The sequence below is a fragment of the Agromyces mangrovi genome (assembly GCF_030296695.1).
Classification (GTDB): domain Bacteria; phylum Actinomycetota; class Actinomycetes; order Actinomycetales; family Microbacteriaceae; genus Agromyces; species Agromyces mangrovi.
Genome location: NZ_AP027737.1, coordinates 459506 through 516346 on the forward strand (window position 1 = coordinate 459506; position 56841 = coordinate 516346).

Sequence of the window (56841 nt, forward strand, 5' to 3'; positions counted from 1 at the left end):
TGAGCGTCCTCATGAGGCGCACGCTACCCGGCGCGCCCGACACGGCGGTCGGCGTGCGGTTCTCCACAGCCCCGTCACCGCCAGCGGACAGCCACGGGCGGATGCCGGCGAAGCGCGTGCCGCTCCGCGGCCGTGTCGGTCGGCGATGTGAGGATGGCGGCGTGCCAGTGGACTTCACCGCGATCGACTTCGAGACCGCCAACCGTTCGAGCGCGTCGGCCTGCTCGGTCGGGCTGGTGAAGGTACGCGACGGGCGCCCGGTCGACGAGGCGTACTGGCTCATCAAGCCGCCATTCCCGCACGACGAGTTCAACGAGTGGAACGTGCGCATCCACGGCATCACTCCCGATCAGGTGACGGATGCCCCGCTGTGGCACGACCTCCTGCCCGAGTTCACCGCGTTCGCGGGCAACGACTGGCTCGTCGCCCACAACGCCGGGTTCGACATGAACGTGCTGCGCGGCCTCGCCGATGCGTTCGGCGTCGACGCGCCGAACCACCGCTACCTGTGCAGCCTGCAGGTCGCGCGCAGCACGTACCACCTCGACTCGTACCGATTGCCGGTCGCGGCCATGGCGGCCGGGTTCGAGGACTTCTCGCACCACAACGCGCTCGACGACTCGCGCGCCTGCGCGGCGATCGTCGCGCACGCTGCGAAGCGGCACGAGGCCGACGACCTGGACGCGCTCGCCCGCTCGACCCGCGCCCGCATCGGCACGATCGGGCCCGACGCGACCCGCGAGCACCGGGCCGACCACGGCCCGATGGCGCTGCAGTAGCGCCACCCCGACCACGTTCCGACCCGATGTCGGGGGCCGCTGCAACACTTCAGACATGGACATCCTCGCCCTCCTCATCGGCCTCGTGATCGGCGCCGCCCTCGGCGCGCTCGTGACCGCGCTCGTGCGTTCGCGTCGGGTGACGGATGCCCCCGCGGGCGAGGACCCCGCCCTCGTCGCGGCGCGCCACCAGGGCGAGCTGCAGCAGGTCCGTGCCGACGAGGCGCAGACGCGCGCCGAGCTGCTCGCCGAGCAGCAGCGCGTGCAGGCGGAACTGCGGGCGGACCTCGCCGCCGCCTCGACCGAGGCCGACAACCTGCGCGAGCAGATCACGCAGCAGCGCGCGCAGTTCCGCGAGTACGTGGAGCAGCAGCGCACCGACCAGGCCGAGCGCGCCGAGCGCGAGAAGCGCGAGTCGGCGGTGCTCCAGGCGCTGAGCCCCGTGCGCGAGACGCTCACGACCATGCAGCGCAAGGTCGCCGAGCTCGAGCAGCAGCGCAGCGAGCAGTACGGCTCGATCGCCGAGCAGCTGAAGCAGGCGCAGCTGAACGACGAGCAGCTCCGCGCCACGACCGAGTCGCTCGCGTCGGCGCTGCGCTCGAACAGCACGCGCGGCGTCTGGGGCGAGACCCAGCTGCGCCGCGTGGTCGAGGCCGCCGGTCTCGCCCAGTACGTCGACTTCGACACGCAGGCCTCGATCACGACGGATGCCGGTGCCGGCCGCCCCGACATGGTCATCCGCCTCCCCGGCGGCAAGTCGATCGCGGTCGATGCGAAGGTGCCGCTCGAGCACTACATCGAGGCCAGCCAGATCGCCGTCACCGCGTCGGGCGACGAGGGCGCACGCCGCAAGCAGCTCATCGAGCGGCACGTGAAGGCGCTGCGGGGCCACATCGACGCGCTCGCGAAGAAGACCTACTGGGAGGGCCTCGACGCCAGCCCCGAGTTCGTCATCGCGTTCATCCCGAGCGAGTCGCTGCTCTCGGCCGCGCTCGAGGCCGACCCGGCGCTGCTCGACTACGCCTTCGGCAAGCGCGTCGCGCTCGCTTCCCCGGTGAACCTCTGGGCCGTGCTCAAGACCGTCGCCTACACCTGGCAGCAGCAGGCCGTCTCCGACGAGGCGAAGAAGCTGTTCGACCTGGGCAACACGCTCTACCAGCGCATCGGCACGCTCGCCGGCCACGCGGACGGCCTGCGCCGCGCCATCGAGCGCACGGTTGAGAGCTATAACAAGTTCGCCAACTCGCTCGAGTCGCGCGTGCTCGTTACCGCCCGCCAGTTCCCGGGCATCGACACCACCAAGATCTCCGCGCTCGCCGAGCCCGAGCCCATCCACGAGCAGCCCCGCCGCCTCGCCGCGGCCGAGCTCACCGAGCCGGAGTCGCCCGACGCGGTGCGCGTGATCGAGGCAGGCTCGACCGGCTCCGCGCCCGCGGACGCTGCTGCGGCCGCCGGCCGCGACGCCGACGCCCGCGCCGCGGAAGACGACGTCGAGCTCGACTTCGACTCGGGCGAGCCGCTGCTCGACCTCGACCCCCAGATCCGCTCGATCTGACGCCCGCCCGCGGGCGCCGCATCCGCCGGCCCGCGCGCACCCACCCACCCGCCTCTTTCGCGAGTCGTCATGAAGTGTCGCTATCGGAGCCCCGATTCCGACAGTTCATGACGACTCGCGAAGCACTTCGCGGTCAGCCGTCGCGATCGTCGGGGTGGGGCTCGTCGACCGGGCGGTCGAAGCCGGCGGCGGCCGAGCCGCCGGTCACCGTGTCGATGGGGCCGGTCGACAGGGGTGCGTCCTCGAGCGGGTGCGCGAGCTCGTCGCGGCCGAGACGCGCGATCCAGATCGTGAGCACCGCGATTACGGGCGGCACGAGCCCCGCCACCAGGAACGTCGGCGCGAGCCCGATCGCCTCGCCCACGGGCCCCGCGATCGCCATCGACACCGGCATGAGCGCGAGCGACACGAAGAAGTCCAGGCTCGACACGCGGCCCAGCATGTGCGGCGGCACGCGCCGCTGCAGCAGCGTGCCCCAGAGCACCTGCGCGCCCTGGAAGAGCAGGCCGCACACGAACAGCGCGACCACCATCACCCACAGCGCGTCGGTGAATCCGATGATCGCGAGCGGGAGGCATCCGAACCCGAAGCCCAGCATGAGGAGGGTCAGGTAGCGCCGAGGCATCCGCAGCGAGCCGACCCAGAGCGACCCGATCGCGCCGCCGATGCCGAACGCCGCGAGCACGAGCGCGAACTGGCCCGCCCCGCCGCCGGTCTGGTCGCGCACCGCGAACGGCAGCAGCACCTCGATCGGCCCCATGATCACGAGCACCATGAACACGGCGAACAGCAGCGACGCGAGCAGCCACGTCGTGCGCATCAGGAACCCGAACCCGTCGCGCAGGTCGAGGAAGGTGCGCTTGAGCGGATGCACGTCGTCGTCGACGCGCTCGCCGCGCAACGGCGTCGTGCGCATCGCCAGCAGCACGAGCACCGCGCCGACCTGCGCGACCGCGATCACCGCGAACGCCAGCCCGGGCGAGCCGATCGCGATGAGCAGGCTCGCCGCGGCCGGACCGGCTGCGTTCATGAGCGTCGGGCGCAGCACGCCCTCGACGCCGTTCGCCGCCTGCAGCTGGTCGGCGGGCAGGATCGCCGGCAGCCACGCGGAGTACGCCGGGTAGAAGAATCCGTCGGCGACGCCGAGCACGAACGCGAGCACCGCGAGGTGCCAGACCTCGATTGTGCCGCCGAGTGCGAGCAGCGCGGCCGTGCCGAACGCCACGCCGCGCACGGCCTCGACGCCGAGCAGGATGCGTCGTTGCGGAACACGGTCGGCGGCCACGCCGCCGAAGAGCACCGCGAGCACCAGGCCCACGGCCGCGCCGGTCGCCACGATCGAGAGGTCGACCGGGGTGCCGCCGAGCTCGACGACCTGCCACACCGAGGCGACGATCCAGCAGCCGGCGCTGAACAGCGAGAACGCCAGCGCGACCGTCAGCAGGCGGTACTGGCCGAGCGCGAACGGCCGGAGCGCGCGTGGCACGCGCATGGGCGACTCCTGGTGTGGTGCAGCGCCTCGCGAGTCGTCACGAACTGTCGCTATTCGCGGTCCGATACCGACACTTCGTGACGACTCGCGGAGGCGGTCAGAGGAAGTCGGGGTCGAGCCACTTCTGCGCGAGGTGCTCGGCGGCGACCCTCCGGATCGTACCCGACTTCGACCGCAGCACGATCGACTCGGTCGAGATGTACGGGCCGTTCTTCTTCACGCCCTGGAGCAGCGCACCGTCGGTGACGCCCGTCGCGACGAAGAAGTGGTTGTCGCCCGACACCATGTCGTCGAGCTCGAGGATCTTGTCGCAGTCCAGGCCGGCGGCCTCGGCGCGTGCGCGCTCGGCGTCGTCGAGCGGCGCGAGCTTGCCCTGCATGAAACCGCCGAGCGCCTTCACGGCGCACGCGGTCGTGATGCCCTCGGGGCTGCCGCCGATGCCGATGCACGCGTCGATCCGCGTGTCGTGGCGGGCCGCGTTGATGCCGCCCGCGACGTCGCCGTCGAGGATCAGGCGCGTCCCGGCCCCCGCCGCGCGGATCTCGCGGATGAGCTCCTCGTGGCGCGGCCGGTCGAGCACGGCGACGCGCACCTCGCCGATGTCCTTGCCCTTCGCCTCGGCGAGCGCGCGCAGGTTCTCGCCCACGGGGCGGCGAATGTCGACGGTGCCGAACCCCTCGGGGCCGGTGACGAACTTGTCCATGTAGAAGACCGAGGATGCGTCCAGCATGGTGCCGCGCTCGGAGACGGCGATGACCGACAGGGCGTGGCCGCGCCCGGCGGCGGTGAGGCTCGTGCCGTCGATCGGGTCGACCGCGATGTCGCACGCGGGGCCGCGGCCGTTGCCGACCTGCTCGCCGTTGAAGAGCATGGGCGCCTCGTCCTTCTCACCCTCGCCGATGACCACGACGCCGTCGAAGTTCACCGTGCCGAGGAAGAGGCGCATCGCGTCGACGGCCGCCCGGTCGGCGGCGATCTTGTCGCCCTTGCCGATCCACGGCACGGCGCGGATCGCGGCGGCCTCGGTCGCGCGCACGAGCTCGAGTGCGAGGTTGCGGTCGGGGTGGTGGAACAGTGGTGCGGGTTCGGTGCTCGTCAACGCGTTACTCCAGGTTCGACTGCGAATCGGCGCGACGCAGACGGTCGGCCGCTGTCCACGAGCCTATCCAGCGGGTTCCGCCGCGAACCCGATTCCGAGGACGAACGGCGTGAAAGAATCGTGAATCTTTCACGCCGCGGGCGGCACCACGCGCACGGCACGCGGGTCGGGCGCGCCGAGATCGCACGGCGTGACGGGCGACACGAACACCACGGCGTCGGCCGCGCACAGCACCTCGAGACCCAGCACCCCGTCCGGAAGGCCCGCCGCCCGCGACCGCTCGGCCTCACCGGGAGACTGCGGCGCGAACCGCACCTGCGTCGTGCCGCCGAGCGCCCGCACGGCCGCCGCCTCGATCACGCCCTCGGGCGCGCCGCCGATGCCGAGCAGCAGGTCGAGGTCGCCGCCCGGCTGCGCCGCGCGCAGCGCACGCTCGATGTCGCCGTGCAGGAACGGCACGAGCTGCGCGCCCGCCGCCACCACGGCGGTCGCGACGGCGGTGTTGCGCGGACGCTCCTGCACGGCCACGCGGAGCGCCGACACGGGGCATCCGCTCGCCTCGGCCAGCATCGCCAGGTTCACGGCCACGGGTGCGGCGAGGGACAGCCCCGCGGCATCCGCCCCGCCCACCAGCTTGTCGACGTAGTACGCCGGGCCGATGTCGAGGAACGCCCCGCGCGGTGCGGCGGCGAGGATCGACATGGCCCCGTCGGCGCCGGATGCCGCGAGGCGCGTGCCGTCCACCGGGTCGACCACGATGTCGACGGCCGGCCCGCCCGAGCCGAACCGCTCCCCCGGCGCGAGCATGGGCGCGTCGTCCTTCTCGCCCTCACCCGCGACGACCCGCCCGTCGACCGGCACGCGCGCGAGCGCCGCCCGCAGCGCGTCGACCGCCGCGGCATCCACCGCATCGCCGTCGCCGCGGCCGACCAACGGCATCGCCGCTCGCGCCGCCAGCGCGACCGCCCGCTCGAACCCGGCGGTCACGGCGTCGTCGAAGAGCTCCATGCGGCCATCATGGCCGACCCGGCCGTCCGAGGCACCGCCTGAACGCGGCGAGCGCGACTCACTAGACTCGTGCGTGCACGCCCACGAACATCGCTGTGAAGGAGCATCATGCCCATCGCCACCCCCGAGCAGTACGCGGAGATGCTCGACCGCGCCAAGGCCGAAGGCTTCGCCTACCCGGCCTTCAACGTGTCGAGCTCGCAGACCCTCAACGCGGTCCTGCAGGGACTCACCGAGGCCGGCTCCGACGGCATCATCCAGGTCACGACCGGCGGCGCCGACTACTTCGCCGGCCACACCGTGAAGGCCCGCGCCACCGGTGCGCTCGCTTTCGCGAAGTTCGCCACCGAGGTCGCGAAGTCCTACCCCGTCACGGTCGCGCTGCACACCGACCACTGCCCGAAGCCCGCGCTCGAGGACTTCGTCATGCCGCTCATCGCCGCCTCCGAGGAGGAGGTCAAGGCGGGCCGCAACCCGATCTTCCAGTCGCACATGTGGGACGGCTCGGCCGTGCCGCTCGACGAGAACATCCGGATCGCCGAGGACATGCTGAAGCGCACCAAGGCGATCAACGCGATCCTCGAGGTCGAGATCGGCGTCGTCGGCGGCGAGGAGGACGGCGTCGTGCACGAGGGCACCAACGAGGCGCTCTACACGACCGTCGGCGACGTGACCAAGGCCGTCGAGGCGCTCGGCCTCGGCGAGGACGGCCGCTACATCGCCGCACTCACGTTCGGCAACGTGCACGGCGTGTACAAGCCCGGCGGCGTGAAGCTGCGCCCGGAGCTGCTCGGCGAGATCCAGGCCGGCATCGCCGAGAAGTTCGGGACCGGCGAGAAGCCGCTCGACCTCGTCTTCCACGGCGGCTCTGGCTCGACCGACGCCGAGATCGCGGAGGCGGTCTCGAACGGCGTCGTGAAGATGAACATCGACACCGACACGCAGTACGCGTTCACGCGCTCGATCGCCGGCTACATGTTCGCGAACTACGACGAGGTGCTGAAGGTCGACGGCGAGGTCGGCAACAAGAAGAAGTACGACCCGCGCGCCTGGGGCAAGGTCGCGGAGACGGCCATGGCCGCCCGCGTCGTCGAGTCGACCAAGCAGCTCGGCTCGTTCGGCCACTCGAAGAGCTGAGCCGGATGCCGCAGGCAGACCCGTCGCGCGAGGGCGGCGCGGCACCCGACAACGGGTCCACGCCGCCCCCGCCGCCTCCGGCGCCGCCCGCCGACCGGGCACCGCAGGCGCCCGACCCGCGCCCCAAGCCGCAGTACGGCGAGTACGCGCCCGAGGGCTGGAGCTGGCAGCCGCCGGAGCAGTCCACGCACGACGACCCGCCGATGCAGCAGGCGGCCCCGCCGCCACCCGCCCCGCAGGGGGTGCGGGCGGTGCGGACGGCGCGCCCGCACCGGCGCGCCGCGAGCGCGCGTGGGACCGACCGGTCGCGCTCGGCCTGCTCGTGTTCGGGATCATCGGCGCCTCGCTCGCCGTGTCGATCCAGCAGACGCTGCCCGACGCGATGTCGCTGCTGCACACGCAGGAGGAGCTCGCCGACTACGTGCAGGCCGAGGCCGTCGCGGGCATCCTCACGACCGGCATGTGGGCGCAGATCCTGCTCTGGATCCTGACCGCGGCCACCACGATCCTGCGCCTCGTGCGCCGGCGCCTGGCGTTCTGGGTGCCGCTCGTCGGCGGCGTGCTGTCGTTCCTCATCATGTTCGGCGTGATCTGGGCGGTGCTCGTGACCGACCCGGTGCTGGTCGAGCACTTCGGCACGGTCGGCACCGCCGGCATCGGCGGCTGAGCGGCAGCACCCGAGCCCGCCGCCGCAACGCGAACGACGCCCCCGCCGGAAGGCGGGGGCGTCGTCGTCTGCGCCGGTCGCGCGCTACGGTCGCTGCGCGGCCACGAGCTCGGCGTCGCCCTCGGGGTCGTCCGGCTCGATCGGCGCGGCGAACTGCGCCTCGTAGAGGCGGGCGTACGCGCCCTCGGCGGCGATGAGCTCGGCGTGCGTGCCCTGCTCCACGATCGACCCGTGCTCCATCACGATGATGGTGTCGGCGTCGCGGATCGTCGAGAGCCGGTGCGCGATGACGAAGCTCGTGCGGTCCTTGCGCAGCGCGCTCATCGCGTGCTGCACGAGCAGCTCGGTGCGCGTGTCGACCGAGCTGGTGGCCTCGTCGAGGATGAGCACGCTCGGCTGCGCGAGGAACGCCCGCGCGATGGTGAGCAGCTGCTTCTCGCCGGCCGAAAGGTTCGACGCCTCGTCGTCGAGCACCGTGTCGTAGCCGTCGGGCAGCGCGTGCACGAAGCGGTCGACGTACGTGGCACGTGCCGCGTCGAGGATCTCCTCCTCGGTCGCGCCCGGGCGGCCGTAGGCGATGTTGTCGCGGATCGTGCCCGCGAACAGCCACGTGTCCTGGAGGACCATGCCCATGCGGGCGCGGAGGTCGTCCCGTCGCATCCGGGTGATGTCGACGCCGTCGAGCGTGATGCGGCCCGAGTCGAGCTCGTAGAAGCGCATGATGAGGTTCACGAGGGTGGTCTTGCCCGCGCCGGTGGGGCCGACGATCGCGATCGTATGCCCGGGTTCGGCGACCAGCGACAGGCCGTCGATGAGCGGCGTGTCGGCCTCGTAGCGGAACGAGACGTCCTCGAACGCGAGGCGTCCGGTGCGCTCCTCGGGCTCCTCGCCCTCTTCGGCGTCGGGCGACTGCTCGTCGGCGTCGAGCAGCTCGAACACGCGCTCGGCGCTCGCGACGCCCGACTGGAGCAGGTTCACCATCGAGCCGATCGTGGTGAGCGGCTGCGTGAACTGGCGCGAGTACTGGATGAACGCCTGCACGTCGCCCAGTCGCATCGCGCCGTTCGCGACGAGCAGCCCGCCGACGACGGCGATCGCCACGTAGACCAGGTTCCCGATGAACATCATTGCGGGCATGATGATGCCCGAGAAGAACTGGGCCCCGAAGCTCGCCTCGTACAGCTTCTCGTTGGTGCCGTGGAAGTCGCGCTCGACCTCCTTGCTGCGACCGAACACCTTCACGAGCGCGTGGCCCGTGAAGGCCTCCTCGACCTGGGCGTTCAGCTCGCCGGTGTGCTTCCACTGCGCCACGAACCGCTTCTGCGACCGCTTCGCGATGAACGCGGTGACCACGAACGTCAGCGGGATCGTCACGAGCGCGATGACCGCGAGCAGCGGCGAGATCACGAACATCATCGCGATGACGCCGATCACGGTGAGGATCGACGTGAGCAGCTGGCTCAGCGTCTGCTGCAGGCTCTGCGAGATGTTATCGATGTCGTTGGTCACGCGCGAGAGCAGTTCGCCGCGCTGCATCTTGTCGAAGTACGACAGCGGCAGGCGGTGCAGCTTCGTCTCGACGTCCTCACGCAGCCGGTAGACCGTGCGCTGCGTGATGCCGTTCAGCACGAGTCCCTGCAGCCACGCGAACACCGACGCGAACACGTACAGCCCGAGCACGAGCAGCAGCACCTGCGAGAGCAGGCCGAAGTCGATGCCCTGGCCGGGCGTGAGGTTCATGGCCGAGAGCATCTCGGCCTGCTGGGTGTCGCCGGATGCCTCGAGGCCGGCGATCACCTCCTCCTGCGTCGTGCCCTCGGGCAGGCCCGCCGAGATCGCGCCCTCGAAGACGATGTTCGTCGCCTCGCCGAGCGCCTTCGGGCCGAGCACCGTGAGCGTCACGCTCACCACGCCGAGCAGGATGACGCCGATGACGGCCCACCGCTCGGGCTTCAGGCGCCCGATGAGGCGCTTGGCCGATGGGCCGAAGTGCATCGACTTCTCGACCGGCATGGCCATGCCCGCGGCGGGCCCACCGTGCTGGGGGCCGCGCTGCGGCTGCGGCCGGTTCGGGGTGCGCTCGCTCATGCCGCGTCCTCCGCGCTCAGCTGGCTCTCGACGATCTCGGCGTACGTCGCGGAGGTCTCGAGCAGTTCGTCGTGGGTGCCGCGGGCGACGATGCGCCCCGCGTCGAGCACCAGGATCTGGTCGGCGTCGACGATCGTCGACACGCGCTGCGCGACCACGATGCGGGTCGTATCGCCCGCCGCCCGGTCGAGCGCGGCGCGCAGCCGGGCATCCGTCGCCGTGTCGAGCGCCGAGAACGAGTCGTCGAACAGCAGGATCGGTGGTCGCTTCAGCAACGCCCGCGCGATCGACAGCCGCTGGCGCTGGCCGCCCGAGACGTTCGTGCCGCCCTGCGCGATCGGGGTGTCGAGCCCCTCGTGCATGGCGGAGACGAAGTCGGATGCCTGTGCCACGCGCAGCGCCTCCCACACCTCGTCGTCCGTGGCATCCGGGTCGCCGTACCGCACCGTCGAGCCGACCGTGCCCGCGAACAGGTACGCCTTCTGCGGGATGAGCCCGAGCTGGGCGTTGCGCACCTCGGGGTCGAGCTCGCGCACGTCGACGCCGCCGACGAGCACGCGGCCGCCGGTCGCGTCGAACAGGCGCGGGATGAGGTTCAGCAGCGTGGTCTTGCCGGCACCCGTGCTGCCGATGATCGCGGTCACCTCGCCGGGCCGGGCCGTGAAGCTGAGGTCGTGCAGGACGGGCTGCTCGGCGCCCGGGTAGGCGAACTCGACGTGCTCGAACTCCACCGTGCCGGGTGCGGTCAGCTCCGTGATCGCGTCGGTCGGCTCGACGACGCTGGTGTCGGTCAGCAGCACCTCCTGGATGCGGCCGCCCGACACGGCGGCACGCGGCAGGATCACGGCGATGAACGTGGTCATCATGACCGCCATCAGGATCTGGATGAGGTAGGTGAGGAACGCCGTCAGCGCGCCGATCTGCATGGAGCCGTCCTCGATGAGGAACGCGCCGAACCACAGCACGGCGACGCTCGAGACGTTCAGCACGCCCATCGCGACCGGGAAGACGAGGGCGAACAGGCGCCCGGCCCGCAGCGCGGTGTCGGTCAGCTCGGCGTTCGCGGTCGCGAAGCGCTTCGTCTCGACCGGCTCGCGCACGAACGCGCGGATCACCCGGATGCCCGTGAGCTGCTCGCGCAGCACGCGGTTGACGGTGTCGATGCGGGCCTGCATCTTCTCGAACTGCGGCACCATGCGGATGACGATCGCACCGATGGCGATGAGCAGCACGGGCACGGCGACGGCCATGATCCAGGAGAGCTGGAGGTCCTGCCCCATGGCCATGATCACGCCGCCGATCGCGAGGATCGGGGCGGAGACGAGCAGCGTGCACGACATGAGCACGAGCATCTGCACCTGCTGCACGTCGTTGGTCGAGCGCGTGATGAGGCTCGGCGCGCCGAAGCGCGACACCTCCTGCTCGCTGAACACGCCGACGCGCGCGAACACGGCGGTGCGCAGGTCGCGGCCGACGCTCATCGAGACCTTCGCCGCGAAGTAGACGGCGACGATCGCGCACGCGATCTGCGCGAGCGTGATGGCGAGCATGAACCCGCCCGTCGACAGGATGTACGCGGTATCGCCGGTGGCGACGCCGTTGTCGATGATGTCGGCGTTCAGGGCCGGCAGCAGCAGGGTGAGGATCGACTGGATCAGCTGGAACACCACGACTGCGGCGAGCAGCGGCCAGTGCGGCCTCAGGTACTTGGTGAGGAGTTTCCAGAGCACGCGATGTGCCTTCTTCCGTTGGTGCTGGTGGTGCGTCAGGGGCGGTCGAGCGGATGCCCGGAGGCGATGCCGTTCGTGATGAGGTCGACGAGTTCGGGGGTGTCCAGGCCGACGGTCTCCCCGAAGGCGGGGACCGACGAGGCGAACGCGATCAGGCGCAGGTACCGGGCGACCTGGCGGGGCGTGGCCGTCAGGCGGTCGGCGTCGGGCGCGAGCAGGTCGGCGATGATCGCCTCGTACACCTCGCCGTGGTGGTGTCGGTGCGGCGGGGTGCGGGTGCCGAGGGCCGACATGACGCCGATCACGCCGCGGAACCGCTCGCAGAGCTCGTCGAGCACGCGCTCGACCTTCCACTCGAGCGGCCGGCTCGCATCGATCGCGCGCAGCCTGGCGCGCAGCGGCTCGGGCTCGAGGTAACGGGTGACGGCCGCGTCGATGATCGCGTCCTTGTCGTCGAACGCGCGGAAGAGCGTGCCCTCGGCCACGCACGCCGCCTCGGCGATCTGGCGGGTGCTGACGTCGCGGCCGTGCGCGATGAGCAGCGGCACGACGGCATCGGCGATCGCCGCGCGGCGGTCCTCCGGGGAGAGCGGCCGCGCCCGTTCGGTGCGCGTTGCCATGCGGCGACTCTATGCGAGTGAGCGCTCACTCACAAGCATCCGCTCGCTTCGGCCGTGCGCCCGCAGCGAACGGGTCAGTGCTGGGCGGCGCCGCGCGCGCGACCCGAGCCCTTGAGGTCCTTGCGGAGCTCCTTCGGCAGCGAGAACATGAGGTCCTCCTCGGCCGTCTTGACCTCCTCGACCGCGCCGTAGCCGGCATCGGCGAGCTCGATCAGCACCTCCTGCACGAGGCCCTCGGGCACGGATGCCCCGCTCGTGACGCCCACGGTCTCGACGCCGTCGAGCCACGACTGCTCGATCTGCGTCGAGAAGTCGACGCGGTACGCGGCCTTCGCGCCGTACTCGAGCGCGACCTCGACGAGGCGCACGCTGTTCGACGAGTTCGCACTGCCGACCACGATCACGAGGTCGGCGCCCTGCGCCACCTTCTTGATGGCGACCTGACGGTTCTGCGTGGCGTAGCAGATGTCGTCCGACGGCGGGTCCTGCAGGTTCGGGAACCGCTCGCGCAGGCGCCGCACGGTCTCCATGGTCTCGTCGACAGAGAGCGTGGTCTGCGAGAGCCAGACCACCTTGTCGGGGTCCTTCACCTCGATGTTCGGCACGTCGTCGGGGCTGTTGACGAGCGTCACGTGGTCGGGCGCCTCGCCCGCGGTGCCCTCGACCTCCTCGTGGCCCTCGTGGCCGATGAGCAGGATCTCGTAGTCGTCGCGCGCGAAGCGCACGGCCTCGCGGTGCACCTTGGTGACCAGCGGGCAGGTCGCGTCGATCGCGTGCAGGCCGCGGTCGGCGGCCGCGCCCACGACGGCCGGCGAGACACCGTGCGCGCTGAAGACGATGTGCTCACCCTCGGGCACCTCGTCGACCTCCTCGACGAAGATCGCGCCCTGCTTCTCGAGCTCGGTGACGACGTGGATGTTGTGCACGATCTGCTTGCGCACGTACACCGGCGCGCCGTAGTGCTCGAGCGCCTTCTCGACCGCGATCACGGCCCGGTCGACGCCCGCGCAGTACCCTCTCGGAGCGGCGAGCAGCACCTTCTTCTCGCCAGCGACCGGGGTATCCTTGAGCCGCCCGCGCACCGCGGGAACGCGGGGCATGCCGAGGGCGACTCGGGGGCATCCGTGGTGATCGTCACGCCGCCAGTCTACGGGCCGCCGCCTGGGCACCGGCCCGAGAGGAGACCATGACCGACGCCCCCTCGACGCGCGATGCACCGTGGCCCGTCGCCCTGCTCTCCGAGAAGCTGCGCGGGTACATCGACCGTCTGGGCACCGCCTGGGTCGAGGGCGAGGTCACCCAATGGGGCGTCTCGAACGGCAACGTCTACGGCAAGCTGAAGGACCTCGATCGGGACGCCACGCTGAGCTTCACGCTCTGGTCGTCGGTGCGCGCGCGCCTCACCGAGCAGTTCGCGCAGGGCGACCGGGTCGTCGCGCTCGTGAAGCCGAACTGGTGGGTCAAGGGCGGCTCGCTCACCATGCAGGTGTACGAGCTGCGCCACGTCGGGCTCGGCGACCTGCTCGAGCGCCTCGAGCGCCTGCGCGCCCAGCTCGCCGCCGAGGGACTGTTCGACCCGGCGCGCAAGCGCCCGCTGCCCTTCCTGCCGCACCGCATCGGGCTCGTCACCGGCCGCGACAGCGACGCCGAGCAGGACGTGCTGCGCAATGCCCGCCTGCGCTGGCCGTCGGTGGACATCCGCCTCGAGTACGCAGCCGTGCAGGGCGACCGCACGGCCCGCGAGGTGAGCCGCGCGATCGAGCTCCTCGACGCCGACCCCGAGGTCGACGTCATCATCGTCGCGCGCGGCGGCGGCGACTTCCAGAACCTGCTCGGCTTCTCGGACGAGCGCGTGCTGCGCGCCGCTGCCGCCGCGACGACGCCCATCGTGAGCGCCATCGGGCACGAGGCCGACCGGCCGCTGCTCGACGAGGTGGCCGACCTCCGGGCATCCACACCGACGGATGCGGCCAAGCGCGTGGTCCCCGACGTGGCCGATGAACTGGCCCGCGTCCGCCAGGCTCGCGCGCGCATCGGCGCGCGCATGGCGCACCTGGTCGCCGCCGAGTTCGACCGCATCGGCCAGCTGCGCTCGCGCCCCGTGCTCGCCGACCCGCGCACCATGGTCGACGCGCGCGCCCAGGAGATCACGCGCTGGGTCGCACGCGGCAGCGACCTCGCCGAGCGCGCCGTCGAACAGGCCCGCGTCGCCACCGACCAGTTGCACGCGCGCCTGCGCGCGCTGTCGCCGCAGGCGACGCTCGATCGCGGCTACGCGATCGTGCAGCGCGCCGACGGACGCATCGTGCGCGAGCCCGCCGATGCGCCCGCGGGTGACGAAGTGCTCGTGGCCCTGCCGGTCGGCTCGATCCGCGCCGAGTCGCTCGGCCCGGGCGACCGCGAGGGCGACGCCCCGCCCGCCGAGCACGCAGGAAGCGCCGAATAGAATGGATCCCATGCCCACGCACGACGACATCGCCGAGCTCAGCTACGAGCAGGCGCGCGACGAGCTCGTCCGCGTCGTCGGCGAACTCGAGCAGGGCGCCCCGACGCTCGAGCACTCGCTCCAGCTCTGGGAGCGCGGCGAGGCACTGGCCGCCCGCTGCGAGGAGTGGCTCGTCGGCGCGCGCGCACGCCTGGAGGCCGCGCGCACGGGCGCCGGCACCGAGGCATCCGGCGCCCCCGACCGCGGAGCCGAGGCCTGATGGCCCGCGGACCCCGCGTGGTCGCCGAACTCGGCCGACCCGAGACGCCCGACGAGACCGCAGCGCGCAAGGCGCAGGGCGCGGCCGACCGCCGGCGCCGGCAGACGGTCGGCAACCTGATCGGCTCGCTGCTCGCGTCGCTCGCGGTCATGGCCGTCATCGTGCTGATCGTGCCCCGCAGCGACACCCCGATCGAGCCCGACGTCGACGTGGCGGCCGTGGCCGAGCAGGCCGCGATCGCCACCTCCGAGACGCTCGCCGTGCCGGAGCTGCCCGAGGGCTGGCGCTCGAACGCCGCCGAGCTGCGCACCAGCGGCGCCGACGGCATCACGAGCTGGTACGTCGGGTACCTCACGCCAAGCGACGAGTACGTCGGCATGTACCAGGCGTTCGACGCGAACCCCACCTGGGTCGCCGAGACCCTCGAGCGCACGCTCGCGGCCGGTGTCACCGACATCGCCGGCGTCGAGTGGACCGTGTACGACAACCGCGACATGGTCGACGACGTCGGCAACGCCCGCTACGGCCTCGTCACCGAGGCGGGCGGCAGCACGTTCGTGCTGCTCGGCACCGCCACGGACGACGAGTTCCAGACGCTCGCCACCGAGATCGCCCCCGCGGTGATCGCCAACCAGCCCTGATCGCCACCCGGCACCGCACCACCGCGCACCCGCCCGCCCCCTCGAGAACGGACCCGCAGATGGCCCGCACCGACTCCCCTTCCTCCCGGTCTCGCCCCGCGACACCTGGATCGCCCTGCGCGACGGCAACCGCCGCTTCGTCGCCGGCACCCCGGAGCACCCGCACCAGGACGTCGAGCGCCGCGCCGCGCTCTCGCAGGGCCAGCGGCCGCTGGTCGCCATCTTCGGCTGCGCCGACTCGCGCCTCTCCGCCGAGATCATCTTCGACGTCGGCCTCGGCGACGCCTTCGTGGTGCGCAACGCGGGCCAGGTCGTGTCCACCGACGTGCTCGGCTCGCTCGAGTACGCCGTCGGCGTGCTGGGCGTGCCGCTCATCCTCGTGCTCGGCCACGACGCGTGCGGCGCCGTGCAGGCCGCGATCGACTCGCAGGCCACCGACGCCGACCCGCTGCCGCCGAACATCCAGACCGTCGTCGACCGCATCGTGCCGGCCGTGCGCAAGGTCGCGGGGGTGGCGGCGGATGCCCCGGTGCAGCCGTCGCACGTCGACGCGGGGTTCGTCGGCCGCGAGCACCTGCGCGACACCGTCTCCGAGATGATCGAGCGTTCCGAGCTGATCAGCGCCGCGATCGCGGAAGGTACGCTTGCTGTCGTCGGAGCGAACTACCGGCTCATGGAGGGCCGGGTCGAGACCGACGTCGTCGTCGGCCAGCTCTGAGCGGACGACGACACCCCCGCCGGGCATCGCCCCGGCACGCCGACGAAAGGGACGCACACACCGTGGTGGACAACCAGGCCGAGTACCGGATCGAGCACGACACGATGGGCGAGGTCAGGGTTCCCGCCTACGCCCTGTACCGCGCGCAGACGCAGCGGGCGGTCGAGAACTTCCCGATCTCGGGCGCGACGCTCGAGTCCGCGCAGATCGCCGCGCTCGCCCGCATCAAGAAGGCCGCAGCGCTCGCCAACGCCGAGCTGGGCGTGCTCGACCGCGCCATCGCCGACGCGATCGCCGGCGCGGCCGACGAGGTCATCTCGGGGCGCCACGACGCGCACTTCCCGGTCGACGTGTACCAGACCGGCTCGGGCACGTCGTCGAACATGAACATGAACGAGGTGCTCGCAACCATCGCGACCGAGCGCCTCGGCTCGCCCGTGCACCCGAACGACCACGTCAACGCGTCGCAGTCGTCGAACGACGTCTTCCCGACCTCGGTGCACATCGCCGTCACCAGCGCGCTGATCGACGACCTCATCCCCTCGCTCGACCACCTCGCGGTCTCCCTCGAGGCCAAGGCCGAGCTCTGGGCGAACGAGGTCAAGTCGGGCCGCACGCACCTCATGGACGCCACACCCGTGACCCTCGGCCAGGAGTTCGGCGGCTACGCGCGCCAGCTCCGCCTCGGCATCGAGCGCGTGCAGTCGGCCCTCCCCCGCGTGGCCGAGGTGCCGCTCGGCGGCACCGCCACCGGCACCGGCATCAACACGCCCGCCGGCTTCCCGCAGCGCGTGATCGCGATCCTCCAGGAGGAGACCGAGCTGCCGATCACCGAGGCGCTCGACCACTTCGAGGCGCAGGCGAACCGCGACGGGCTGGTCGAGGCATCCGGCGCCCTCCGCACCATCGCCGTGAGCCTCACCAAGATCTGCAACGACCTGCGCTGGATGGGCTCGGGCCCGAACACCGGCCTCGGCGAGCTGCACATCCCCGACCTCCAGCCCGGCTCGTCGATCATGCCCGGCAAGGTCAACCCGGTCGTGCCCGAGGCCGTGCTCATGGTCGCCTCGCGCGTGGTCGGCAACGACGCGTCGATCGCGTGGTCCGGGGCATCCGGCTCGTTCGAGCTGAACGTGCAGATCCCCGTCATGGGCACCGCGCTGCTCGAGTCGATCCGCCTGCTCTCCAACGCGGTGCGCGTGCTCGCCGACAAGACCGTCGACGGGCTCGAGGCGAACACCGAGCGCACGAGCGCGCTGGCCGGCATGTCGCCGTCGATCGTGACGCCGCTCAACAAGGTCATCGGCTACGAGGCCGCCGCGAAGATCGCCAAGCACTCGGTCGCCAAGGGCATCACGGTGCGCGAGGCCGTCGTCGACCTCGGCTACGTGGAGCGCGGCGAGGTCACCGAGGAGCAGCTCGACGCCGCCCTCGACCTGCTGAAGATGACGCGCCCGCCGCAGGCGTAGTCACCGCCGCTCGAACGACCGAGGCGCCCCGCGATCCGATCGCGGGGCGCCTCGAGCGTGTCGCGGGTCAGTGCACCTCGTAGCCGTCGAGCATCTCCGCCACGAGCGCGGCGATCGCCGAGCGCTCCGAGCGGGTCAGGGTGACGTGGCCGAAGAGCGGATGCCCCTTGAGCGTCTCGATCACGGAGGCGATGCCGTCGTGCCGGCCGACGCGCAGGTTGTCTCGCTGGGCGACGTCGTGGGTGAGCACCACGCGCGAGTTCTGGCCGATGCGCGAGAGCATCGTGAGCAGTACGTTGCGCTCGAGCGACTGCGCCTCATCGACGATCACGAACGCGTCGTGCAGCGACCGGCCGCGGATGTGCGTGAGCGGCAGCACCTCGAGGATGCCCCGGTCGACGACCTCGTCGAGCACGTTCTGCGAGACGAGCGCGCCGAGCGTGTCGAACACCGCCTGGCCCCAGGGGTTCATCTTCTCGCCCTGGTCGCCCGGCAGGTAGCCGAGCTCCTGGCCGCCGACGGCGTACAGCGGGCGGAAGACCATGATCTTCTTGTGCTGCTGGCGCTCGAGCACCGCCTCGAGTCCCGCGCAGAGCGCGAGCGCCGACTTGCCGGTGCCGGCGCGTCCGCCGAGCGAGAGGATGCCGACCTCGGGGTCGAGCAGCAGGTCGATCGCGAGGCGCTGCTCGGCCGATCGGCCGTGCACGCCGAACACGTCGCGGTCGCCGCGCACGAGCCGCATGGTGCGCTCGCCCACGACGCGCGCGAGCGCGGAGCCGCGCTCCGACTGCACGACGAGCCCGGTGTTGGTCGGCAGGCCCTGCACGAGGTCGCTGTCGAGGGTCTCGTGCTCGTAGAGCGACGCCATGTCGTCGCCGCCGAGCGCGAGCTCCGACATGCCCGTCCAGCCCGAGTCGACGGCCAGCTCGTGGCGGTACTCCTCCGCGTCGATGCCGATCGAGGCGGCCTTGACGCGCAGCGGGAGGTCCTTCGAGACGACCGTGACGGCCACGCCGTCGTTGGCCAGGTTCATCGCGCACGCGAGGATGCGCGAGTCGTTGTCGCCGAGCCGCATGCCGCTCGGCAGCACGGCCGGGTTGGAGTGGTTCAGTTCGACGCGGAGCGAGCCGCCGTCGCCGACCGGGATGGGGAAGTCCAACCGCTCGTGCTCGACGCGCAGCTCGTCGAGGATGCGCAGCGCCTGCCGGGCGAAGTAGCCGATCTCCGGGTCGTGGCGCTTGGCCTCGAGCTCGGTGATGACGACCACCGGCAGGATGACCGCGTGCTCCGCGAAGCGGAACAGCGCCTTGGGATCGGACAGCAGGACGGACGTGTCGAGCACGTACGAACGTTCCGCCTGCGGGATCTTCGCGGCTCGGGCCCGATGGGCCTCGCTCGCCGGCTGGTTGGTGGACTTCGGTGTTTCGAGTGAGGTCACAACCGCTCCCACTCCGAGCTGCCGCTCGGCTCTTGCGAGCCGGCCACGCAGCTTCGGTTCGAGTCGTACGCGGCCGCCTCGACCAGGCGCTTTGCCTGATGCTCCGACGGTACGTCCGGCAGCCGACATGGCGGGTAACCGACACGCGGAACGAAACGCGACCGACACGAGATCGTCGCCTCCGCGTTGCCTGCCGGTCGGAAGCGGACCGAGCCGGATCAGTACCCGGTCGTGGAGAACGACACGAACGCCGCCCGCAGCATGTCGAGGGTCTCCCGGGTCGTGCCCGCGTGCACCGACAGGCGCACGGTGCCGCCCCGCGTGGTCGACGTGATGCCGTGGTTGTGCAGCGCCGCGGTCAGCGCGCTGAGGCGCTCGGGCTCGGGCTCCAGCACCACGATGCCGGCACGCTCCCGCTCGTCGCGCGACGACGCGAGCGGCACCGCGAAGTCGTCGGCCAGGTCGATGACGTCGCTCACGTTGCGCGCGACCGCCGAGGCGATCTCGGCGACGCCGACCTCGGCGATCTCCTCGAGCGCGACGGCGAGGCGCGACTCGGCGATCGGGTCGGGCACCGAGGTGCGGTAGGCACGGGCATCCGGAGCCGGCGGCGGCACCTCGCCCCAGACCTCGGTCTCCTCGGTGCCGGTGTAGCCCGAGAAGACCGGCACGAGCAGGTCGACCGCGCGCTCCGACAGCGCGAGGAACCCGGTGCTCCACCCCGCCCGGCACCACTTCTGCCCGCCCGACGCGATGACGTCGACGTGCTCCCACGGCGCGTCCACGATGCCGAAGCCCTGGATGGCGTCGACGATCAGCAGGCGGTCGCCGATGACCTGTCGGATGCCCTCGAGATCGGCGACGTACCCGGTGCGCGAGTCGACCAGGCTGACCGCGACGGCGACCGTGTTGTCGGCGAGCTGCCGCCGGATCTGCCCCGGCGTGACGCGTCCGTGGTCGGTCTCCAGCCACGTCGGCTGCACGGTGTGCAGCGCCTCCTGCGCGCGCACCGCCGCGAGCGGCAGGCTCGGGAACTCGTCGGGCGAGAGCAGCACGTTCCCGGTCAGCCCGAACATGGCGTGCAGCAGGCCCGAGGTCGTGTTCGGCTGGAACGCGATGCGGTCGACGTCGAAGCCGGTCAGCGTCGACACCGCGGTGCGCAGCCGGAGGTCCTGCTCGGCGAGCACGTCGAGGCTGCCGTGCCGCACCCGTCGGAGGAAGTCTGCGAGGACGTTGCCCTCCTCGAGCACCGCCCGCGACAGCGGCCCGGTGCGCGCGTAGTCCAGGTAGCCGGGCTCCTCGTCGAACCCGTCGATGAAGCGGTCGAGACTCACGTGGCCTCACCTCCGCGGCTCATTCTGGCAGAGGCGCCCGACGTGCTGCGGGCCTCATCCACCGAACCGGCGGTGCCGGCTCGAGAAGTCGCGCACCGCGCGCAGGAAGTCGACGCGCCGGAGGTCGGGCCCCAGCGCCTCGACGAAGTAGAACTCGCTGTGCGCGGCCTGCCACAGCATGAAGTCGCTCAGCCGCTGCTCGCCCGAGGTGCGGATCACGAGGTCGGGGTCGGGCTGGCCGCCCGTGTACAGGTGCTCGCCGATGAGGTCGGGCGTGAGCGATTCGGCCAGGTCTTCGAGGCTGCGCCCCTCGGCATGGTGGGAGGCGACGATCGAGCGCATCGCGTCGGTGATCTCCCGGCGGCCGCCGTAGCCGACCGCGAGGTTCACGTGCAGCCCGGTGCGGCCCGCGGTGCGCGCCTCCGCGGCCTCGAGCGCGGCCACGAGCGGCTCGGGCAGCCCCTCGCGGGAGCCGACGTGCTGCACGCGCCAGTCGCGGTAGCGCGACAGCTCGTCGGCCAGGTCGGCGATGATCTCGACCAGGTCGGAGAGCTCGGAATCGGAGCGGTTGCCGAGGTTGTCGGCCGAGAGCAGGTAGAGGGTGACCACCTGGATGCCCAGGTCGTCGCACCACTCCAGGAACTCGCGCATCTTCGCCGCGCCCGCGCGGTGCCCGTGCGCCGCGGTCTCGTAGCCCAGCTGCTTCGCCCAGCGGCGGTTGCCGTCGATGATCATCGCCACGTGGTGCGGCAGCGTCATCGACTCGAGCTCGCGCTGCAGTCGATTCGCATACAACCGGTAGAGGATGCCGCGGCCGGTGGATCGTTCCCGCTTCTGCACGGTGACTACCGTACTCCGGCGCCGGCGGGAGCCGTGGCCGCGCCGATGCACTCCACACTCCCAGCTTCGCGGCATATGCGCTGTCCTACGCTTGCTGCATGACCCCGCGCAGCACCGCCAGACCCGAAGACGTCGCCGAGCACCTCGGCCACCCGGTCGCGGAGCTGGACGAGTCCGACCGCGCGGTCGCCGCCGACGAGCGCCGCGACCCGCACCTGCCGAACATCCCGCTGCTCGACGCCTCGGTCGCGAACCCCGCCGACATCCGACCCAGCTGGCGCGGCTGGATCCACGCGGGCACCTTCCCGGTCGCGATCGCGGCGGGCATCGTGCTCATCACGCTCGCCGAGGGTGCTCCCGCCAAGTGGGCGTCCGCGGTGTTCATGCTCACGTCGCTGCTGCTGTTCGGCAACTCCGCGCTGTACCACCGGTTCGACTGGTCGCCCAAGGTCAAGGTGATCCTGAAGCGCATCGACCACGCCAACATCTTCCTGCTCATCGCGGGCACCTACACGCCGCTCGCGATCCTGGCGCTGCCGCCCGAGAAGGGCTGGCTACTGCTCGGCATCGTCTGGGGCGGAGCCCTGCTCGGCATCGGCTTCCGGGTGTTCTGGATCACCGCGCCGCGCTGGCTCTACGTGCCGATCTACGTGCTGCTGGGCTGGGCCGCGATGATGTACATCGTCGACCTCGTGAACGCGAACGTCGCCATGATGGTGCTCGTCTGCGTCGGCGGCGTGCTCTACACCGCCGGTGCGGTGGTGTACGCGATCAAGAAGCCGAACCCGTGGCCGGGCCACTTCGGCTTCCACGAGATCTTCCACGTGTTCACCGTGCTGGCGTTCCTCTGCCACTGGACGGCGACGCTGCTGATCGCACTCGCGCCCGCCTACCACGCGGGCTGAGTCCGGGCCCGTCGCCCCGAGCGCCGCGGCGTCAGCCGCGCGGTTCGTCGGGCTTCTCGGTCGGCGCCTCGCCCGAGGCATCCGTCGTCTCGCCCTGCTCCCCCGCGTTGGCCGCGGCCTCGGCCTCGGCCGCGAGCTGCTCGGCCTCGAGGCGCTCGCGGATCTCGGCGCGGTAATTGGTGCGGCGGATGCGGCGGACCATGTCGAGCACCAGCAGGATGACCACCAGCATCAGCACGAAGATCGCGATGAAACCGAGCGGGCCGGGCGTCACCGAATCGGGATCGAACTCCTCCTCGGCCGTGCGGACGAGGAGCACCGCGACGGCGGAGAACGGCATGGAGGATCCTTCGATCTGGCGGAGATTAGGCTGTCTCCAGCGTAATCGATGGAAGGGAGCGCACGTGGCCGACGACGTGCTCGCCGAACGGTACGGGCGCACCCGCTCGTCGAAGCGGCGGGAGCGCACGATCCTCGTCACCGTCGCCGCGGTGTTCGCCGTCGTGTTCGTCGCGTGGGTCGTCTGGGCGGGCCTCGACGGCACGCGCCCCACCCTCGAGGTGAAGGACACCGGCCACCGCCTCCTGACGGACCAGCGGGCGGTCGAGGTGCGCTTCGACCTCTCGGCACCGGTCGGCAGCGACACCGCCTGCGTGGTGCAGGCGCTCAACGAGGAGTTCGTCGTCGTGGGCTGGAAGGTCATCGAGATCCCGGCGTCCGACGAGTACACCCGCACCTTCACCGAGACCGTCCGCACGGCGCAGGAGGCCAACACCGGTTTGATCTACCGGTGCTGGCTGACCTAGAATCAATGATTCGCCCCGACAGTCGTCGGGGCGCGACGTGTATCTGGAGGAGAACCATGGCGCAGGACGCTACGGTCACCTGGCTCACCCAGGACGCCTACGACCGCCTGGCCGGCGAGCTCGAGCACCTCAGCACCGCCGGTCGCGACGAGATCGCGAAGCGGATCGAGGCGGCCCGTGAGGAGGGCGACCTCAAGGAGAACGGCGGCTACCACGCCGCGAAGGACGAGCAGGGCAAGCAGGAGGCGCGCATCCGGCAGCTCACCGCGCTGCTGCGCAGCGCCGAGGTCGGCGACGCCCCCGAGTCGCACGGCGTCGTCGAGGCCGGCACGGTCGTCACCGCCACCATCGCGGGCGACTCCGAGACCTTCCTCGTCGGCAACCGCGAGATCGCGGGCGATTCCGAGCTCGACGTGTACAGCCCGCAGAGCCCGCTCGGCGAGGCGATCATCGGCCTGAAGGTCGGTGAGTCGACGACGTACACCGCCCCCAACGGGCGCGAGATCAAGGTGAAGGTCACCGAGGTGGCCACCTGGGACGGCAAGTAGGCCCGACCGAACGACACGAGGCCCCCGCCACGATGGCGGGGGCCTCGTTCGTCCGTCGGGCTACTCGCCGACGACCGGGTCGTAGCCGGCGTCGCGCAGGATGCGCAGCACGTGCGCGCTGTGGTCGGGCCCGCGGGTCTCGACCGACATCTTGAGGGCGACCTCGGTGATCATCAGGTCGGAGCCGTGCCGCGTGTGCAGCACCTCGACCACGTTCGCGTTCGCCTCGGCGATGAGCTCGGAGATGCGCGCGAGCTGCCCCGGGCGGTCGGGCAGGCCGATCGTGAGGGTCAGGTAGCGGCCGGATGCCGCGAGGCCGTGTGCGACCACGCGCTGCATGAGCAGCGGGTCGATGTTGCCGCCCGACAGCAGCGCGACCGTCGGGCCGGAGCCCGTCACCTGGCCCGAGAGGATCGCCGCGACCGAGACCGCGCCCGCGGGCTCGACCACGAGCTTGGCGCGCTCGAGCAGTACCAGCAGGGCGCGCGCGATGTCGTCGTCGGACACCGTGACGATCTCGTCGACCGTCTCGCGGATGATGTCGAAGTTGAGCGTGCCGGGGCGGTAGACGGCGATGCCGTCGGCGATGGTCGGCACGACGGGCACCGACGTCGGCGCACCGGCGGCGAGCGACGGGAGGTACGGGGCCGCGTTGCGGGCCTGCACGCCCACGACGCGGAGCGTGCGACCGAGCTGCGCGGCACGCTGCTTCGCGGCGCTCGCAATGCCCGAGGCGAGCCCGCCGCCCCCGATCGGCACGATGATCGTCTCGACGTCGGGCGCCTGCTCGAGGATCTCGAGGCCCAGCGTGCCCTGGCCGGCGATCACGTCGGGGTGGTCGTACGGCGGGATGACGACCGCGCCCGTCTCCTCGGCGAACGCGGAGGCCGCGGCGAGCGTCTCGGCGATCTCGCCGCCCTCGAGCACGACGTCCGCGCCGTACGCGCGCGTCGCCTCGAGCTTCGGCAGGGCGACGCCGACCGGCATGAAGATGGTCGCGCGGATGCCCAGCTCGCGCGCCGCGTAGGCGACGCCCTGCGCGTGGTTGCCGGCCGACGCGGCCACGACGCCGCGCGCCTGCTCCTCGGCGCTCAGCTGCGAGATGCGGTGGTACGCGCCGCGGAGCTTGTACGACCCCGTGCGCTGCAGGTTCTCGCACTTCAGGTGCACGGGCACGCCGAGTCGCGTGGCGAGGAAGCGGGAGGTCTCCATGGGCGTGCGGCGTGCGACCGCGGCCACGTTCGCCGCAGCGGCCTCGAACGCGGCGAGGTCGGGGCCCGGGAAGCGCGGCTCCGAGGCATCCGCTCGCTGTTCGTGCTGTTCGTCGGCGCTGGCCGGGCCGTCGCGATGGTCGACGGGCATGGTCATGTCGTGTTCCGCTTCCTTCGTGAGAATCCCCGCACCTCCTGCGGCACCGTCGTCCACAGCGGCGACCGGATCGTGGCCGGCGGGGGAGCCTGATTCTTCCACACGCCGCTGGAGACGTAGAGGATCATGACGTTCGCCACCGCCGCGATCGGCACCGCGAACAGTGCGCCCGGGATGCCCGCGAGCAGCGACCCCGTCGCCACCGCGACCACCACGCCGAGCGGATGCACCTTGACGGCGGTGCCCATGATGAGCGGCTGCAGCACGTGGCCCTCGATCTGCTGCACGAGCAGCACGACGCCCAGCATGAGCAGCGCGATGACCCAGCCGTTGAAGACGAGGGCGACGAACACCGCGAGCGCGCCGGTCACGATCGCGCCGACGAACGGCACGAACGAGCCGAGGAAGACCAGGATGCCGATGGGGATCGCCAGCGGCACGCCGAGCAGGAACGCGCCGGTCGCGATGCCGATCGCGTCGATCGTCGCGACCAGGATCTGCACGCGGACGAAGTTGCGCAGCGTCGACCACCCGGCCTCGCCGGCGCCGTTGATCGCGGCGCGAGACCGTCGCGGCATCACGCTGACCAGCCAGTTCCAGATGCCGCGGCCGTCGATCAGGATGAACAGCGTCGCGAACAGCGCGAGCAGCATGCCGGCGATGAAGTGACCGAGGGTGCTGCCGACGGACAGCGCCCCGGAGATGAAGATGCCGCTGTCGGCCTGGATCGTCTCGAAGATCTGCGCGATGAAGTCGTCGACCTGTGCCTGGGTGATGTGCAGCGGGCCGTCGAGCAGCCACGCCTGCAGTTCGTCCCACGCGACCAGGGTCTGCGCCTCGAGCTCGCCGTAGGCGCGCACGATCTGGCTGATGCCGAGGGTGAGGAGGCCCGCGACGGCCGCGATCGTACCGAGCATCGCGACCGTGACCGCGAGCCACTTGGGCCAGCGATGGTGCATGAGCCACTTCACGAAGGGCACGAGCAGCGCGCCGAGCAGCACCGCGACCAGCAGCGGGATGACGATCAGGCGCAGCTGGATGATCAGGAAGATGACGACCGCGAGCACCGCGCCGACGAGCAGGAGGCGCCACGACCAGGCGGCCGCGAGGCGCATGGCGGGCGGGATCGACTCCTCGATCTCCGGTGGCTCGGGAGCATCCGCGTCGCGCTTGCGACCGAACATGGACCCCCACCGGCTTCCCCGCGAATCCGCCATTGGCCCAGTCTAGGGTCGGTGCATGTCGCGTGCCGCATGCGCGGACCCCCCGATGTGGGCGGGCACCGGTAGCGTCGCAGGCATCATGGTCGATCAGGTCTCCCCCGCCCTCGCCCGCCGCATCGCGCTCGCCGCGCAGGGCTTCGGCCGGGTGCGCCCGGTCGCGCCGGGCCTTCGGCAGGTGCGCGGCGTGGTCGATCGGCTCGGCCTGCTGCAGATCGACTCGGTGAACGTCTTCGAGCGCAGCCACTACCTGCCGGCGCTCAGCCGTCTCGGCCCGTACGATCGCGGCCACCTCGACCGGCTCGCGTACGGCCGGCGCGGCCGGATGGTCGAGTACTGGGCGCACCAGGCCGCGTTCGTGCCGCGCGAGCTCTGGCCGCTGTTCGGGTTCCGGCGCGCCGGGTACCTCGCGAAGGGCAGCGACTGGGGCGGCTACGTGTCGGACAACCGGCCCCTGTCGGAGTGGCTCGTCGACGAGCTGCGCGCGAACGGGCCGATGCGCGCGAGCGAGATCGAGCACGACGCGAACGAGCGGCGCGGGCCGTGGTGGGGCTGGTCCGACGTCAAGCGCACGCTCGAGTGGATGTTCCGCACGGGCGAGGTCGTGTGCGTCGAGCGCGTGCGGTTCGAGCGCGTCTACGCGCTGCCCGAGCAGGCGCTGCCGGGCGAGTTGCTCGACGCGTCGCCGTCGGAGGACGAGCAGGTGCGGGAGCTCGTCGCCCTCGCGGCATCCGCCCTCGGCATCGCGACGGAGGCCGACCTCGCCGACTACTGGCGCATGCTGCGGGCCCGGGTGAAGCCCGCGATCCGCGACCTGGAGGACGCCGGCGTGCTGCTGCCCGTCGAGGTGCCGGGGTGGGGTGCGAACGGGCGCCCCGGCCGTGCGTGGCTGCACGCCGATGCCCGCCGGCCGCGCCGCATGGAGGCGGCCGCGCTGCTGTCGCCGTTCGACCCGGTCGTGTGGTTCCGCCCGCGCACCGAGCGCATGTTCGACTTCCACTACCGCATCGAGATCTACACGCCGGAGCCCGAGCGCGTGTTCGGCTACTACTCGCTGCCGCTGCTCGTCGACGAGGCGATCGTCGGCCGCGTCGACCTCAAGGCCGACCGCAAGGCGGGCGTGCTGCGTGTGCAGTCGGCCTGGGCCGAGGCGGATGCCCCCGAGGAGACCGCCGCCCGCCTCGTGCCGCTCCTCCGGGACGCCGCCGTCTGGCAGGGCCTCGACGACATCGCGGTCGCGGGCCGCGGCACCCTCTCCCCGCGGTCGCGGCAGAGCTCGCCCGCGCCTGATCGGCGCCGAGCTCCCCCTCGCCTGACCGGCTTCTAGAACGAGCCGCCCATGGTGCGCAGGCGCTCGACCCGCTCGGGGATCGGGGGGTGCGTCGCGAAGAGGCGGTCGATGACGCCGGGCTTGATCGGGTCGGCGATCCAGAGGTGGGCCATGGACGAGCTCTGCTTCCGCATCGGCCGGCCGTAGGCGCCGAGCTTCTCCAGCGCCCGCGCGAGCGCCTCGGGGTGGCGGGTGGTCATCGCCCCCGTGGCATCCGCCAGGTATTCGCGCTGACGGGAGACGGCGAGCTGCACGACCGTCGCCACGATCGGCGCGATGAGCATCGCGGCGAGGCCGACGATGAAGACGACCGGGTTCTGGTTGTTGCCGCGGCCGAAGAACGCCATGCGCAGGAACATGTCGGCGATGAAGCCGACCGCGACGACGAGGCCGAACACGATCATCGAGACGCGGATGTCGTAGTTGCGCACGTGACCGAGTTCGTGCGCCATGACGCCCTCGAGCTCGGAGTCGTCCATGATGTCGAGCAGCCCGGTGGTCGCCGCGACGATCGCGTGCTCGGGGTCTCGCCCGGTCGCGAACGCGTTCGGCGCGGGGTCGTTGACGATGTAGACCTTCGGCATGGGCGTGCCGGTCGCGATCGACAGGTTCTCGACCGTGTTCCAGAGGCGCGGGTGGTCGGCCTTCGTACGCACCTGCACCGCGCCCGACATCGAGATGGCCTGCTTGTCGGCCATGAAGTACTGGAACAGCGCGTAGCCGCCCGCGAACAGCACCGTCCAGATGAGGATGGCCCAGCTCTGGTACACGTAGGCCGCGAGCCATCCGAGCCCGCCGATGATGGCGAGGAACAGGATGATGATGAAGACGGTGTTGCGCTTGTTCTTCGCGATCGCGCGATACATCTAGCGCCTAGAACTGCACGCGAGGGGCTCGGCGATCGCCGCCGGCTCGTCGACCTCGAAGAACTCGCGCTCGCTGAACCCGAGGCCCCGCACGAACAGGGTGTTCGGGAAGACCTTGATCTTGGTGTTCAGCTCGCGCACCCCGCCGTTGTAGAACCGGCGGGCGGCCTGGATCTTGTCTTCGGTGTCCACGATCTCGGCCTGCAGCTGGAGGAAGTTCTGGCTCGCCTGCAGCTGCGGGTACGCCTCGGCGACGGCGAAGATCGACTTCAGCGCCTGCTGCATGTGGTTCTCAGCAGCGGATGCCTCGGCCGGACCCTGCGCGGAGAGTGTCTCGGCGCGCGCCTTGGTGACGTTCTCGAAGACGGACTTCTCGTGCGCGGCGTAGCCCTTGACCGTGTTGATCAGGTTCGGCAGCAGGTCGGCCCTGCGCTTCAGCTGCACGGTGATGTCGCTCCACGCCTCGTCCACCCGCACGTTGAGCGTGACGAGCGAGTTGTACGTCGCCCACAGGTAGATGCCGACGATGACGACCAGCGCGACGACGATGAGGACGGGGATCAGCCATTCCATGGCGAATGCTCCTTGCGACAAGGCAAACGTGCGGGATGTGCACAATCCTACTCGCCGCGCTGTGCGGCACCTGTGGGATCTCCCTGATTGTGGGCGAGTTCCGAGGCAGCGGACCCCGGTCGCCGCCTCAGGCGCCCAGCACCCGGTCGAGGTAGGGGTTCGCGAACCGTCGTTCCGGGTCGAGCCGGTCGCGCACCGCGAGGAAGTCGTCGAACCTGGGGTACGCCTCGCGCAGGTACTCGGCCGTGCGCGTGTGCATCTTGCCCCAGTGCGGGCGGCCGCCGTGCGCGACCATGATCTCCTCGACGCCGGCGAAGTACTCCGTCGGATCCTCGCGGAAGTACCGGTGCACCGCGATGTAGCCGGTCGGGCGCTGGTACGCGGTCGACAGCCACACGTCGTCGGCCGCGGCGGCGCGCACCTCGATCGGGAAGCTCACGCGCCATCCCCGCCGCTCGATGAGGGCGCGCACCTCGCGGAACGCCTCGGGCACCCGCTCGAGCGGCAGCGCGTACTCCAACTCGCGGAACCGCACCGCGCGGCGCGAGGCGTACACGCGGGCCGACCGGTCGCTCCACTCGCGGCTCGAGAGCGCGCGCTCGACGAGCTTCGCGGCGTGCGGCGTGAGCGGCGGCGCGAGCTTCCCCAGCACGCTCACCGCGCCGACCGCGCCGTTGGCGAGCAACTCGTCGTCGACGAAGCGGGCGAACGGATGCTGCGGGGCGAGCGCTGCATCCACGGGCATCCGCGTGTTGGTCATCGTCAGCACCCGCGACGTGTGCGGGAACCAGTAGAACTCGAAGTGGTCGACGCCTGCGACGCGGTCGGTCCACTCCTCGAGCACGGCGTCGAGCGGCTCGGGTCGCTCCGCGGCGTGCAGCGCGAACTCGGGCACGAGGTCGAGGTCGAGCTCGACGAGCACGCCCAGGGCGCCGAGGCCGAGGCGCACCGCCGGCAGCAGTTCAGGGTGCTCGGTGGCGCTCACCGACAGCAGCTCGCCGGTGCCCGTCACGATGCGGGCGCCCGCGATGCGCGTGGCGAGCCCGCCGAAGGCGAGCCCCGTGCCGTGCGTGCCGGTCGAGGTCGCGCCGGCGATCGACTGCCGGTCGATGTCGCCCATGTTCTGCATTGCGAGGCCGTGCGGCGCCAGCAGCTCGGGCAGGCGGAACAGGCGCGTGCCGGCGCGCAGCGTGACGCGTCCGGTCGCCTCTTCGACCGCGACGAGGCCCGAGAGGTCGTCGAGGTCGAGCTGCACGTCGGGTGCGACCGCGATTCCGCTGAAGCTGTGGCTCGCGCCGACGGGCTTGACGCGCAGGCCGGCGCGCCCCGCAGCCTGCACCGCGCGCTGCACGGCCTCGGGGGTTGCGGGGCGCTCGACCCGGTGCGGCTTCACGCGCTCGGTGCGGCCCCAGTTGCGCCAGGTGCCGCCCGATGCCGTCACAGGAATGCCCTGCCGTCGCCGCGGTAGGTCGACACGACGTCGACGACCCGGCCCCCGTGCACGACCTGGAACGCGTCGAGGTGCTCGCTCAGCTCGCCCGACTTCGCGTGGCGCAGCCAGACACGGTCGCCCGGGCGCAGGTCGCCGGCGTCGCCGCCGATCACCGGGCTCTGCACCTCGCCGGCGGCCTCCCGCCCGATGAACGAGAGCCCGGCGGGGTGCACGGGCTTGGGCAGGCGGTCCTCCCCGGGCGGGCCCGACGCGATCCAGCCGCCGCCGAGCAGGGTCGCGTGCTTGCCATCGGGGCGACGCACCACGTCGAGGGCGAAGGCGGATGCGGGTGCCGGCGTGAACCCGGCGTAGCCGTCGAAGTAGTGCCCGGCGAACAGGCCGCTGCCCGCCGCGAGCTCCGTGACCGACGGGTCGCTCGCGGTGAGCTCGAGCGAACCGGTGCCGCCGCCGTTGACGAACCGCAGGTCGACGTGCCGGCCGACCGCGGCGACCACGGCCGCGCGACGCTCGCGCAGCTCCTCCATCGAGCGTTCGCGCATCCACCGCAGGAACCGGCCCGAGGGACCTGCGGCGCCGTCGGCGATGCCGGCGACCTGCGCCTCGTAGGCCATGAGCCCGATGAGGCGGAACCCCGGCCGCTCGGCGATGCGCGCGGCGAGCTCGCCGGCCTGCTCGGGCGTGCGCACGGGCGATCGCCGCACGCCGACGTGGCCGAGGCCGGGCGCGCGCCACGCGGCATCCAGTTCGAGGCAGACCTGCACGGTCTCGCGGCGTGAGGGGGCGAGCACCCGGTCGATCAGGTCGAGCTGCTCGACCGAGTCGACCATGATCGTGACGCGACGTGCGAGCTCGGGGTCGATCGACAGCGAGCGGATGGCCCCGCGATCGGCCGTCGGGTAGCCGACGAGCACGTCGTCGATGGTCGTCGCCAGCCACAGCGCCTCGGCGAGCGTGTACGCCATGACGCCCGAGTAGCCGGGCACGCGCAGCAGCGCCTCGATGACCGGGCGGGAGCGGATCGACTTCGACGCGACGCGGATCGGCACGCCGTTCGCGCGCCGCAGCATGTCGGCGGCGTTCCAGCGCAGCGCGCCCAGGTGCAGTCCGCCGAGCGGCGCGTCGAGGCCGGACGTCGCGGCGTCGAGCTCGGCGGCGACGCGGCCGGCGTCGGGGCGGGGGCCGACGGCGTCGGGGCGGGGTGCGAGGTCGAGGGTCACGTGATGGCTCCTGGGGCGGGATCGGAGTCGGCGGGGTCGGGGGTGCGGCGGCGGCGTGCTCGGCGGCGGCGTGCTCGGCGGCCTCCGAGTGGGCGGGCGCGGAGTCGGGCACGGCCTCGCGGCCGATCGTCTCGGCGAGCAGGTCGATCGCGGCCTCGGCCGCCGCGTCGTCGCGCGTGACGAGCCAGGTCATGGTGATGCCGTCGGTCATGGCGACGAGCAGGCCCGCGATGTCGCGCACCGGGCGACGCCAGCGCACGCCCGCGCGTGCGGCCGCGGCGTCGAGGGACGCCTCGGCGAGGTCGTGGTATCGCCGGTACTGGCGCCGGGCCACGTCGTGCCGTTCGGGGTCGCGCAGCGCGTGCTGGGTGAGCTCGAGCATCGCCTGCTCCGCGTCGGGGTCGCCGCGCAGGTGGTCGAGGTAGCGCCGAAGGCCGAGCCGCACCACGTCGCCGACGTCGGATCCGGGGAGCTCGTCGACGAGCAGGGCCGCCCCCTCGGCGCCGACGACGTGCTCGATCAAGGCGTCGACGAGTTCGTCGCGCGAGTCGAACGCGTAGTGGAAGCTGGCGAGCGACATGCCCGCCTCGGCGACGATCGCTCGGGTGGTGGCCTGCGCGAGCCCACGGCGTGCGACCACGCGCAGCGCGGCGCGCACGAGCGCCTCGCGCCGATCGGCGGCGGACATGCGTGGCATCCGGCCTCCCCTGGCCCGACTCTGGACTGGGTCAGTTGACCCAGTTTCGCCCAGTATGCCGCAATGCGGCGTCACGGTGCGACGACGATCCACACGGGGTGCGAGAATCGTAGTCGGGGGACGCATGCCGGTCGAGAGGCGCCGCATCGCGGCCGATACGGCCGCGCGCTCCGGCGCGCCCGGCGCCGACCGGCCGCAGCGCCGGAGACGCACCGTGGGCGCGGCCCTCGCCCTCTCCGTCGCCGCACTGTTCGGCGCCGCAGCGCTGGCCTCCGCGCCGGCAGCGGCCGCTCCGACGGCACCGACCGCTCCCCGGGCCTCGCCCCGGCCATCCAGTCGCCGGCCGACGGCGCGCTCGTGCTGTCACGCACCGTCGACGTCTCCGGCACCCGGCCGGCGGGCGCCGAGGTCACGCTCTCCAACCCGGCCGGCGGCGGGCCCCTCTGCGTGGTCGCCGCGGACGCCTCGCGCACCTGGAGCTGCCGGGTGACCCTGCCCGACGGCCCGAGCGTGCCGATCCGCGCGTCGGCCACGTCCGCGGGTGGCACGGCCACCGACCAGATCACGGTCGCCGTGCTCGGCCCGCCGTTCGTGCGGGTGCCCGACGGTGCGACCGACGGCACCGTCGCGGGCCTCGCGTATCCCGGCGCGGAGGTACGGGTCGGCGACCACACGGGCGGCGCGTGCGCGGCGACGGCAGACGCCTCGCGCGAGTGGTCGTGCATCCTCTCGGGCGGCAGCGGCGCCGAGCGACGGGTGCAGGCCACCCAGTCCACCGGGTTCAGCGCACCGTCGCGGTCCGCGCCCAGCGCCCCCTGACCATCCGGGTCGACCTCGCCGCACCCGCCGCACCGTTCGTGCGCACCCCGCGCGACGGCGCGCGCCTCGACACGGGCGCGGCGACCGCGCGCGGCGTCGGCGAGCCGGGCGCCGAGGTCACGATCTACGAGGCGGGCGAACTGCTCTGCACGACGACCGTCGGCTCGGACGGCGCGTGGACCTGCGCCATCAGCGCACTCGGCGCAGGCTCGCACGTGCTCACGACCCTGCAGACCGACGCGGTGGGCAACATCAGCAACCCGACCGCGATCAACGTGCTCGTCGGCGAGGCGGCTGCGGGCGGCGACGCAGGCGACGACGAAGCGGATGCCCCGGGCGGCACGTCCGAGCGCACGGACGCGGGGTCGGGATCAGGGGCCGACTCGGGGTCCGGCGCAAGCGACGAGCCCGATGCGGGCGGCACCGGGGGCTCGTCGTCGGAGTCCGCCGACGGCACGACGGGCACCGTCGAGGCCGGCGCCGCCGGGCCCGCGGGCGACTGGTCGCGCGCGACCGGCCTCACGACGGCCGTGCCGAGCGTCGCCACCGCCTCGGCGCTGCCCTGGATCGGCGCCCTCATCGCCGCGCTCATCGCGATCGTCGCCGTCGCGCTCCCGGCGCGTCTGATCCCCGCCCGTGCCGGCGCCGGCAACGCGGCCCTCCACCCCGCGGGGCGCAATCGGGTCGCATCCGACTTCGACCGCACGCCCGTGGTGCCGATCGGCCGTCGCACCGCGGTCGCACTCGCCGTCGTCGTCGCATCACTGCTCGCCCTCATCACGACACCGGTCGCCGCGCTCGGAACCGCGATGCGGACGCTGCTCGCGATCGGCATCGCCCTCGCGATCGTCAACGTCGTCGCATCCGTGCTGCCCGCCCTGCTGATGCGCCGGGTGCCGACCGCGAAGGCGCGCACGGTCGCCGCCCCCTGGGGCATCGTGCTCGTCGCCGTCGCGTCGTTCGCCGCCCGCGTCGTGGGCTTCGACGCCGTCGTGCTGTCCGGCGTGGTCACGCGCGTGCGCTTCGACGGCCAGTCGCCTGCCGCGGTACGCGGACGGGTCGCGGTGCTGCGCATCACCGGCCTGCTGCTGCTCGCGCTGGGCGCCTGGGCGGGCCTCCAGGTCGCGCCCGCCGCCGACGGATTCTCGCACACGCTCGTGGCCGAGGTGCTCACGGTCGTCACGCTCTCGGCCGCCACATCGGCGGCCGCGCTGCTCGTGCCGCTGCCGCACACGGCGGGCCGCGCGATCATGAACCGCTCACCGGTCACGTGGGCGCTCCTCGCCCTGGGGGCGGGAGTGCTGGTCGCGCTGCTCGTCTCGACGCGGTACGCGGAGTCGACGCTGCCCGTGCTGGCCCCCGCGCTCGCGGCGGGCCTCGCGGTGATCGCCGCGGTGGCCGGCCTCGTGCGGCTGCGGCGGTGGCTCGCCGCCCGACGCGGCGCGGAGGCCCCGGCCGGCCGATAGGCTCGACCCATGCGACTTGGGGTGCTCGACGTGGGCTCCAACACCGTTCACCTGCTCGTGGTCGATGCTCATCGCGGCGCCGCACCGGTACCGAGCGCCTCGCACAAGTCGGTGCTCCGGCTCATGCGCTACCTCGGCGACGACGGGGCGATCAGCGACGAGGGCGTCGACGCCATCCTCACCGCGATCCGCGGCGCGGTCGCGACCGCCGAGGAGGCCGGCGTCGAGGAGCTGCTGCCGCTCGCGACCTCCGCGCTGCGCGAGGCGACGAACGGCGAGGAGGTGCTCGCGCTCATCGCGCGCGAGACCGGCGTCGAGCTGCGCGTGCTCTCGGGCGAGGACGAGGCGCGCATCACCTTCCTCGCCGTGCGCCGCTGGTACGGCTGGTCGGCCGAGCAGCTGCTGCTGTTCGACATCGGCGGCGGGTCGCTCGAGATCGCCGCGGGCGGCGACGAGCAGCCCGACGTCGCCATCTCGGTGCCGCTCGGTGCGGGGCGCTCCACGATCGGATTCCTCCCCGACGACCCGCCGACCCGCGACCAGCTCGACGCGCTGCGCACGCATGCGGCGGGCGTGCTCGCAGAGGCGCGCGAGCAGTTCGCCGAACTCCCCGACCCCGCCCACGTGGTCGGCTCCTCGAAGACGATCCGCTCGCTCGCCCGGCTCGCCGGCTCGGTCGTCGACGGCGTCGGGTCGAACGAGCGCAGCCTGCTGCGCCTGCGCCAGCTCGACGACTGGGTGCCGCGCCTGGCGAAGATCCCGGCCGACGCGCGCACCGCGCTGCCCGGCATCACGGCCGATCGCACGTTCCAGATCGTCGCCGGCGGCGTCGTGCTCGCCGAGACCATGCGGGCGTTCGAGGTGAAGGAGCTCGAGGTCTCGCCGTGGGCGCTGCGCGAGGGCGTGCTGCTGCGCTACCTCGACCTGCTGAGCTGACCCCCGAGGGTGCAGGGGCGGGCGGATGCCCCGCTCAGCGCGGCACGTCGCGCAGCCGGAACCCGATCACCCCGACGACCGCGGTGCCGACCGCGACGACCGACAGCCACAGCTCGGCCGCGGCGTCGACGTCGTCGACCGGCACGTCGCCGACGACGTGCGTAGGTGAGAGCGCGAGCGCCCAATCGGGCAGCGAGAGCGTGCCGCCGAGCAGGTCGGCGAACACGGCGTACGCGAGCACGAGCCAGATGAGGCTCGACCAGCCGGGCACGAGGCCGAACAGCAGCATCCCGAGCCCGCCGATCACGAGCACCGCGGGCAGGTACGCTGCGGTCGCCTCGAGCACGCCGTCGACGCGGTCCCCCGCGGTCCACGCGAGCCCAGCGCCGCCGACGACCAGTGCGATGCAGGCGAAGACGGCGGCGGTGACGGCGTGCGTCGTCATCCAGCCGACGCGGTGCGTCGCGCGCGCGAGCGTGGGTTCGAGCCTCCCGCCGGTCTCCTCGGCGTGCAGGCGGAGCATGGCCTGTGCGAGGCATCCCATCGCCATGAACGCGATGAGCAGCAGCGTGAAGCCCGCGTACGACTCGTTGACCTGGTCGGCCGCGTCGGCGCCGAACATGCCGGCGAGTGCGGGGTTCGCGGCGACGGCGTCGGCGATGTCGTCCGTGAACGCGCCGAACACGATGCCGACGACGGCGGCGCCGGCGATCCAGCCCAGCCCTGCCGGTGCGTGGGCGCGCAGCGCGAGCCCGAGGGTCGACGCGCCGAAGCGGCTCGCGCGGCGCGGGCCGGGTCGCGAGGCGACCATCGCCGAGCCCAGGTCGCGGCTGCCGACCAGCACGAGGCCCGCGACCACGAGCACGATCGCCACGGCGAGCGCGAGCACCAGCGGCCACACTCGGCTGTCGTCGGCGAACGGGCGCGTCTCCTGCTGCCAGGCGAGCGGCGAGAGCCACTTCCAGGCGGTGTCGCGCACGTCGCCGATCGCTCGGGTGAGGTACGCGCCGCCGAGGACGACGATGCCGACCGCGGTGACGCCCGCGGCGCGGCGCACGAGCTGCCCGACGAACGTCGCGAGGCCCGCGAACACCCCGCCGAGCGTCGCGATCGAGGCGCCATACAGCCACGCGGCATCCGCCGGTTCGCCGTACGCGATGAGCACGAGGGCCATGCCGGTGCCGACGAGCGCGAGCGCGACGGCGGTCACGACCACGGCGGCGGTCCACGGCGCACGGCGGCCGACCCCGCGCGAGCGGAGCAGCTCGAGCAGGCCCGACTCCTCGGGCGCGCGGGTCTGGCGGGCGACCAGGAAGAGCCCCATCAGCGGAATCGCGATCGCGGCGATGAACCCGAACTCGTTGGCCGCGACGCCCCCGAGCGTGTCGGCGCCGTAGGGCGTGCCGTTGATCGCGGCCATCGCGGGGTCGGAACCGACGGTCTGTTCGTAGGTCGCGAGCTGCTCGGGCGTGCCGTACGTGGTGTCGAGCGCGGCGACGGTCGCGGCGTACCCGCCGACGAGCGCGAGCACCCAGATGACGGGCGCCTTCCAGCCGGTGCGCAACTGCACGCGCAGCACCGCGCCGAAGCCGCTGCCGGCGGACTCGGCGGGCCGCGCGCCGGTCGCGCGCGCCTCGGTGGTGGTCATCACGCGTCCTCGTACTCGCTGAGGAAGAGCTCGTCGAGGCTCGGCGGGCGCACGGTCAGTGCGCTCACCCCCGCGGCGAGCAGGGGCGGCAGCACCGTGTCGAGCGCACCGGGGTCGACCGAGAAGCTCAGCTCGGTGCCGTCGCCCGCGGGCGTGCGCTCGAGACCCGAGACCGACGCGTGGTCGAGCGGCGGGGCCGGGGTCGTCGTGACAGCGTGCACCGACGTGCGCGAGAGGCTGCGCAGCTCGGCGACGCTGCCCGAGCGCACGATCCTCCCCTTGCGGATGATCGCGACGTCCTCGCACAGCGCGTCGACCTCGCTCAGGATGTGGCTCGACAGCAGCACGGATGCCCCTGCGGCGGCGCGCTCCGCGACGGTCTCGCGGAAGACCTCCTCCATGAGCGGGTCGAGCCCGCTGGTCGGCTCGTCGAGCACCAGCAGGTCGGCGTCGGCGGAGAACGCGGCGACGAGCGCCACCTTCTGCCGGTTGCCCTTGGAGTAGTCGCGTACGCGCTTGGTCGGGTCGAGGTCGAACCGCTCGATCAGCGCGTCGCGGCGCTCGGTGTTGACGGCGGGGCCCGACGAGGTCAGCACGTCGATGCACTGCCCGCCGGTGAGCTGCGGCCAGAGCGCCACGTCGCCGGGCACGTAGGCGAGCCGGCGGTGCAGGCGCACGGCGTGCGCCCACGGGTCGTCGCCGAAGAGGCGCGCCTCGCCCGAGGTCTTGCGCATCAGCCCGAGCAGCACGCGGATCGTCGTGGACTTTCCCGCGCCGTTCGGCCCGAGGAACCCGAGCACCTGCCCTTCGGCCAGCCGGAGGTCGAGGCCGTCGAGCGCCCGCACCTTCCCGAAATGCTTGTGCAGCCCCTCGATCTCGACCACGTCCGTCATCGCGTCCTCCGCCCGCCTCGCAAGATGCCCGTTCGGGGCCACTGTATCGGCGGAGCGGGCGCGGGCGACAGGGCCGGGCGTGCACGTCCGCTTCGGGGGCATCCGCTCGCCTCGTCTTGCTACTCGGTCTTGCCAAGTACCGGTACTCATGCCTACTATGTACCGGTACTCAGTGACACTGACCAGATGGGCGGCACGACTCGTGGCGAAGCAGATGACCGAGATGCTGAAGGGCACGCTGGAGGGCATCGTGCTCGCGCTGCTCGCGACGGCGCCCGCCTACGGGTACGAGATCACCGCTCGGCTGCGCGCGCAGGGCTTCGCCGACATCGCCGAGGGCACCGTCTACGCGCTGCTCGTGCGCATCGAGCAGCGCGGCCTCGTCGACGTCGAGCGCGTGCCCTCCGAGAAGGGGCCGCCGCGCAAGGTCTACACGCTGAACGCCGCCGGTCGCGCGGTGCTCGACGAGTTCTGGGTCACCTGGGACTTCCTCGCGGAGCGGATCGGGCACCTGCGGCCCGACTCCGCCCCGCACCACGACACACACGACACCAACGACACGAACGACGAAGGAGCGCGCTGACATGGCCGCCAAGTGGATCGAGGCCCTCACCGGGTCGCTCGAGCAGAAGAAGCAGTACCGCGCGGATCGCGCGCGCATCGCCGGCCTTCCCGAGCCGTACCGGGCCGCCGCGCAGGCGATGCACCGCTACCTCATGTACGCCGGCGGCATCACCGACGGCGACACGCTCGTCACGATGTTCGGCGACCTCGCCGACCTGTGGGAGCGCGCCGCGGTCGACGGCACTCCCCTGCGCGACATCGTCGGCGACGACCCCGTCGACTTCGCCGATTCGTTCGCCCGGGCGTACCTGGGCAAGCAGTGGATCGACACCGAGCGCGCCCGGTTCGTGCGCGCCATCGACGAGGCCGAACGGGGCGCCGGCTCATGACCGCCGCTCCGGCCGTGCAGGTGCGCGGCCTCGAGAAATCGTTCGGCGACCTCGACGTGCTGCGCGGGGTCGACCTCGAGGTGGCACCCGGCAGCATCGTCGCCCTGCTCGGCGCCAACGGTGCGGGCAAGACGACCCTGGTCCGCATCCTCTCGACCCTGCTCGCCGCAGACGCGGGCAGCGCGCGGGTGCTCGGCCACGATGTCGCGACGGCCCCCGCGACGTGCGCGCGGCGATCAGCCTGACCGGCCAGTTCACCGCGATCGACGACGTGCTCACCGGTCGCGAGAACCTGGTGCTGGTGGCGCGGCTGCGTCATCTGCCGCATCCGACCGCCGTCGCCGACGACCTGCTCGCACGGTTCTCGCTCGCCGATGCCGCCGACCGCCCCGCCGCGAAGTACTCCGGCGGCATGCGTCGCCGGCTCGACATCGCGATGAGTCTCGTCGGCGCGCCGCCCGTGATCTTCCTCGACGAGCCGACCACCGGGCTCGACCCGCAGGCCCGCAACGAGGTGTGGGAGACCGCCGCGGCCCTCGCGGCCGGCGGCACCACCGTGCTGCTCACCACGCAGCACCTCGAGGAGGCCGAGCGGCTCGCCGACCGCATCGCGATCCTGCACGACGGCGTCGTGGCGCACGAGGGCACCCTCGACGAGCTGCGCCGGCTGCTGCCGCCCGCCGAGGTCGAGGTCGTCGAGCGCCAGCCCTCCCTCGAGGAGGTCTTCCTCGCCGTCATCGGCGGCATGAGCGCAGCGGATGCCCCCAGCGGCGCGTCCGCCCCCACCGGAACGGAACTCCCATGACCGCCATCCACCCGCTCGCCGACACCGGCGTGCTCACCGGCCGCTCGCTCCGCCACGTGCTGCGCAGCCCCGACACGATCCTCACCACCGCGGTCACGCCGATCGCGCTGCTGCTCCTGTTCGTGTACGTGCTCGGCGGCGCCATCGACGTCGGGGGCGGGGTCGCGTACGTGGACTACCTGCTGCCGGGCATCCTGCTCATCACCATCGCGTCGGGTGTCGCGTACACGGCGTACCGGCTCTTCCTCGACCTGCAGGGCGGCCTGTTCGACCGGTTCCGGTCGATGCCCATCGCAGGGTCGAGCGTGCTCTGGGCGCACGTGCTCACGTCGCTCGTCGCGAACCTCGTGTCGGTGGCCATCGTGGTCGGCGTCGCGTTCGCGATGGGCTTCCGCACCGGGGCATCCGTCTGGGCCTGGCTCGCGATCGTCGGCGTGCTCGTGCTGTTCACGCTCGCGCTCACCTGGCTCGCGGTGATCGCCGGCCTGTCGGCGAAGTCGGTCGACGGAGCGAGCGCGTTCAGCTACCCGCTCATCTTCCTGCCGTTCATCAGCTCGGCGTTCGTGCCGACCGACTCGATACCCGTGCCGGTGGCGTGGTTCGCCGAGCACCAGCCGGTCACCGCGATCGTCGACTCGATGCGCGCGCTCTTCGCCGGCGAACCCGTGGGTGCCGACATCTGGGTCGCGCTGGCGTGGCTGGGCGGCATCCTGGCCGTCGCGTCCGTCGTCGCCGCGCTGCTGCTGCGGCGCCGCATGCGCTGACCGACACACCCGAGCCGCCGACCCGGCGAGCATTACGCCCGTCGAGCCGACGGCTCGGATCGGGTCGGACCGTTCCCCAGGGCCCGACCTCAGCCGACGTCTAGTCGGCCGCGCAGATACCGCGGGCGGTGTCGTTCTTGCCCTGCCCGCCGATGGCCTTGACGACGTCGCCGACGTTCGTGAAGCCGAGCGCGCCCTCGGTATTGATGGTCTTGTGCACCTGACCGAAGCAGGCGTTGGGGGACGGCGCGGCCTGGGCCGGAGCGGCGAGGCCGACCATGGCGAGGCCGACGATGAATCCGGTGGCGAGAATGCGCTTCATTGAACTTTCCCTTTCGATCGGCGGGTGCGATTCGACCCGATATCTGTACTTCCGCATGGAGTACGGATTCGGATGCACCCTCGATGAAGAAATCTCGGGAAGTCGCCGAGCACGGTGCTCCCGCTGGGATTCGAACCCGAAGCCGCAGTCACCAATCCCACGGAGCTTTGCCACGATCCGCGTAACTCCGCCTCATGCTGGGGCGGTTCCATCCTCTGGACGGCCGCAGCATCACACCAATTGCTGCCAACTTGTTGCCACGGTCGCGGTCATGTCCCGAGTTGGCCCCGTAGATCGTCGAACGATTCGCGTGCCAACGCCTGAACCATCGGATCCTGGCTCGCCCACGGGGTGGCCCGCTCGTCCAAGGCACGCAAGAGCGTGCGGACCCGGCCGCGACTCCGCTGACTGAGGCCGTTGAGGACGTCACCAGGATCGTCGACACATGCGAGCAGCATCACCCCGTCTTCGGCATGACGCATGCGATCACGCGGGTCATCGCGGTATGCCGCTCCCTTCAGGACCAGCGCTCCGCGCACGCTCGGAACAATCAGTCTGAGGGTTCCGTCCACGGTCTCGATGTCGACATCGATGGTTTGCTGCAACGCACGGGTCCCACCAGAAACGCCGAACAGCGGTCGGCCACTGTAGCGGGGCCGTTTCCAGATCGCTTGTCGGTCCGAGCACATGACGTCCACCCGCTCCTCGCCGCGATCAAATCGATATGCGTGCTTCGTCGTTTCATCAAGGACGTATCCGGCGTGTGCGAGGCAAGCGGCCGCCTGAGCGAAGGTGACTGCGTTCGTCTCGAGATGGAGCGCCGAGTCAACGTCGACGGTGGATCGAGACGACGGTAGACCCGCAAGGGCTGCGTGCAGTTTCACCATGAGCCCACCGATCAGCGTCCAGGAACTGCTTGGGAGAAGTCGGGCAAGCTCGAATGCGGTCGGCCAAGGCGGCTCCTCCCAAGCCTCGGACGAGGCATCCAGCATGACGCGCGGGCGCTCGATCACACCGTGGCCTGTATCTCAGCTATCCACCGGGCCGCAGCGGCGCTCTCTCGTGTGTCACCGTACGCGTACAGCGCGAGAGCCTCGAGGATCCGCTGATGCGTCTCGGAACCTTCGACGACGACAATGTCACCTGAGTCGTCCGGGGCGAGCCTGGCTCGGCGAGCAGCGATCGTGGCGTTCTCTGCGACGAGCACGCCCAGGCCGCCGCCTGAGGACAGTCCGAGCTCGCCGAGAATTCCCGGCGTGAATCGACGCTTTGCCTCGATACTCGCGGCCCTCCGAAGCGATGCGTGACCATGAAGGATTCGACCCGCCAGAGCGCTGACCTCGGCGCCTCGGATGCGCTTCTTGATCCGGCTCCGCTCCGAGCCCGTTACCGCTTCCGTCGTCCCGTTCGCCAGCAGATCCAGTGCCGCTTGTCGGCCCGTCTCCGTCCAATTCCGGCCGCGATGCGCAGTCCTCGACATCAACAGGACCTGGCGTGGCGAGAGCAGCTGCGCGTTGCCGTATCGCGTCGCGACGACCAGTCCGTTCGCGGCGTTGCGGCGCACCTGTCGCGCCGAGACACCAAGCTCTCGGGCTGCTTCGGTCGCGGACACATGCATGCATATATAGTCCCCATCCGGACTATATATGTCAAGGAGCAGCGGTGCGTGACCGCCTGCCGGCGATGCGTCCAGTGCTCCCGCTGGGATTCGAACCCAGACTCGGGCGAGTTTAAGTCGCCTGCCTCTGCCAGTTGGGCTACGGGAGCGCGGCGGCCGGCCGCGCCCTCACCTTACCGAGCGGATACCACGGGGCAGCCGCGCCGCGAATGCGAACGCGCCGCCGACCTGCGCGATGCAGGCGGGCGGCGCGTTCGAGCGTCGGGTGCGGAACCGCTACTTCGAGGCGGCGGCCTCGGCGGGCTTCGCGGCCGGCTTCTCAGCGGCCGACTTCTCCGCCGCGGGCTTCTTCGCCGCGGGCGTGCGCGGCTTCTTCGCGGCCGGCGCCTTCGGCGCGGCCTCGGCCGGGGGCTTCGGGCGCGCGGCGAACTCCTCGAACGCGGCGCGCGGCGTCTGCCGGGCCTCGAGCGAGACGATGTCGCGACCGAGCCAGAAGTTGTTCCACCAGCCCCAGAACACGCGGAGCTTGCGCTCCCAGCTCGGGATGGCGAGGCCGTGGTAGCCGCGGTGCGCGAACCAGGCGATGAGGCCCTTCATGGCGAACTTGCCCGACTGGAAGGCGCCCGAGCCGATGCCGAGGCCGGCCACGGCACCGAGGTTCTTGTGCACGTAGTCGCGCGGCTCCTCGCCGCGCAGCACGGCGACGAGGTTCTTCGCGAGCAGCTTGCCCTGGCGCACGGCGTGCTGGGCGTTGGGCACGCAGTAGCCGCCCACGCCGCCGCCGGTGAGGTCGGGCACGGCGCTGATGTCGCCGGCCGCCCACGCGTCCTCGACGATGTCGTCCTCGTCGCCGACGCGCAGGTCGGGGCGCGTCTTGATGCGGCCGCGCTCCTCGACCGGCAGGTCGGAGTTGCGCACGATCTGCGGGTTCGCCATGACGCCCGCGGTCCACACGATGAGGTCCGTCTCCATGGTCTGGCCGGTCGATAGCTCGATGTGGCCGTCGACGGCCGACTTGAGCTGCGTGTCGAGGTGGATCTCGGCGCCGCGCTGGGCGAGGTGCTTGATGACCCAGTGGCTCGTGGGCAGCGAGACCTCGGGCATGATGCGGCCCATCGCCTCGATGAGGTGGAAGTGCGTGTCGTCGAAGCTCAGCTGCGGGTAGAACTCGAGCAGCGAGCTGGCGAAGGAACGCAGCTCGGCGAACACCTCGATGCCGGCGAAGCCGCCGCCGACCACGACGACCGTGAGCAGGCGGTCGCGCTCGGGGCCCGCGGGGAGGTTCGCGGCCTTGTCGAAGTTGGTGAGCAGGCGGTCGCGGATCGCGGCGGCCTCCTCGATGGTCTTCAGGCCGTAGGCGTTCTCGGCGATGCCCGGGATGGGGAACGTGCGCGAGACGGCACCACCGGTGACCACGACGATGTCGTAGTCGAACTGGTAGTCGTCGGCGCCTTCGGGCGAGATGGTCGCCTGCTTCGACGCGTGGTCGATGTTCGTGACCTTCGCGGTGATGACGTTGGTCTTGCGGAGGTGGCGACGCAGCGCGACCACCGAGTGGCGGGGCTCGATCGAGCCGGCGGCCACCTCGGGCAGGAACGGCTGGTACGTCATGTACGGCAGCGGGTCGACGACCGTGACCTCCGCTTCACCGGCGCGCAGCCACTTCTCGAGCTTCCACGCGGTGTAGAACCCGGCATAGCCGCCACCGACGATGAGAATCTTGGGCACGGTGAATGAACTCCTCAGTTGGTGGGTGCGTGGGGGCGTGCGAACACTGTACTCCCGACCGCGGTCACGTTTCATGGCGCGACGTGCGCCGGATATGCCGAGTGGCACCGATGCCCAACAGCGTTGCAAGGGTACCAAACCCCAACAGCAGGGCGAGCGGCAGGGTGATGTAGGCCAGCGTCGACGGCGTCGGCCACAGCGTCAGCGCAACGCGCGACTGTGGGTCGGGCGGGTCGGCGAACGGCACGATCTCCTGGGTCTCGTCGTCGACGTCCTCGCCGCTCGTCGGCAGGTCGGCGCGGCGGTGGATCGTCACCCACTGCGACAGGTCGCCCATGGGGTTCGTGCTCACCGGCTCGACCTCGGCGGTCAGCGCCGCCGACGGGTCGATGAGGCCCCAGCCGTAGAGCGGGCTCGGCACCTCGTGCCCGTCGGGGTCGGCGGTCGCGATCACCCGCTGGATCACGTTGTTCGCGTCGAGCTCCGGGTACGCCGAGCGCACCAGCGCGACCAGCCCGCTCACGAGCGGCGCGGCACCGCTCGTGCCGTCCCACAGCACGTACCCCGCGTTGCCGGGCTGCACGCCGACGAGCTGCTCGCTCGGCGCGGACACCCCGATCGAGATGCCCTGCGACGACGCGTCGAAGCTCACCTCGCGGTCGATGTCGACGCCCGCGACGGTGAGCACGCCCGGGATCGTCGCCGGCGCACCCACCTCGGTGGTGCCGCTCCCCCGATTGCCGGCCGCCGCGACCACGACGACGTCGTTCGCGAACGCGTAGCCGAACGCGTCGTCCCAGCTCTCGGGCCAGTCGCGGGTGTTGCGGGTGAGCGACATGTTGATGACGTCGGCGCCGTTGTCGACCGCCCAGCGCACGCCTGCGGCGATCTGGTCGTCGGTGCTGATCGCCCCCTCCTCGTTCTGCCCGAACGCGACGGACACCGACAGCAGGTCGGCCTGCGGGGCCACGCCGATCACGCCGTTGCCCTCGCCCGTGCCGCGGCCGGCGAGCAGCGACGCCACCCACGTGCCGTGGTTCGCGTCGTCGCCCACGGGCGACTGTCCGTTCGGCGAGCCGATGCCCGAGACATCCGTGCCGCCGACGACCGCGCCCTGCAGCTCGGTGACCGACGAGTCGATGCCCGTGTCGATGACCGCGACGGTCACGCCGTCGCCCTGCGTGGTCTGCCACGCGGTGGTGAAGCCGTAGTCGGTGAGCCAGTACTGGCGGTCGCGCACGGTGTCGGCCTGCGCGGGCAGCGGCACCGCGACGAGCACGGCGACGGATGCCACGATGGCGACGGCGCGCGCAACGCGACGCGCGGCCCCAGACGACCGGTGCGAACGGCGGGGCGGATGCTCCGAGGTCACGACGCCCCCTCGCCCGGCGTGCCGCCCGGGGCATCCGTGCCCGACCCCTCGTCGTCGACGCCGTAGTCGACGCAGACGCACACCGTGGGCTTCCACGACGACGCCTCGAGCGCGAGGTCGCCGATCGGATTGAGCCCGGGACCGGCGGCGAGCGAGTGGGCCGCGAGCGCGTGCAGGCACTTGACGCGCACGGGCATGCCGCCGGCCGAGACGCCGTGCAGCTCGGGCACGTCGAGGAAGCCCTCGCGGTCGGCGAGGTACGACTCGTGGGCGGCCTGGTAGGCGGCGCGCACGTCGTCGTCGCTCGCGAGCAGCTCGCTGTACTCGACCATGAGCTGCGCGGCCTCGAGGTAGCTCATCGCCGCGGTCGCGGCCGGGTGCGTGAGGTAGTACAGCGTCGGGAACGGCGTACCGTCGCTGAGGCGCGGCGCGGTGGCCACGACGGTCGGCGCCCCGCACACGCAGCGCGCGGGGATGCCGAGCACGTTCCGTGCGGGTCGGCCGAGCTGGGCCGAGACGATGCGGATGTCACGCGCGGTCGCCTGCTCGAACGGTGGGCGCATCAGCCGTCTCCCTCGGATGCATCGGTGGCGGTGCCCGCCGCGAGCAGCGACGCGAGCAGCGTGCGCGACCAGTCGGCGTCGGCCTGCTCGACCTCGGTGGAGATCGGCGCGGCCTCCTCGGCGACGTCGGCGGGCTCGAGGTCGTCGATGACGAGGTAGCTCACCTCGCCGGGCAGTACGTAGTAGAGGCGGTCGCGCGCCTGCGACATGACGAACGTGCGGTCGTCCCAGCGCTCGCGCTCGGCGCGCAGCTCGCGCACCTCGGCGCGCTGCTCGGCGACGTCGGCCTCGAGTGCGGCGATCTGGGCGCGCTGCTCGGCCCAGACGCGCAGGGTCGGGGCGAGCACGACCACGGCGAGCACGGCCAGCGCGAGCATGATCACGGTGAATCCGGAGAAGCGGATGCCGCGCAGCCAGGCGCCCACGGAGGACTCGGGCATGCGACTCCTCCCCGGCACGGCGCGGTCGGGGCGGCCCCGCGGCCGCCCCGACCCCCGTGCGTCAGGCGGAGAAGCGGGGGAACGCCGCGCGGCCCGCGTACACCGCGGCCTCGCCGAGCTCCTCTTCGATCCTCAGGAGTTGATTGTACTTCGCGACTCGCTCGCTCCGGGCCGGCGCGCCCGTCTTGATCTGGCCGCAGTCGGTCGCGACGGCGAGGTCGGCGATCGTGGTGTCCTCGGTCTCGCCCGAACGGTGCGAGAGCACGGCGGTGTAGCCGGAGCGGTGCGCGAGCGAGACGGCGTCGAGCGTCTCGGTGAGCGTGCCGATCTGGTTGACCTTCACGAGGATCGAGTTCGCGGCGCCCATCTCGATGCCCTTGGCGAGGCGCGACGGGTTGGTGACGAAGAAGTCGTCGCCGACGAGCTGCACCTTGCCGCCGATCTCGTTCGTGAGCGAGGCGTAGCCCTCCCAGTCGTCCTCGGCGAGCGGGTCCTCGATCGTGATGAGCGGGTAGTTCGCGAGGAGGTCCTCGTAGTACGCGACCATCTCAGCGGCCGAGCGAGCCTTGCCCTCGAACGTGTAGACGCCGTCGGCGAAGAACTCGGTCGAGGCGACATCGAGGCCGAGGCCGAAGTCCGCGCCCATGGTGAAGCCGGCCTTCTCGATCGCCTCGGTGATGAGGTCGAGCGCGGCGGCGTTGCTGGGCAGGTCGGGGGCGAAACCGCCCTCGTCGCCGAGGCCGGTGGAGAGGCCCTTCGACTTCAGCAGGCTCTTCAGCGCGTGGTACGACTCGGCACCCCAGCGCAGCGCCTCGGAGAACGACTCGGCACCGATCGGCAGGAGCATGAACTCCTGGATGTCGACGCCGGTGTCGGCGTGCGCGCCGCCGTTGATGACGTTCATCATCGGCACGGGCAGCGTGTGCGCGTTCGGGCCGCCGAGGTAGCGGAACAGCGGGAGGTCGGCCGAGTCGGCCGCGGCCTTCGCGGTGGCGAGGCTCACGCCGAGGATGGCGTTCGCGCCGAGACGGCTCTTGTTGTCGGTGCCGTCGGCGTCGATGAGCGCGGCGTCGACGACGCGCTGGTCGCTCGCCTCGAGGTCCTCGATGGCCGGGCCGAGCACGTCGAGCACCGACTCGACGGCCTTCTGCACGCCCTTGCCGAGGTAGCGGTCGGCGTCGCCGTCGCGCAGCTCGTACGCCTCGAACGCACCGGTCGACGCGCCCGAGGGCACGGCGGCGCGGGCCAGTGAGCCGTCGTCGAGCAGCACCTCGACCTCGACCGTCGGATTGCCGCGCGAATCCAGAATCTCGCGCGCGCCTACAGCTTCGATGAATGCCACGATCTCTCCTTACGTGGTGGTGGTGTCTCGGACGACCCCATCGTGGTCCGCTCACCACTCTAGTGAGACGGCGACGACGCTCGCAGCCGGTCAGTCGAGGGGGCGGACCTCCAGCTCAGCGGCATCCGAGACCCCTGCGTTCACGAACGCGAAGCGCGAGAATCCGTCGGCGGCGACCCGCTCGAGCAGGGCGCGCGTGTTCTTCACGCGGCGCTCGAGGCGCACGCGGGATCCGGCGGCGACGAGCTGCGCCTTGAGGCCGACGAGCGCGGCGGGGTTGACGTCGCGGTCGTGCACGAGCACGACGTCGTCGTGGGTGCCGTCGCCCTCCAGCTCGACGAGGTCGACGATGCGCTCGAACCCGATCGAGAACCCGCACGCGGGCACCTCCTGGCCGAGGAACCGGCCGATCATGTGGTCGTAGCGCCCGCCGCCGCCGAGCGAGTAGCCGCGGTCGGGGTGCGCGATCTCGAAGATCGTGCCGGTGTAGTACCCCATGCCGCGCACGAGGGTGGGGTCGAAGGCGACGGATGCCCCGGGCAGCGCGTCGCGCAGGGCACGCAGGTCACCGAACGCCTCGGTGTCGAGCCACGCGGGGGCGCCGTCGTCGGCGATCGCCCAGTCGGCCGCGGCGAGCTCGGCGATCTCGTCGACGATGCCGGGCCGGTCGATGCCGAGCGTCGCGAGCTCCTCGACGACGCCTGACGCACCGATCTTGTCGAGCTTGTCGAGCGTGATCAGCGCGCGCTCGCGCAGCCCCGGGTCGTCGACGCCCCAGCTGCCGAGCAGCCCCTGCAGGATGCGGCGGTCGTTGAGGCGGATGCTGCAGCCGGCGAGCCCGAGCGCGTCGAGCGTGGCGAGCGTGGCCTGCAGCAGCTCGAGCTCGGCGACCGGGCCGGCCTCGCCGATGATGTCGATGTCGCACTGCATGAACTGGCGGTACCGGCCCTTCTGCGGGCGCTCGGCGCGCCAGACCGGGGCGATCTGCACCGCGCGGAACACGGGCGGCAGCGCGCCGCGGTTCGAGGCGTAGAAGCGGGCGAGCGGCACCGTGAGGTCGAAGCGCAGGCCGAGATCGGCGAGCGCGAGGCTGTCGCCGGATGCCGCTGCGGCCTCGAGGTCCTCAGCGGTCAGCCCGCGCTTCATGACGGCGAAGGCGAGCTTCTCGTTGTCGCCGCCCAGGCCTGCGTGCAGGCGGTCGGAGTCCTCGACGACCGGGGTCTCGATCTCGTCGAACCCGTGCACGCGATAGGTCTCCCGGATCACGGCGAGCGCGCGCTCGCGGCGCGCCTTCTCGGCGGGCAGGAAGTCGCGCATTCCGCGCGGGGGCGTCACGGTCTTCGGCATGACGGCCATTCTTCCAGTCGCGGGCGGTGGCTCGTGCCTCGTGACGGCGGCGGGCGGCGGTGCAGGGCGAGCGGATGCCTCAGGGCTGCGCCTCGGCCGCGCGCACGTCGTCCTCGAGGCGGCGCGTCGCCGCGCGCAGTGCGCGTTCGGCGTCGAGCCCGTCCGCGCGCGCCTGCGCGACGAGCGAGAGGAGCAGGTCGCCGAGGGCGGTCTCGTCGGCGGGCGACCCGCCGGAGACGTCGGACACGTCGACCGGGGCGGCGTCCGCGCCGGCGACGGGCTCGCCGAAGGCATCCGCTCGCCCCTCACCCGCAACGACGGGCGCCGGCGCGACGCCGACGCGACCGGCGCGGCCGAGCACCTTGTCGGCGCGGGCCAGCGCGGGCATGCCGGTCGGGATGCCGTCGAGCACGCTCGTGCGGTGCGGCTTCTCCTCGGCCTTGAGGTCGTCCCAGAAGCCGACCACGTCGTCGGCCGACTCCGCCTGCCGGTCGCCGAACACGTGCGGGTGGCGCGAGATCATCTTGGCGCTCATGTGGTCGGCGACGTCGTCGATGTCGAAGCCCTCGGCCGGATCGTGCGCGGCGAGGTCGGCGTGGAAGAGCACCTGGTACAGCACGTCGCCGAGCTCCTCGATGAGCTCGGCGCGGTCACCGGCCTCGATTGCGTCGATGAGCTCCCACGACTCCTCGACGAGGTACTGCACGAGCGATTCGTGGGTCTGATCGGCATCCCAGGGGCATCCGCCCGGCCCTCTGAGGCGTGCGGTCAGCCGCACGAGCCCGTCGAGGCCGCGGTAGTCGTCGAGGGTCTCCTGCGGGGTCGGCGCCGCCTGCGTGTCCGGTGCCTGCTGCCGCCCTGTCGCGTCCGCCATGCGCACCATCCCATCACGCGAGATCGCCCGCGTCACCCGACCGGCGCGGCGATTAGACTGTCGCGCAGGTGTGCCGGGAAGTCTGGTCGGCCGGCGTTCGCGTCGTGAACCCTCGCGGCGTCGCGACCCTCCGGCGCAGTCCCCCTCCTGACGAAAGGCCTTCATGACCTTCCTCCGCTCCGAGCGCAACGCCGCCCTGTTGCTGCTCTCCGCCGCCGTGCTCGGCCTGGTGATCGCGAACTCGCCCGTGGGCGAGCAGGCGCTGCAGCTCATCGAGGCGCACATCGACATGCCGTGGATCGGCCTCGACCTCTCGGCCGAGCACTGGATCGCCGACGGCCTGCTCGCGGTCTTCTTCTTCGTGGTCGCGGTCGAGCTGAAGCGCGAACTCGTGCTCGGCGAGCTGAACTCGGTGCGGAAGGCCGCCCTGCCCACGATCGCGGCCCTCGGCGGCGTGCTCGTGCCGGCCGGCGTCTACCTCATCTTCGTCGCCGGCACCCCCGAGTTGCTGAACGGCTGGCCCGTGCCGACCGCGACCGACATCGCGTTCGCACTCGGCGTGCTGGCGCTGTTCGGCCGCTGGATCCCGACCCGCGTGCGCGTCTTCCTGCTCGCGCTGGCGGTGCTCGACGACCTCGTCGCGATCCTCATCATCGCGTTCTTCTTCACCGCCGACGTGCGCCTCGACTACCTCGGCTTCGCCGCGATCACGCTCGTCGCGTTCGCCGGCATCAGCCGGTTCATGAACCCGCGTTCGCGCTGGATCCTCGCGCGCAAGCCGCAGGTGCCCATCACGCTCGTGCTCATCGCGCTGGCCGCGCTCACCTGGTACTTCGTCTACCTGTCGGGCGTGCACGCGACCATCGCGGGCGTGCTACTCGGCTTCGTGATCGCGCGTCGCCCCGGCGGTCGCGTCGCGCACGTCGTCGAGCCGTGGTCGAACGGCGTGATCCTGCCGCTGTTCGCCCTCACCGCCGCCATGGTGCCGTTCCCCGAGGTGCGCCCGAGCGAGCTCAGCCCGGCGTTCTGGGGCATCGCGGTCGCGCTGCCGTTCGGCAAGATCATCGGCATCACGCTCGCCGGCTGGATCGGCGGGCTCTTCACGCATCGCAACGCCGAATCGAAGCCGCTCACGTTCGGCGACCTCGTCGGCGTGGGTGCGCTCGGCGGCATCGGCTTCACGGTCGCGCTGCTCATGAACGAGCTCGCGTTCCGCACCGACGTGCTGGTGCGCAACGAGGGCGTGCTCGCGGTGCTGCTCGGGTCGGGCGTGGCGATCCTGATGTCGGCCGTGATCGTGACGATGCTGTCGGCGCGGTACAAGAAGGCCGCGCTCGCGCCGAAGCACGAGGAGACCGTGGGCGAGGCGCCGAGCGTCATCGTCGGCGAGGGTCCCGAGTTCGAGGGCGGCATCGAGGGGCCCGAGGCTCCGAAGAAGCGGTAGCGGTCGGATGCCTCGGGGCGGCGCGCGCGGGGGCGGCGCCGGCTCCGGGGTATCCGTCGTCTCGGATGCCCGTGGGGTGCGCCCGCGCCGGGCGGCGCGCGCCCCGGGGCATCCGCTCAGCCCTGTGCCGCCGCGGCCACCGGCTCCGGCTCGGGGTAGAGCGCGCCGATGAGGTCGCCGACCCAGGCGATGAGGGCCGCGTCCTGCAGCGGTTCGCCGTGCTTGACGGGCAGCGGCACGAGAATGACGTCGTTCTGCGGGAAGTGCTTCGCGCCCGGGTAGAGCCGCTGCATTCTGACGAGCTTGGAGTCGGGCAGGCGCGCGGGGCCGATGCGGAGCTTCGAGCCGGTCGCGACGAGCTCGCCGAGGCCGGCGCGCTGGGCACGACGGCGCAGGCGCGAGACGAGCACGAGATTCGCGACCTCCTCGGGCGGAGTGCCGTAGCGGTCGGAGAGTTCCTCGACCACGAGGTCGATCTGGTCGTCCTTCGCATTCGGGCCGCTCGCCGCGGAGAGCTTCTGGTACGCCTCGAGGCGCAGCCGCTCGCTGTCGACGTACGCGTCGGGGATGTGCGCGTCGACCGGCAGCTCGAGCCGCAGCTCGGTCTGCCCCTCGGCCACGTCGCCGCGGAACGCCGACACCGCCTCGCCGATCATGCGCAGGTACAGGTCGAAGCCGACGCCGGCGATGTGGCCGGCCTGCTCGGCGCCGAGCAGGTTGCCCGCGCCGCGGATCTCGAGGTCCTTCAGGGCCACCTGCATGCCGCTGCCGAGCTCGTTGTTCGCGGCGATGGTCGAGAGGCGGTCGTGCGCGGTCTCGCTGAGCGGCTTCTGCTCGTCGTAGAGGAAGTACGCGTAGGCGCGCTCGCGGCTGCGGCCGACGCGGCCGCGCAGCTGGTGCAGCTGGCTGAGGCCGTACTTGTCGGCGCGGTCGATGATGATCGTGTTCGCGTTCGAGATGTCGAGGCCGGTCTCGATGATGGTGGTCGAGACGAGCACGTCGAACTTGCGCTCCCAGAAGTCGACGACGATCTGCTCGAGCACGTGCTCGTTGAGCTGGCCGTGGGCGACCGCGATGCGTGCCTCGGGCACGAGCTCGGCGAGCTGGGCGGCGACGCGGTTGATCGACGAGACGCGGTTGTGCACGAAGAACACCTGGCCCTCGCGCAGCATCTCGCGGCGGATCGCGGCGCCGACCTGCTTTTCGGAGTACGGGCCGACGAAGGTGAGGATCGGATGCCGGTCCTCGGGCGCCGTCGCGAGGGTCGACATCTCGCGGATGCCCGTGACCGCCATCTCGAGCGTGCGAGGAATGGGTGTGGCGCTCATCGCGAGGATGTCGACGTTCGTCTTCAGCTGCTTGATGCGGTCCTTGTGCTCGACGCCGAAGCGCTGCTCCTCGTCGATGATGAGGAGGCCCAGGTCCTTGAACGTGATCTTCTCGGTGAGCAGGCGGTGCGTGCCGATGACCATGTCGACGCTGCCGTCGGCGAGGCCGGCGATCGCCTCCTTCGCCTCCTTGTCCGTCTGGAACCGGCTGAGTGCGCGCACGCGCACCGGGAAGCCGGCGAACCGCTCCTGGAACGTCTCGAGGTGCTGCTTCACGAGCAGCGTGGTCGGCACGAGCATGGCGACCTGCTTGCCGTCCTGGATCGCCTTGAACGCGGCGCGCACCGCGACCTCGGTCTTGCCGAAGCCGACGTCGCCGGCGAGCAGGCGGTCCATCGGGATGGGCCGCTCCATGTCGGCCTTCACCTCGTCGATGGTCTGCAGCTGGTCGGGGGTCTCGGCGTACGGGAACGCCTCCTCGAGCTCGTGCTGCCACGGGGTGTCGGGGCCGAACGCGTGGCCCTTCGCCGCCATACGCGCCGAGTAGAGCTTCACGAGCTCGACGGCGATGTCGCGCACGGCGCGGCGGGCCTTGCCCTTGGCCTGCGCCCAGTCGCTGCCGCCCATCTTGCTGAGCGACGGCGCCTCGCCGCCGACGTAGCGGCTGAGCAGGTCGAGCTGGTCGGTCGGCACGTAGAGGCGGTCGCCGGCCTGACCGCGCTTGCTGGGTGCGTACTCGAGCACCAGGTACTCGCGCACGATGGTCGGCGCCTGCTGCACGCCTGCGGTGCGGCTGGGGCCGGTGGGGCGGGCGCCGGCGGCGACCTCGCGCTGCACCATCTCGACGAAGCGGCCGATGCCGTGGGTCTGGTGCACGACGTGGTCGCCGGGCTTCAGCTGGAGCGGGTCGACGACGTTGCGGCGGCGGGAGGCGAGCTTCTTGCCCTGGCGGGCGTCGTAGCCGGCGGCGCGGCCGTAGAACTCGGCTTCGGAGATGAGGCCGAGCTTCGCGTCGGGCAGGTCGAAGCCGGTGGTCGCGTCGGCCTGCACGAGGTAGGCGACACCGGGCTCGGGGTCTGCGGGGACGTGGTCGACGATGCGGCCGGCGAGTTCGTGCTCGGCGAGCACGTCGCGGGCGCGCTCGACGAGGCCGGATCCGGCGGCGGCGATCACGAGGCTCCAGCCGTCGCGGAGGCGGGCGGCGACGTGCGCGACGGCGCCGTCGACGTTGCCGTGGAAGCTCGGCACGGGCGTGGCGAGCACGCGCAGGGCGGTGCCGGGAGAAGCGGCGGATGCTGCGGGGCCGGCGCTCGACCCGCCACCGGTGGCCGCGAACCCACCGGCCGAGGTCGCGCTCGCGTTGGCGGGGCTGGTGCCGCCGGAGGCATCCGCTCGCCCTGCACCGGTGCCGTCACCCACGACGTCGACGGCGTCGCCCATGTCGAAGCCGCTGAAGGTCCACCAGACGCGACCGGGGTCGGGTTCGCCCGGTGCGCTGAAGAGGGCGTCCTCGCGGAGTTCGGCGATGCTCAGGAAGTCGCCCGAGGCGAGGTCGATGGGGGCGGCGGCGCCGGCGGTGGCGGCGCTCCAGGCTGCGGAGAGGAACTCCTGGTTCGTCTCGGCGAGGCTGACCGCGCGGCTCTCGACGCGTTCGGGCGAAATGACCGCGATGGCGGCGCCCTCGGGCAGGTAGTGCGTGATCGGCACGAGTCGTTCGAGCAGTGCCGGGGCGAGCGACTCCATGCCCTCGACCGGGATGCCCTCGGAGACCTTCTCGAGCATGCCCGCGAGGCCGGGGAACTCGTGCACCATCTCACGGGCGCGCTGGCGCACGGGCGGGGTGAGCAGCAGCTCGCGGCTGGGGGCGAGGACGGCCTCGTCGATGGGTTCGGGCAGTGAGCGCTGGTCGGCGACCGAGAAGGCGCGGAGCTGGTCGACCTCGTCGCCGAAGAACTCGATGCGGAGCGGGTGGTCGGCGGTCGGCGGGAAGACGTCGAGGATGCCGCCGCGGACGGCGAACTCGCCGCGGCGCGAGACCATGTCGACGCGCGAGTAGGCGAGGTCGACGAGCTGCTCGGCGATGCGGGCGAGGTCGTGGCCGCGGCTGCCCGCGGCGAGGCGGATCGGTTCGAGGGTCGCGAGGTTGTCGGCGACGGGCTGCAGGGCGGCGCGGACCGAGGCGGTGATGATGAGCGGATGCCTCGGGCGCTCGGATTCCGTCCACTCGGCCATGCGGCGGATGGCGTGGAGTCTGCGGCCGACGGTCTCGGCACTGGGGCTCAGGCGTTCGTGCGGGAGCGTCTCCCAGGCGGGGAACTCGAGGAGTTCGGTGTCGTCGGGGAGGTACGGGGCGAGTGCGCCGCGGAGCGATTCGGCCTCGCGGCTGGTGGGTGCGATGAGCAGCAGTGCGGGCGGTTCGTCGGCCTCGATGCGGCGGGTGAGGAGGCCGGCGGCGAGCGGTGCGTCGAGTCCCGGGAGCGCCGAGAACTCCGCGTTGTGCGAGGCCTGCGCGAGGGCTTCGTCGAACGTGGAGGCGCGCGAAAGCGCCGTGAGAAAGCCCTGGAGGATCACCGGGCAAGTCTACGCGGGCCTGCCGACACGGAGGCTGGGTAGTGCCTACCCGGCGAGCAACCCGAAGAGGAAGTTGACCGGTACTGTCAGCAGGGCCAGCCCAAGCACGGCGCATCCGATCGGCAGTAGGACGTGCTTGGCACCGATCTGGAGTCCAACTCGCCGACGTCGCACGAGCTGAATGGAGGTGACGGTGGCTGCGGCGATGAGGCCGAGCGCCCAGAGCAGCGTTCCGATCAGGAACGCCGCGGCGACGAATACGACCATGCCCACGTGCCGATTCTCGGCGATGGGTCGGGTTCGACCGGACGCGCGGGATGGCGCTGTGGACAACGCCGGCGCCGCGCAGCACGCGCCTATGCGGCGGCGTCGACGCGCACCTCGAATCGGGCTCGGCCACCGAGGCGTGGGGTGAGGGTGGGGTCGACGTGCGGGGGTGGCGTGAACCAGACGGTGCCGTCGCGCACGGTGATGGTCCAGCCGTCGTCGTGGACGCGGCGGTGGCAGAAGCTGCAGAGCAGGATGCCGTTGTCGAGGTCGGTCGGGCCGGCGTCGCGCTCCCACCAGCGGATGTGGTGGGCCTCCACGTAGCTGATGTTCTGGCCGCAGCTCGCGCACCCGCCGTCGCGCTCGCCGAGTGCGAGCCGCTGCTCCTTCGTGAACAGGCGTGCGGCGCGGCCGAGGTCGAGCGGCACGCTGTCCCCGCCGAGCACCGCCGGGATGAGCTCGGCGTCGGCGGCCATGCGACGGGCCGATACCGGCTGGTCGATGCCGTCGATCGTCGCGACGCCGAGTCCTTCCCGCAGCGTTTCGAGGTCGACGCGCACGACGGCGGTCGTCTTCGCGAGCGGCGGGAGCGTGTCGCGGCAGCCCAGGCAGTGCCGGGCGAGGTCGGCAAGCGCGTCGGCCTGCAGCTGCGGGATCGTGCGGTGATCATCGATGGGCGCTTCGGGCCGCCTCCGCAGCGCGTCGCTCACGAGCGACTCGAGCGCGGCCTTCACGGGCGCGGCGGTCTCGGGGTCGAGCCGGCCCGACACGTGCACCATGCCGTCGCGTCCCTCGCGCAGCGTGATGCCGCGCTGCTGCCGCAGCTCCTCCTCGCGGGGCGCCACGCCGTCCTGGTCGAGCATCGCCTCGGGCTGCCGGATCGCCCGCTGCAGCATCGCCAGCGGCAACGATGCCGCATGCGCCACGAGGGTCGCCTCGACGCCTTGCATCGCCTCGGGATCGGCGCGCAGCGCCACGCGCTCGAGCATCGACGTGATCGCCGACGCCGCGTCTAGGCTGATCGACCCGGCACCCACG

General features: G+C 71.9%; 52 protein-coding genes, 1 tRNA gene and 3 pseudogenes (2 of these 56 only partly in view). 21 read left to right on the forward strand and 35 right to left on the reverse strand.

All coding sequences use genetic code 11. The features are described 5' to 3' along the window. On the reverse strand, positions 1–13 hold the start of the coding sequence (locus QUE38_RS02130) for a dihydrofolate reductase family protein (protein ID WP_286309936.1). The gene continues 599 nt to the left of window position 1, outside the view; 13 of the gene's 612 nt are visible here — the first part of the coding sequence; it begins with the start codon at positions 11–13; the stop codon falls past the left edge of the window. A gap of 148 nt (positions 14–161) precedes the next feature. Here QUE38_RS02130 and QUE38_RS02135 point away from each other — a divergent pair, with 148 nt between their 5' ends. Then, positions 162–779: a 3'-5' exonuclease gene (locus QUE38_RS02135; RefSeq protein WP_286309937.1), complete on the forward strand. Its 618-nt coding sequence runs from the start codon at positions 162–164 to the stop codon at positions 777–779. 55 nt (positions 780–834) lie between these two features. Beyond that, positions 835–2334 carry a DNA recombination protein RmuC gene (locus QUE38_RS02140; protein WP_286309938.1) on the forward strand — a complete coding sequence of 500 codons (1500 nt, stop codon included), beginning with the start codon at positions 835–837 and terminating at the stop codon, positions 2332–2334. Positions 2335–2467: 133 nt separating this feature from the next. On the opposite strand, the gene QUE38_RS02145 is transcribed toward QUE38_RS02140, so the two are convergent. The 3 genes from QUE38_RS02145 to QUE38_RS02155 form a co-directional block, all read right to left on the reverse strand. Then, on the reverse strand, positions 2468–3826 hold the full coding sequence (locus tag QUE38_RS02145) for an MFS transporter (RefSeq protein ID WP_286309939.1): 1359 nt from the start codon (positions 3824–3826) through the stop codon (positions 2468–2470). Positions 3827–3923: 97 nt separating this feature from the next. Beyond that, a complete protein-coding gene (gene glpX, locus QUE38_RS02150) occupies positions 3924–4925 on the reverse strand; it encodes a class II fructose-bisphosphatase (RefSeq protein ID WP_286309940.1) in 1002 nt (333 codons plus the stop codon). 129 nt (positions 4926–5054) lie between these two features. Then, positions 5055–5933 carry a fructose-bisphosphatase class II gene (locus tag QUE38_RS02155; protein ID WP_286309941.1) on the reverse strand — a complete coding sequence of 293 codons (879 nt, stop codon included), beginning with the start codon at positions 5931–5933 and terminating at the stop codon, positions 5055–5057. A 108-nt stretch (positions 5934–6041) separates the two neighbouring features. On the opposite strand from QUE38_RS02155, the gene fbaA reads away from it, so the two are divergent. Then, the gene (fbaA, locus tag QUE38_RS02160) at positions 6042–7070 is read left to right on the forward strand and encodes a class II fructose-bisphosphate aldolase (protein ID WP_286309942.1); all 1029 of its coding nucleotides are present in this window, start codon (positions 6042–6044) and stop codon (positions 7068–7070) included. A gap of 163 nt (positions 7071–7233) precedes the next feature. After that, the gene (locus QUE38_RS02165; protein ID WP_350227620.1) at positions 7234–7737 is read left to right on the forward strand and encodes a DUF6264 family protein; all 504 of its coding nucleotides are present in this window, start codon (positions 7234–7236) and stop codon (positions 7735–7737) included. A gap of 84 nt (positions 7738–7821) precedes the next feature. Here the strand turns inward: QUE38_RS02165 and QUE38_RS02170 are convergent, their stop codons facing one another. The 4 genes from QUE38_RS02170 to QUE38_RS02185 form a co-directional block, all read right to left on the reverse strand. After that, positions 7822–9825 (reverse strand): ABC transporter ATP-binding protein, encoded by a 2004-nt coding sequence (locus tag QUE38_RS02170; protein WP_286309943.1) that lies wholly within the window; start codon positions 9823–9825, stop codon positions 7822–7824. Continuing rightward, positions 9822–11555, reverse strand: coding sequence for an ABC transporter ATP-binding protein (locus tag QUE38_RS02175; RefSeq protein ID WP_286309945.1), 1734 nt, complete (start codon positions 11553–11555; stop codon positions 9822–9824). Before QUE38_RS02175 ends, QUE38_RS02170 begins: the two co-directional genes overlap by 4 nt. A gap of 35 nt (positions 11556–11590) precedes the next feature. After that, on the reverse strand, positions 11591–12175 hold the full coding sequence (locus QUE38_RS02180; RefSeq protein ID WP_286309946.1) for a TetR/AcrR family transcriptional regulator: 585 nt from the start codon (positions 12173–12175) through the stop codon (positions 11591–11593). A gap of 74 nt (positions 12176–12249) precedes the next feature. Further along, on the reverse strand, positions 12250–13275 hold the full coding sequence (locus QUE38_RS02185) for a 4-hydroxy-3-methylbut-2-enyl diphosphate reductase (protein WP_286309947.1): 1026 nt from the start codon (positions 13273–13275) through the stop codon (positions 12250–12252). A gap of 86 nt (positions 13276–13361) precedes the next feature. Between QUE38_RS02185 and xseA the strand changes: the two genes are divergently transcribed. From xseA to QUE38_RS02210, 5 genes are all read left to right on the forward strand, one after another. Continuing rightward, positions 13362–14621: an exodeoxyribonuclease VII large subunit gene (xseA, locus tag QUE38_RS02190; RefSeq protein WP_286309949.1), complete on the forward strand. Its 1260-nt coding sequence runs from the start codon at positions 13362–13364 to the stop codon at positions 14619–14621. A gap of 10 nt (positions 14622–14631) precedes the next feature. Next, positions 14632–14880 (forward strand): exodeoxyribonuclease VII small subunit, encoded by a 249-nt coding sequence (locus tag QUE38_RS02195; protein WP_433996935.1) that lies wholly within the window; start codon positions 14632–14634, stop codon positions 14878–14880. Further along, the gene (locus tag QUE38_RS02200; RefSeq protein ID WP_286309951.1) at positions 14880–15521 is read left to right on the forward strand and encodes a DUF4245 domain-containing protein; all 642 of its coding nucleotides are present in this window, start codon (positions 14880–14882) and stop codon (positions 15519–15521) included. The genes QUE38_RS02195 and QUE38_RS02200 overlap by 1 nt, the downstream gene beginning before the upstream one ends. Before the next feature lie 109 nt (positions 15522–15630). Beyond that, positions 15631–16239, forward strand: a complete 609-nt coding sequence (locus QUE38_RS02205) for a carbonic anhydrase (RefSeq protein WP_286311609.1) — start codon at positions 15631–15633, stop codon at positions 16237–16239. Between the two features lie 104 nt (positions 16240–16343). Next, complete coding sequence (locus QUE38_RS02210; protein WP_286311612.1) at positions 16344–17708, forward strand: class II fumarate hydratase; 1365 nt, start codon at positions 16344–16346, stop codon at positions 17706–17708. Between the two features lie 67 nt (positions 17709–17775). Here the strand turns inward: QUE38_RS02210 and QUE38_RS02215 are convergent, their stop codons facing one another. From QUE38_RS02215 to QUE38_RS02225, 3 genes are all read right to left on the reverse strand, one after another. Next, positions 17776–19146 (reverse strand): PhoH family protein, encoded by a 1371-nt coding sequence (locus QUE38_RS02215; protein WP_433996936.1) that lies wholly within the window; start codon positions 19144–19146, stop codon positions 17776–17778. Between the two features lie 218 nt (positions 19147–19364). Beyond that, the gene (locus QUE38_RS02220; protein WP_286309952.1) at positions 19365–20480 is read right to left on the reverse strand and encodes an aminotransferase class V-fold PLP-dependent enzyme; all 1116 of its coding nucleotides are present in this window, start codon (positions 20478–20480) and stop codon (positions 19365–19367) included. A 54-nt stretch (positions 20481–20534) separates the two neighbouring features. Then, positions 20535–21320, reverse strand: a complete 786-nt coding sequence (locus tag QUE38_RS02225) for an isoprenyl transferase (RefSeq protein ID WP_286309953.1) — start codon at positions 21318–21320, stop codon at positions 20535–20537. 98 nt (positions 21321–21418) lie between these two features. Between QUE38_RS02225 and trhA the strand changes: the two genes are divergently transcribed. Next, positions 21419–22225, forward strand: coding sequence for a PAQR family membrane homeostasis protein TrhA (gene trhA, locus QUE38_RS02230; RefSeq protein WP_286309955.1), 807 nt, complete (start codon positions 21419–21421; stop codon positions 22223–22225). A gap of 31 nt (positions 22226–22256) precedes the next feature. On the opposite strand, the gene QUE38_RS02235 is transcribed toward trhA, so the two are convergent. After that, positions 22257–22565: a hypothetical protein gene (locus tag QUE38_RS02235; RefSeq protein WP_286309956.1), complete on the reverse strand. Its 309-nt coding sequence runs from the start codon at positions 22563–22565 to the stop codon at positions 22257–22259. Positions 22566–22629: 64 nt separating this feature from the next. Here QUE38_RS02235 and QUE38_RS02240 point away from each other — a divergent pair, with 64 nt between their 5' ends. Both QUE38_RS02240 and greA read left to right on the forward strand, forming a co-directional pair. After that, on the forward strand, positions 22630–23031 hold the full coding sequence (locus tag QUE38_RS02240; RefSeq protein ID WP_286309957.1) for a DUF4307 domain-containing protein: 402 nt from the start codon (positions 22630–22632) through the stop codon (positions 23029–23031). Between the two features lie 56 nt (positions 23032–23087). Then, positions 23088–23579: a transcription elongation factor GreA gene (gene greA / locus QUE38_RS02245; RefSeq protein ID WP_286309958.1), complete on the forward strand. Its 492-nt coding sequence runs from the start codon at positions 23088–23090 to the stop codon at positions 23577–23579. 60 nt (positions 23580–23639) lie between these two features. Here the strand turns inward: greA and ilvA are convergent, their stop codons facing one another. Together ilvA and QUE38_RS02255 are read right to left on the reverse strand one after the other, a co-directional pair. Beyond that, positions 23640–24947: a threonine ammonia-lyase gene (gene ilvA, locus QUE38_RS02250; RefSeq protein WP_286309960.1), complete on the reverse strand. Its 1308-nt coding sequence runs from the start codon at positions 24945–24947 to the stop codon at positions 23640–23642. Further along, positions 24944–26164: an AI-2E family transporter gene (locus QUE38_RS02255; RefSeq protein ID WP_286309961.1), complete on the reverse strand. Its 1221-nt coding sequence runs from the start codon at positions 26162–26164 to the stop codon at positions 24944–24946. Before QUE38_RS02255 ends, ilvA begins: the two co-directional genes overlap by 4 nt. 85 nt (positions 26165–26249) lie before the next feature. On the opposite strand from QUE38_RS02255, the gene QUE38_RS02260 reads away from it, so the two are divergent. After that, positions 26250–27494: a winged helix-turn-helix domain-containing protein gene (locus QUE38_RS02260; protein WP_286309962.1), complete on the forward strand. Its 1245-nt coding sequence runs from the start codon at positions 26250–26252 to the stop codon at positions 27492–27494. Here QUE38_RS02260 and QUE38_RS02265 read toward each other — a convergent pair. From QUE38_RS02265 to QUE38_RS17355, 5 genes and pseudogenes are all read right to left on the reverse strand, one after another. Beyond that, a complete protein-coding gene (locus QUE38_RS02265) occupies positions 27491–28363 on the reverse strand; it encodes a M48 family metalloprotease (RefSeq protein WP_286309963.1) in 873 nt (290 codons plus the stop codon). The genes QUE38_RS02260 and QUE38_RS02265 overlap by 4 nt on opposite strands. 7 nt (positions 28364–28370) lie before the next feature. After that, positions 28371–28936: pseudogene (locus tag QUE38_RS02270) on the reverse strand (LemA family protein). A 127-nt stretch (positions 28937–29063) separates the two neighbouring features. Next, positions 29064–30377 carry a D-arabinono-1,4-lactone oxidase gene (locus QUE38_RS02275; protein ID WP_286311615.1) on the reverse strand — a complete coding sequence of 438 codons (1314 nt, stop codon included), beginning with the start codon at positions 30375–30377 and terminating at the stop codon, positions 29064–29066. Next, positions 30374–31606 (reverse strand): alanine racemase, encoded by a 1233-nt coding sequence (locus tag QUE38_RS02280; protein WP_286309965.1) that lies wholly within the window; start codon positions 31604–31606, stop codon positions 30374–30376. Before QUE38_RS02280 ends, QUE38_RS02275 begins: the two co-directional genes overlap by 4 nt. A 580-nt stretch (positions 31607–32186) precedes the next feature. Next, a pseudogene (locus QUE38_RS17355) lies at positions 32187–32450 on the reverse strand (hypothetical protein); the annotation flags it as partial. 210 nt (positions 32451–32660) lie between these two features. Here QUE38_RS17355 and QUE38_RS02290 point away from each other — a divergent pair. From QUE38_RS02290 to QUE38_RS02300, 3 genes are read left to right on the forward strand one after another with little or no spacing between them, the layout of a single operon-like run. Continuing rightward, positions 32661–33122 carry a hypothetical protein gene (locus tag QUE38_RS02290; protein ID WP_286309966.1) on the forward strand — a complete coding sequence of 154 codons (462 nt, stop codon included), beginning with the start codon at positions 32661–32663 and terminating at the stop codon, positions 33120–33122. Between the two features lie 38 nt (positions 33123–33160). Beyond that, positions 33161–34588, forward strand: coding sequence for an Ig-like domain-containing protein (locus tag QUE38_RS02295; protein ID WP_286309967.1), 1428 nt, complete (start codon positions 33161–33163; stop codon positions 34586–34588). A gap of 9 nt (positions 34589–34597) precedes the next feature. Next, complete coding sequence (locus QUE38_RS02300; RefSeq protein ID WP_286309968.1) at positions 34598–35524, forward strand: Ppx/GppA phosphatase family protein; 927 nt, start codon at positions 34598–34600, stop codon at positions 35522–35524. Positions 35525–35558: 34 nt separating this feature from the next. Here QUE38_RS02300 and QUE38_RS02305 read toward each other — a convergent pair whose 3' ends face one another. After that, positions 35559–37172, reverse strand: a complete 1614-nt coding sequence (locus tag QUE38_RS02305) for an ABC transporter permease (protein ID WP_286309970.1) — start codon at positions 37170–37172, stop codon at positions 35559–35561. Further along, the gene (locus QUE38_RS02310; RefSeq protein ID WP_286309972.1) at positions 37172–38065 is read right to left on the reverse strand and encodes an ABC transporter ATP-binding protein; all 894 of its coding nucleotides are present in this window, start codon (positions 38063–38065) and stop codon (positions 37172–37174) included. Before QUE38_RS02310 ends, QUE38_RS02305 begins: the two co-directional genes overlap by 1 nt. Positions 38066–38267: 202 nt before the next feature. On the opposite strand from QUE38_RS02310, the gene QUE38_RS02315 reads away from it, so the two are divergent. The 4 genes and pseudogenes from QUE38_RS02315 to QUE38_RS02330 all read left to right on the forward strand — a co-directional run bounded on the left by QUE38_RS02315 (position 38268) and on the right by QUE38_RS02330 (position 40587). Then, a complete protein-coding gene (locus tag QUE38_RS02315) occupies positions 38268–38648 on the forward strand; it encodes a PadR family transcriptional regulator (RefSeq protein ID WP_286311616.1) in 381 nt (126 codons plus the stop codon). Position 38649: 1 nt separating this feature from the next. Continuing rightward, entirely contained in the window at positions 38650–39018 is a 369-nt protein-coding gene (locus QUE38_RS02320) for a DUF1048 domain-containing protein (RefSeq protein ID WP_286309973.1), read from the forward strand. After that, positions 39015–39823, forward strand: a pseudogene (locus QUE38_RS02325) (ABC transporter ATP-binding protein). The gene QUE38_RS02320 and the pseudogene QUE38_RS02325 overlap by 4 nt, the downstream one beginning before the upstream one ends. Beyond that, positions 39820–40587 (forward strand): ABC transporter permease, encoded by a 768-nt coding sequence (locus QUE38_RS02330; RefSeq protein WP_286309975.1) that lies wholly within the window; start codon positions 39820–39822, stop codon positions 40585–40587. Before QUE38_RS02325 ends, QUE38_RS02330 begins: the two are co-directional and overlap by 4 nt. Before the next feature lie 100 nt (positions 40588–40687). On the opposite strand, the gene QUE38_RS02335 is transcribed toward QUE38_RS02330, so the two are convergent. The 11 genes from QUE38_RS02335 to mazG form a co-directional block, all read right to left on the reverse strand. Next, positions 40688–40909, reverse strand: a complete 222-nt coding sequence (locus QUE38_RS02335) for a hypothetical protein (RefSeq protein ID WP_286309976.1) — start codon at positions 40907–40909, stop codon at positions 40688–40690. Between the two features lie 269 nt (positions 40910–41178). Beyond that, entirely contained in the window at positions 41179–41922 is a 744-nt protein-coding gene (locus QUE38_RS02340; protein WP_286309978.1) for a hypothetical protein, read from the reverse strand. Next, a complete protein-coding gene (locus tag QUE38_RS02345) occupies positions 41919–42527 on the reverse strand; it encodes a hypothetical protein (protein ID WP_286309979.1) in 609 nt (202 codons plus the stop codon). The genes QUE38_RS02340 and QUE38_RS02345 overlap by 4 nt, the downstream gene beginning before the upstream one ends. Before the next feature lie 75 nt (positions 42528–42602). Next, a tRNA-Leu gene (locus QUE38_RS02350) sits at positions 42603–42676 on the reverse strand. A 127-nt stretch (positions 42677–42803) separates the two neighbouring features. Next, a complete protein-coding gene (locus QUE38_RS02355) occupies positions 42804–44255 on the reverse strand; it encodes an NAD(P)/FAD-dependent oxidoreductase (RefSeq protein ID WP_286309980.1) in 1452 nt (483 codons plus the stop codon). Between the two features lie 64 nt (positions 44256–44319). Beyond that, positions 44320–45627, reverse strand: a complete 1308-nt coding sequence (locus QUE38_RS02360; RefSeq protein WP_286309981.1) for a S8 family serine peptidase — start codon at positions 45625–45627, stop codon at positions 44320–44322. Beyond that, entirely contained in the window at positions 45624–46193 is a 570-nt protein-coding gene (locus tag QUE38_RS02365) for a DUF501 domain-containing protein (RefSeq protein WP_286311617.1), read from the reverse strand. Before QUE38_RS02365 ends, QUE38_RS02360 begins: the two co-directional genes overlap by 4 nt. Further along, the gene (locus QUE38_RS02370; protein WP_286309982.1) at positions 46190–46630 is read right to left on the reverse strand and encodes an FtsB family cell division protein; all 441 of its coding nucleotides are present in this window, start codon (positions 46628–46630) and stop codon (positions 46190–46192) included. Before QUE38_RS02370 ends, QUE38_RS02365 begins: the two co-directional genes overlap by 4 nt. Positions 46631–46691: 61 nt before the next feature. Further along, complete coding sequence (gene eno, locus QUE38_RS02375) at positions 46692–47972, reverse strand: phosphopyruvate hydratase (protein WP_286309983.1); 1281 nt, start codon at positions 47970–47972, stop codon at positions 46692–46694. A 90-nt stretch (positions 47973–48062) separates the two neighbouring features. Beyond that, a complete protein-coding gene (gene hisS / locus QUE38_RS02380) occupies positions 48063–49319 on the reverse strand; it encodes a histidine--tRNA ligase (protein WP_286309984.1) in 1257 nt (418 codons plus the stop codon). A 79-nt stretch (positions 49320–49398) separates the two neighbouring features. Continuing rightward, entirely contained in the window at positions 49399–50193 is a 795-nt protein-coding gene (gene mazG, locus QUE38_RS02385; RefSeq protein WP_286309985.1) for a nucleoside triphosphate pyrophosphohydrolase, read from the reverse strand. A gap of 163 nt (positions 50194–50356) precedes the next feature. Between mazG and nhaA the strand changes: the two genes are divergently transcribed. Further along, positions 50357–51637, forward strand: coding sequence for a Na+/H+ antiporter NhaA (nhaA, locus tag QUE38_RS02390; protein ID WP_286309986.1), 1281 nt, complete (start codon positions 50357–50359; stop codon positions 51635–51637). A 116-nt stretch (positions 51638–51753) separates the two neighbouring features. Here nhaA and mfd read toward each other — a convergent pair whose 3' ends face one another. From mfd to QUE38_RS02405, 3 genes are all read right to left on the reverse strand, one after another. After that, complete coding sequence (gene mfd / locus QUE38_RS02395; protein WP_286309987.1) at positions 51754–55536, reverse strand: transcription-repair coupling factor; 3783 nt, start codon at positions 55534–55536, stop codon at positions 51754–51756. 45 nt (positions 55537–55581) lie between these two features. Beyond that, the gene (locus tag QUE38_RS02400) at positions 55582–55809 is read right to left on the reverse strand and encodes a hypothetical protein (protein ID WP_286309988.1); all 228 of its coding nucleotides are present in this window, start codon (positions 55807–55809) and stop codon (positions 55582–55584) included. An 83-nt stretch (positions 55810–55892) separates the two neighbouring features. Then, positions 55893–56841, reverse strand: the 3' portion of a protein-coding gene (locus QUE38_RS02405) for an HNH endonuclease signature motif containing protein (RefSeq protein ID WP_286309989.1). Its footprint extends 512 nt past the window's final position; only the last 949 of its 1461 coding nucleotides appear in the window; its start codon lies beyond the right edge, outside the window; it ends in the stop codon at positions 55893–55895.

Coding starts and splice junctions, on each gene's coding strand:
- QUE38_RS02140 (WP_286309938.1), top strand. CDS start 835: ATGGACATCCTCGCCCTCCTCATCGGCCTCGTGATCGGCGCCGCCCTC.
- QUE38_RS02145 (WP_286309939.1), bottom strand. CDS start 3,826: ATGCGCGTGCCACGCGCGCTCCGGCCGTTCGCGCTCGGCCAGTACCGC.
- QUE38_RS02155 (WP_286309941.1), bottom strand. CDS start 5,933: ATGGAGCTCTTCGACGACGCCGTGACCGCCGGGTTCGAGCGGGCGGTC.
- fbaA (WP_286309942.1), top strand. CDS start 6,042: ATGCCCATCGCCACCCCCGAGCAGTACGCGGAGATGCTCGACCGCGCC.
- QUE38_RS02170 (WP_286309943.1), bottom strand. CDS start 9,825: ATGAGCGAGCGCACCCCGAACCGGCCGCAGCCGCAGCGCGGCCCCCAG.
- QUE38_RS02180 (WP_286309946.1), bottom strand. CDS start 12,175: ATGGCAACGCGCACCGAACGGGCGCGGCCGCTCTCCCCGGAGGACCGC.
- QUE38_RS02185 (WP_286309947.1), bottom strand. CDS start 13,275: ATGCCCCGCGTTCCCGCGGTGCGCGGGCGGCTCAAGGATACCCCGGTC.
- xseA (WP_286309949.1), top strand. CDS start 13,362: ATGACCGACGCCCCCTCGACGCGCGATGCACCGTGGCCCGTCGCCCTG.
- QUE38_RS02195 (WP_433996935.1), top strand. CDS start 14,632: ATGCCCACGCACGACGACATCGCCGAGCTCAGCTACGAGCAGGCGCGC.
- QUE38_RS02200 (WP_286309951.1), top strand. CDS start 14,880: ATGGCCCGCGGACCCCGCGTGGTCGCCGAACTCGGCCGACCCGAGACG.
- QUE38_RS02210 (WP_286311612.1), top strand. CDS start 16,344: ATGGGCGAGGTCAGGGTTCCCGCCTACGCCCTGTACCGCGCGCAGACG.
- trhA (WP_286309955.1), top strand. CDS start 21,419: ATGACCCCGCGCAGCACCGCCAGACCCGAAGACGTCGCCGAGCACCTC.
- QUE38_RS02235 (WP_286309956.1), bottom strand. CDS start 22,565: ATGCCGTTCTCCGCCGTCGCGGTGCTCCTCGTCCGCACGGCCGAGGAG.
- greA (WP_286309958.1), top strand. CDS start 23,088: ATGGCGCAGGACGCTACGGTCACCTGGCTCACCCAGGACGCCTACGAC.
- ilvA (WP_286309960.1), bottom strand. CDS start 24,947: ATGACCATGCCCGTCGACCATCGCGACGGCCCGGCCAGCGCCGACGAA.
- QUE38_RS02255 (WP_286309961.1), bottom strand. CDS start 26,164: ATGGCGGATTCGCGGGGAAGCCGGTGGGGGTCCATGTTCGGTCGCAAG.
- QUE38_RS02260 (WP_286309962.1), top strand. CDS start 26,250: ATGGTCGATCAGGTCTCCCCCGCCCTCGCCCGCCGCATCGCGCTCGCC.
- QUE38_RS02265 (WP_286309963.1), bottom strand. CDS start 28,363: ATGTATCGCGCGATCGCGAAGAACAAGCGCAACACCGTCTTCATCATC.
- QUE38_RS02300 (WP_286309968.1), top strand. CDS start 34,598: ATGCGACTTGGGGTGCTCGACGTGGGCTCCAACACCGTTCACCTGCTC.
- QUE38_RS02305 (WP_286309970.1), bottom strand. CDS start 37,172: ATGACCACCACCGAGGCGCGCGCGACCGGCGCGCGGCCCGCCGAGTCC.
- QUE38_RS02310 (WP_286309972.1), bottom strand. CDS start 38,065: ATGACGGACGTGGTCGAGATCGAGGGGCTGCACAAGCATTTCGGGAAG.
- QUE38_RS02320 (WP_286309973.1), top strand. CDS start 38,650: ATGGCCGCCAAGTGGATCGAGGCCCTCACCGGGTCGCTCGAGCAGAAG.
- QUE38_RS02330 (WP_286309975.1), top strand. CDS start 39,820: ATGACCGCCATCCACCCGCTCGCCGACACCGGCGTGCTCACCGGCCGC.
- QUE38_RS02335 (WP_286309976.1), bottom strand. CDS start 40,909: ATGAAGCGCATTCTCGCCACCGGATTCATCGTCGGCCTCGCCATGGTC.
- QUE38_RS02345 (WP_286309979.1), bottom strand. CDS start 42,527: ATGCATGTGTCCGCGACCGAAGCAGCCCGAGAGCTTGGTGTCTCGGCG.
- QUE38_RS02370 (WP_286309982.1), bottom strand. CDS start 46,630: ATGCCCGAGTCCTCCGTGGGCGCCTGGCTGCGCGGCATCCGCTTCTCC.
- hisS (WP_286309984.1), bottom strand. CDS start 49,319: ATGCCGAAGACCGTGACGCCCCCGCGCGGAATGCGCGACTTCCTGCCC.
- mazG (WP_286309985.1), bottom strand. CDS start 50,193: ATGGCGGACGCGACAGGGCGGCAGCAGGCACCGGACACGCAGGCGGCG.
- nhaA (WP_286309986.1), top strand. CDS start 50,357: ATGACCTTCCTCCGCTCCGAGCGCAACGCCGCCCTGTTGCTGCTCTCC.